52 protein-coding genes (2 of these 52 running past the window's edge) are annotated in these 56,907 nt (G+C 69.6%); 36 read left to right on the forward strand and 16 right to left on the reverse strand.

The features are described 5' to 3' along the window. From WHX56_RS17370 to WHX56_RS17380, 3 genes are all read left to right on the forward strand, one after another. On the forward strand, window positions 1–566 hold the final stretch of the coding sequence (locus WHX56_RS17370; protein ID WP_338878493.1) for a mechanosensitive ion channel family protein. 757 nt of this gene lie to the left of the window's left edge; the window shows 566 of its 1,323 coding nt (coding positions 758–1,323); its start codon lies off the left edge, out of view; it ends in the stop codon at window positions 564–566. Window positions 567–622: 56 nt separating this feature from the next. Continuing rightward, entirely contained in the window at window positions 623–2,683 is a 2,061-nt protein-coding gene (locus tag WHX56_RS17375) for an NAD(+) synthase (protein WP_338878494.1), read from the forward strand. 132 nt (window positions 2,684–2,815) lie between these two features. Next, on the forward strand, window positions 2,816–3,154 hold the full coding sequence (locus WHX56_RS17380) for a P-II family nitrogen regulator (protein ID WP_129242010.1): 339 nt from the start codon (window positions 2,816–2,818) through the stop codon (window positions 3,152–3,154). A gap of 192 nt (window positions 3,155–3,346) precedes the next feature. Here WHX56_RS17380 and gspF read toward each other — a convergent pair whose 3' ends face one another. After that, a complete protein-coding gene (gene gspF / locus WHX56_RS17385) occupies window positions 3,347–4,552 on the reverse strand; it encodes a type II secretion system inner membrane protein GspF (RefSeq protein WP_338878495.1) in 1,206 nt (401 codons plus the stop codon). 180 nt (window positions 4,553–4,732) lie between these two features. Between gspF and gspD the strand changes: the two genes are divergently transcribed. Both gspD and gspE read left to right on the forward strand, forming a co-directional pair. Beyond that, entirely contained in the window at window positions 4,733–7,303 is a 2,571-nt protein-coding gene (gspD, locus tag WHX56_RS17390) for a type II secretion system secretin GspD (RefSeq protein WP_338878496.1), read from the forward strand. Then, window positions 7,300–8,727: a type II secretion system ATPase GspE gene (gene gspE, locus WHX56_RS17395; protein ID WP_129242007.1), complete on the forward strand. Its 1,428-nt coding sequence runs from the start codon at window positions 7,300–7,302 to the stop codon at window positions 8,725–8,727. The genes gspD and gspE overlap by 4 nt, the downstream gene beginning before the upstream one ends. Before the next feature lie 16 nt (window positions 8,728–8,743). Here the strand turns inward: gspE and gspN are convergent, their stop codons facing one another. From gspN to WHX56_RS17440, 9 genes are all read right to left on the reverse strand, one after another. Beyond that, window positions 8,744–9,493, reverse strand: a complete 750-nt coding sequence (gene gspN / locus WHX56_RS17400) for a type II secretion system protein N (protein ID WP_338878497.1) — start codon at window positions 9,491–9,493, stop codon at window positions 8,744–8,746. Between the two features lies 1 nt (window position 9,494). Continuing rightward, on the reverse strand, window positions 9,495–10,079 hold the full coding sequence (gene gspM, locus WHX56_RS17405; protein ID WP_338878498.1) for a type II secretion system protein GspM: 585 nt from the start codon (window positions 10,077–10,079) through the stop codon (window positions 9,495–9,497). Next, window positions 10,076–11,086 carry a type II secretion system protein GspL gene (gene gspL / locus WHX56_RS17410; RefSeq protein WP_338878499.1) on the reverse strand — a complete coding sequence of 337 codons (1,011 nt, stop codon included), beginning with the start codon at window positions 11,084–11,086 and terminating at the stop codon, window positions 10,076–10,078. The genes gspM and gspL overlap by 4 nt, the downstream gene beginning before the upstream one ends. Next, window positions 11,065–11,991 carry a type II secretion system minor pseudopilin GspK gene (gene gspK / locus WHX56_RS17415; protein WP_338881796.1) on the reverse strand — a complete coding sequence of 309 codons (927 nt, stop codon included), beginning with the start codon at window positions 11,989–11,991 and terminating at the stop codon, window positions 11,065–11,067. Before gspK ends, gspL begins: the two co-directional genes overlap by 22 nt. A gap of 11 nt (window positions 11,992–12,002) precedes the next feature. Then, complete coding sequence (locus WHX56_RS17420) at window positions 12,003–12,605, reverse strand: prepilin-type N-terminal cleavage/methylation domain-containing protein (protein ID WP_338878500.1); 603 nt, start codon at window positions 12,603–12,605, stop codon at window positions 12,003–12,005. Window positions 12,606–12,607: 2 nt separating this feature from the next. Beyond that, complete coding sequence (gene gspI, locus WHX56_RS17425) at window positions 12,608–13,009, reverse strand: type II secretion system minor pseudopilin GspI (protein ID WP_129245428.1); 402 nt, start codon at window positions 13,007–13,009, stop codon at window positions 12,608–12,610. Beyond that, a complete protein-coding gene (gene gspH, locus WHX56_RS17430; protein WP_338878501.1) occupies window positions 12,996–13,484 on the reverse strand; it encodes a type II secretion system minor pseudopilin GspH in 489 nt (162 codons plus the stop codon). Before gspH ends, gspI begins: the two co-directional genes overlap by 14 nt. Then, on the reverse strand, window positions 13,456–13,884 hold the full coding sequence (gene gspG, locus WHX56_RS17435) for a type II secretion system major pseudopilin GspG (RefSeq protein WP_129245432.1): 429 nt from the start codon (window positions 13,882–13,884) through the stop codon (window positions 13,456–13,458). Before gspG ends, gspH begins: the two co-directional genes overlap by 29 nt. 84 nt (window positions 13,885–13,968) lie before the next feature. After that, the gene (locus tag WHX56_RS17440) at window positions 13,969–14,406 is read right to left on the reverse strand and encodes a hypothetical protein (RefSeq protein WP_338878502.1); all 438 of its coding nucleotides are present in this window, start codon (window positions 14,404–14,406) and stop codon (window positions 13,969–13,971) included. Between the two features lie 532 nt (window positions 14,407–14,938). Here WHX56_RS17440 and WHX56_RS17445 point away from each other — a divergent pair. Genes WHX56_RS17445 through WHX56_RS17455 form a run of 3 tightly spaced genes read left to right on the forward strand, consistent with a single transcriptional unit; the run spans window position 14,939 to window position 19,316 of the window. Continuing rightward, window positions 14,939–16,924 (forward strand): alkaline phosphatase family protein, encoded by a 1,986-nt coding sequence (locus tag WHX56_RS17445; protein WP_338878503.1) that lies wholly within the window; start codon window positions 14,939–14,941, stop codon window positions 16,922–16,924. 20 nt (window positions 16,925–16,944) lie between these two features. Next, window positions 16,945–17,109 (forward strand): hypothetical protein, encoded by a 165-nt coding sequence (locus WHX56_RS17450; protein ID WP_165360316.1) that lies wholly within the window; start codon window positions 16,945–16,947, stop codon window positions 17,107–17,109. A 35-nt stretch (window positions 17,110–17,144) separates the two neighbouring features. After that, window positions 17,145–19,316 (forward strand): phosphocholine-specific phospholipase C, encoded by a 2,172-nt coding sequence (locus WHX56_RS17455; protein ID WP_338878504.1) that lies wholly within the window; start codon window positions 17,145–17,147, stop codon window positions 19,314–19,316. A 6-nt stretch (window positions 19,317–19,322) separates the two neighbouring features. Here WHX56_RS17455 and WHX56_RS17460 read toward each other — a convergent pair whose 3' ends face one another. After that, entirely contained in the window at window positions 19,323–20,225 is a 903-nt protein-coding gene (locus tag WHX56_RS17460; RefSeq protein WP_287752163.1) for a LysR family transcriptional regulator, read from the reverse strand. Between the two features lie 105 nt (window positions 20,226–20,330). Between WHX56_RS17460 and ggt the strand changes: the two genes are divergently transcribed. The 6 genes from ggt to WHX56_RS17490 all read left to right on the forward strand — a co-directional run bounded on the left by ggt (window position 20,331) and on the right by WHX56_RS17490 (window position 27,896). After that, window positions 20,331–21,959: a gamma-glutamyltransferase gene (gene ggt / locus WHX56_RS17465; protein WP_129245443.1), complete on the forward strand. Its 1,629-nt coding sequence runs from the start codon at window positions 20,331–20,333 to the stop codon at window positions 21,957–21,959. 34 nt (window positions 21,960–21,993) lie between these two features. Continuing rightward, window positions 21,994–23,505, forward strand: coding sequence for an ABC transporter substrate-binding protein (locus WHX56_RS17470; RefSeq protein WP_129245445.1), 1,512 nt, complete (start codon window positions 21,994–21,996; stop codon window positions 23,503–23,505). 126 nt (window positions 23,506–23,631) lie between these two features. Beyond that, a complete protein-coding gene (locus WHX56_RS17475) occupies window positions 23,632–24,576 on the forward strand; it encodes an ABC transporter permease (protein ID WP_129245446.1) in 945 nt (314 codons plus the stop codon). After that, window positions 24,573–25,451, forward strand: a complete 879-nt coding sequence (gene nikC, locus WHX56_RS17480; protein WP_129245448.1) for a nickel transporter permease — start codon at window positions 24,573–24,575, stop codon at window positions 25,449–25,451. Before WHX56_RS17475 ends, nikC begins: the two co-directional genes overlap by 4 nt. A 14-nt stretch (window positions 25,452–25,465) precedes the next feature. Continuing rightward, entirely contained in the window at window positions 25,466–27,316 is a 1,851-nt protein-coding gene (locus WHX56_RS17485; RefSeq protein ID WP_338878505.1) for a dipeptide ABC transporter ATP-binding protein, read from the forward strand. Window positions 27,317–27,491: 175 nt separating this feature from the next. Next, window positions 27,492–27,896 carry a VOC family protein gene (locus WHX56_RS17490; RefSeq protein WP_338878506.1) on the forward strand — a complete coding sequence of 135 codons (405 nt, stop codon included), beginning with the start codon at window positions 27,492–27,494 and terminating at the stop codon, window positions 27,894–27,896. Window positions 27,897–28,090: 194 nt separating this feature from the next. Here the strand turns inward: WHX56_RS17490 and WHX56_RS17495 are convergent, their stop codons facing one another. Next, entirely contained in the window at window positions 28,091–28,735 is a 645-nt protein-coding gene (locus tag WHX56_RS17495) for a LysE family translocator (protein ID WP_129245454.1), read from the reverse strand. Window positions 28,736–28,866: 131 nt separating this feature from the next. On the opposite strand from WHX56_RS17495, the gene WHX56_RS17500 reads away from it, so the two are divergent. From WHX56_RS17500 to WHX56_RS17585, 18 genes are all read left to right on the forward strand, one after another. Next, window positions 28,867–29,403: a YaeQ family protein gene (locus WHX56_RS17500; protein ID WP_338878507.1), complete on the forward strand. Its 537-nt coding sequence runs from the start codon at window positions 28,867–28,869 to the stop codon at window positions 29,401–29,403. A gap of 108 nt (window positions 29,404–29,511) precedes the next feature. Further along, on the forward strand, window positions 29,512–30,108 hold the full coding sequence (locus tag WHX56_RS17505; protein ID WP_129245458.1) for a TetR/AcrR family transcriptional regulator: 597 nt from the start codon (window positions 29,512–29,514) through the stop codon (window positions 30,106–30,108). A gap of 121 nt (window positions 30,109–30,229) precedes the next feature. Then, window positions 30,230–30,928, forward strand: coding sequence for an SDR family oxidoreductase (locus WHX56_RS17510; RefSeq protein ID WP_338878508.1), 699 nt, complete (start codon window positions 30,230–30,232; stop codon window positions 30,926–30,928). Further along, window positions 30,928–32,343 carry an MFS transporter gene (locus WHX56_RS17515; protein ID WP_338878509.1) on the forward strand — a complete coding sequence of 472 codons (1,416 nt, stop codon included), beginning with the start codon at window positions 30,928–30,930 and terminating at the stop codon, window positions 32,341–32,343. The genes WHX56_RS17510 and WHX56_RS17515 overlap by 1 nt, the downstream gene beginning before the upstream one ends. 173 nt (window positions 32,344–32,516) lie before the next feature. Further along, entirely contained in the window at window positions 32,517–34,232 is a 1,716-nt protein-coding gene (locus tag WHX56_RS17520; protein ID WP_129245463.1) for a sensor domain-containing diguanylate cyclase, read from the forward strand. Between the two features lie 62 nt (window positions 34,233–34,294). Next, entirely contained in the window at window positions 34,295–35,092 is a 798-nt protein-coding gene (locus tag WHX56_RS17525) for a GntR family transcriptional regulator (protein ID WP_129245465.1), read from the forward strand. 29 nt (window positions 35,093–35,121) lie between these two features. Next, on the forward strand, window positions 35,122–36,327 hold the full coding sequence (locus WHX56_RS17530) for an ABC transporter substrate-binding protein (RefSeq protein WP_338878510.1): 1,206 nt from the start codon (window positions 35,122–35,124) through the stop codon (window positions 36,325–36,327). Between the two features lie 8 nt (window positions 36,328–36,335). Continuing rightward, complete coding sequence (locus WHX56_RS17535; RefSeq protein WP_338878511.1) at window positions 36,336–37,208, forward strand: branched-chain amino acid ABC transporter permease; 873 nt, start codon at window positions 36,336–36,338, stop codon at window positions 37,206–37,208. A 2-nt stretch (window positions 37,209–37,210) separates the two neighbouring features. Beyond that, entirely contained in the window at window positions 37,211–38,182 is a 972-nt protein-coding gene (locus WHX56_RS17540; protein ID WP_129245471.1) for a branched-chain amino acid ABC transporter permease, read from the forward strand. Then, on the forward strand, window positions 38,175–38,930 hold the full coding sequence (locus tag WHX56_RS17545) for an ABC transporter ATP-binding protein (protein ID WP_129245473.1): 756 nt from the start codon (window positions 38,175–38,177) through the stop codon (window positions 38,928–38,930). Before WHX56_RS17540 ends, WHX56_RS17545 begins: the two co-directional genes overlap by 8 nt. Next, complete coding sequence (locus tag WHX56_RS17550; protein ID WP_338878512.1) at window positions 38,927–39,637, forward strand: ABC transporter ATP-binding protein; 711 nt, start codon at window positions 38,927–38,929, stop codon at window positions 39,635–39,637. The genes WHX56_RS17545 and WHX56_RS17550 overlap by 4 nt, the downstream gene beginning before the upstream one ends. A 2-nt stretch (window positions 39,638–39,639) precedes the next feature. After that, window positions 39,640–40,908 (forward strand): 3-isopropylmalate dehydratase large subunit, encoded by a 1,269-nt coding sequence (locus tag WHX56_RS17555; RefSeq protein ID WP_338878513.1) that lies wholly within the window; start codon window positions 39,640–39,642, stop codon window positions 40,906–40,908. Next, window positions 40,905–41,393: a 3-isopropylmalate dehydratase gene (locus WHX56_RS17560; RefSeq protein ID WP_338878514.1), complete on the forward strand. Its 489-nt coding sequence runs from the start codon at window positions 40,905–40,907 to the stop codon at window positions 41,391–41,393. Before WHX56_RS17555 ends, WHX56_RS17560 begins: the two co-directional genes overlap by 4 nt. Before the next feature lie 19 nt (window positions 41,394–41,412). Then, window positions 41,413–43,083: a hydantoinase B/oxoprolinase family protein gene (locus WHX56_RS17565; protein WP_338878515.1), complete on the forward strand. Its 1,671-nt coding sequence runs from the start codon at window positions 41,413–41,415 to the stop codon at window positions 43,081–43,083. Beyond that, entirely contained in the window at window positions 43,080–45,128 is a 2,049-nt protein-coding gene (locus tag WHX56_RS17570) for a hydantoinase/oxoprolinase family protein (protein ID WP_338878516.1), read from the forward strand. Before WHX56_RS17565 ends, WHX56_RS17570 begins: the two co-directional genes overlap by 4 nt. Window positions 45,129–45,137: 9 nt before the next feature. After that, window positions 45,138–45,746, forward strand: coding sequence for a cysteine hydrolase (locus tag WHX56_RS17575; protein ID WP_338878517.1), 609 nt, complete (start codon window positions 45,138–45,140; stop codon window positions 45,744–45,746). Between the two features lie 50 nt (window positions 45,747–45,796). Next, window positions 45,797–47,146 (forward strand): FAD-dependent oxidoreductase, encoded by a 1,350-nt coding sequence (locus tag WHX56_RS17580; protein WP_338881797.1) that lies wholly within the window; start codon window positions 45,797–45,799, stop codon window positions 47,144–47,146. A gap of 10 nt (window positions 47,147–47,156) precedes the next feature. Then, window positions 47,157–48,020 (forward strand): isocitrate lyase/PEP mutase family protein, encoded by an 864-nt coding sequence (locus WHX56_RS17585; protein ID WP_338878518.1) that lies wholly within the window; start codon window positions 47,157–47,159, stop codon window positions 48,018–48,020. Between the two features lie 46 nt (window positions 48,021–48,066). Here the strand turns inward: WHX56_RS17585 and WHX56_RS17590 are convergent, their stop codons facing one another. From WHX56_RS17590 to WHX56_RS17600, 3 genes are all read right to left on the reverse strand, one after another. Further along, a complete protein-coding gene (locus WHX56_RS17590; protein WP_338878519.1) occupies window positions 48,067–48,540 on the reverse strand; it encodes an SRPBCC family protein in 474 nt (157 codons plus the stop codon). Further along, window positions 48,537–48,881, reverse strand: coding sequence for an ArsR/SmtB family transcription factor (locus WHX56_RS17595; RefSeq protein ID WP_129245490.1), 345 nt, complete (start codon window positions 48,879–48,881; stop codon window positions 48,537–48,539). The genes WHX56_RS17590 and WHX56_RS17595 overlap by 4 nt, the downstream gene beginning before the upstream one ends. A 75-nt stretch (window positions 48,882–48,956) precedes the next feature. Next, window positions 48,957–49,583 (reverse strand): chorismate--pyruvate lyase family protein, encoded by a 627-nt coding sequence (locus tag WHX56_RS17600; RefSeq protein WP_338878520.1) that lies wholly within the window; start codon window positions 49,581–49,583, stop codon window positions 48,957–48,959. 179 nt (window positions 49,584–49,762) lie between these two features. Here WHX56_RS17600 and WHX56_RS17605 point away from each other — a divergent pair, with 179 nt between their 5' ends. Beyond that, window positions 49,763–50,494, forward strand: coding sequence for a pseudouridine synthase (locus WHX56_RS17605; protein WP_129245494.1), 732 nt, complete (start codon window positions 49,763–49,765; stop codon window positions 50,492–50,494). An 86-nt stretch (window positions 50,495–50,580) separates the two neighbouring features. On the opposite strand, the gene WHX56_RS17610 is transcribed toward WHX56_RS17605, so the two are convergent. Then, window positions 50,581–51,486 (reverse strand): LysR family transcriptional regulator, encoded by a 906-nt coding sequence (locus tag WHX56_RS17610; protein WP_129245516.1) that lies wholly within the window; start codon window positions 51,484–51,486, stop codon window positions 50,581–50,583. 291 nt (window positions 51,487–51,777) lie between these two features. Between WHX56_RS17610 and WHX56_RS17615 the strand changes: the two genes are divergently transcribed. The 3 genes in view from WHX56_RS17615 to adeC are tightly spaced (at most 14 nt apart) and all read left to right on the forward strand, a layout consistent with a single transcriptional unit that may run on beyond the window. Further along, window positions 51,778–52,977: an efflux RND transporter periplasmic adaptor subunit gene (locus tag WHX56_RS17615; protein WP_422393663.1), complete on the forward strand. Its 1,200-nt coding sequence runs from the start codon at window positions 51,778–51,780 to the stop codon at window positions 52,975–52,977. A gap of 14 nt (window positions 52,978–52,991) precedes the next feature. After that, window positions 52,992–56,174, forward strand: a complete 3,183-nt coding sequence (locus WHX56_RS17620) for an efflux RND transporter permease subunit (protein ID WP_129245496.1) — start codon at window positions 52,992–52,994, stop codon at window positions 56,172–56,174. Next, window positions 56,171–56,907: the 5' portion of an AdeC/AdeK/OprM family multidrug efflux complex outer membrane factor gene (gene adeC / locus WHX56_RS17625; protein ID WP_338878521.1), read on the forward strand. The gene runs 727 nt beyond the window's last position; only the first 737 of its 1,464 coding nucleotides appear in the window; its start codon is at window positions 56,171–56,173; its stop codon lies off the right edge, out of view. The genes WHX56_RS17620 and adeC overlap by 4 nt, the downstream gene beginning before the upstream one ends.

Raw genomic sequence — 56,907 nt, forward strand, 5'->3', positions numbered from 1 at the left:
ACTACCGGCACATGTTCGAGTCCGGTGGCCGGCGCATCAAGCGCACCCTGCGCATCGACGCGGCCAGCGTGCGTTTCCTGAGCGACGAGGAGTCGCAGCGGCTGATGCGCTTCCGCCTGCTGCACGACTATCTCCAGGCCAAGACCCACGATATCGCCCAGGCCAACCAGACCATGGGCGAACTGGCCAGCGTGCCGGCCAACCGCCGCCGCCTGACCAACATCGGCACCCTGCGGGCCTATGCGCTGGCCTACCTGAAGCAGAATCCGGAGGTCCGCCAGGACATGGCGATGATGGTGCGCATGATGGAGCCCACCTCCGAGGGCATTCCGGTCGAGGTCTATTGCTTTACCGCGGTGACCGCCTGGGTGGAGTACGAGCGCATCCAGGGCGACATCTTCGACCATCTGCTGGCCATCCTGCCGGAACTGGGCCTGCGCCTGTACCAGCAGCCGTCCGGCGCCGACATCGGCGCGATGGGAAGCTATCTGCGCGAGGGCGCCTTGCAGGCGGCGCTGGCTTCCCCGGCCGAACGGGCGCTGACCGACGCCAAGATGCCGCGCTAGCGCGGCCCGGGTCGCATGAGATAATTTGGCCTGTTGCCGTCAATGGGCCCTAGCTGATGTCGAACCCGTTCTTCAACCTGTATTCCCACGGCTTCGCCCGGGTCGCGGTCGGCGTGCCCGAATGCCGGGTCGCGGACCCGGCGTTCAACGCCGCGCAGACCATTGCCCTGGCGCAGCAGGCCGCCCAGGGCGGCGCGGTGCTGGCGGCGTTTCCCGAGCTGGGCCTGTCCGCCTACACCTGCGACGACCTGTTCCACCAGAAGGCGCTGCTGGACGCCTGCGAAGCGGCGCTGGCCGAGGTGGTGGCGGCGACGGCCGAACTGGACATCGCCATCATCGTCGGCGCGCCGCTGCGCGTGGCCCACCAGTTGTTCAACTGCGCCGTCGTGGCCGCGGGCGGCCGGGTGCTGGGCGTGGTGCCCAAGACCTACCTGCCCAACTACGGCGAGTTCTATGAAGCGCGCCAGTTCAGCGCCGCCGACTGCGCCGCCGCGGCCGAGATCCGCCTGCTGGGCCAGACGGTGCCGTTCGGGTCCGAGCTGGTCTTCCAGATGGAGCAACTGCCGCTGTTCCAGTTCCATGTCGAGATCTGCGAGGACGTCTGGGTGCCCATCCCGCCGTCCTCGTTCGCGGCGCTGGCCGGCGCCACCGTGCTGGTGAACCTGTCGGCGTCCAACATCGTGATCGGCAAGTCGGAATACCGCCACCAGCTTGTGGCGCAGCAATCGGCGCGCTGCCTGTCCGCCTATATGTACACCTCGGCCGGCCGGGGCGAATCCTCGACCGACATGGCCTGGGACGGCCAGGCGCTGATCTACGAAAACGGCGAATTGCTGGGTGAAACCGAACGGTTCCTGGGCCATTCGCACCTGCTTTTCTCGGACGTGGACCTCGAACGCCTGTCGCGCGAGCGCATGCGCCAGACCACCTTCGGCCAGTCCGTGCGGCGCCACCAGGACGAGGTCCGCAAGTTCCGCACCGTGCCGGTTCCCGTGCAGCCGCCGCTGGACGACGCCGAACTGCCGCTCGAACGCCGGGTGGCGCGCTTCCCCTACGTGCCGGCCGACCCGCGGCGCCGCGACGCCCGCTGCAAGGAGGTCTACAACATCCAGGTGCAGGCCCTGGTCCAGCGCCTGTCGGCCAGCGGCATGTCCAAGGTCGTCATCGGCATTTCCGGCGGGCTGGACTCCACCCATGCGCTGCTGGTCTGCGCCGAGGCCATGGACGCCCTGGACCTGCCGCGCGCCAACATCCTGGCGGTCACGATGCCGGGCTTCGCCACCAGCACCCGCACGCTGCAGCAGGCGCGCCGGCTGATGGCGGTGGTGGGCTGCACGGCTTCCGAGATCGACATCCGGCCCAGTTGCCTGCAGATGCTCAAGGACCTGGGCCATCCCTACGCGGACGGCAAGCCGGTCTACGACATCACCTTCGAGAACGTGCAGGCCGGCGAACGCACCAACCACCTGTTCCGCATCGCCAACTTCAACAACGCCATCGTCATCGGCACGGGCGACCTGAGCGAACTGGCGCTGGGCTGGTGCACCTACGGCGTGGGCGACCACATGTCGCACTACAGCGTCAACGCCAGCGTGCCCAAGACCCTGATCACGCACCTGGTGCGCTGGGTGGCCGAGTCCGGCCGCCTGGGCGACGAGGGGGCGGGGGTGCTGCTGGACGTGCTGGGCACCGACGTCAGCCCCGAACTGGTGCCGGGCGGCGCCGACGACAAGCCGGTCCAGAAGAGCGAAGACGCCATCGGCCCTTACGAATTGCAGGATTTCAACCTGTACTACACGCTGCGCTACGGCTTCGCGCCGACCAAGGTCGCCTTCCTGGCGCTGGCCGCCTGGCGCGACCGCGAGGCCGGCGCCTGGCCCGAGGGCGGGCACGTGGCCCGCAACCAGTACGATCTGGCCGCGATCAAGCGCAACCTGAAGATCTTCCTGGACCGGTTCTTCCGCCTCAGTCAGTTCAAGCGCACCTGCGTTCCGAACGCCCCGAAGGTGGGCTCGGGCGGTTCGCTGTCGCCGCGCGGCGATTGGCGCGCGCCCAGCGACTCCGAGTCGGTGGTGTGGATGCGCGACGCCGACCGCATTCCGGACGAATCCGCCTAGGCAGCCGGGTTTTCCCGCCGCGCGCAAACCCAGCTTTTGCCCGGCGCGGCCGGTGGTATTCTCTTATCCATCGCGCCTTTCCGCCATGCCGCGGCGGGCGCCGAAACAGATCGAAAAACCAGGAAGACCAACGTGAAACAAGTCACCGCCATCATCAAACCCTTCAAGCTCGACGAAGTCCGCGAAGCGCTGGCCGAAGTCGGCGTCAGCGGCCTGACCGTTACCGAAGTGAAGGGTTTCGGCCGCCAGAAAGGCCATACCGAGCTCTACCGCGGCGCCGAATACGTGGTGGACTTCCTGCCCAAGATCCGCGTCGAGGTCGTGCTGCCGGACAACCAGGTCGAAGCCGCCATCGAAGCCGTCGTCAAGGCCGCCCGCACCGGCAAGATCGGCGACGGCAAGATCTTCGTCACCCCCGTGGAGCAGGCCATCCGCATCCGCACCGGGGAAAGCGACGAAGAGGCGTTGTAGGCGTTTGTTTGCGCGGGGAGGGTGTCAGACACCCTTTGAACGGCGGCGCAAGCCCGCAGGCTGTCTCCCCAGGGTGTCAGACACCTGACTTGGCCCAGGGTGTCGGACACTTGGCATAACCCAGGTGTCTGACACCCCTACGAGACGGCCGTCAAGCAGCCACGACGCTTCCCGGGTGTCTGACACCCACCCCTACCGTATTAGCTGATTCATCTCCAGGATCGGCATCATCACCGCCAGCACGATCAGCAGCACGAATCCCCCCATCAGCAGGATCAGCGCCGGTTCCAGCAGGGCCGTCATCGCCATGGCGCGCCGCTCCAGGTCGCGCGAGAGGTTCTGCGCGCCGCGGTCCAGCAGCTCGGGCAGGCGGCCGGTCTTCTCGCCGCTGGCGATCAGGTGCACGAGCAGCGACGGGAAGACCTTCTGCGCGCTCAATGACGTGGACAGCGCCGCGCCTTCGCGCACGCGCGCCGACGCGTCGTCCACTGCCTGCCGCAGCACGTCGTTGCCCAGGGTGCGGCGCGCCGCCTCCAGCGCCGTCAGCAGCGCCACGCCGCTGCCCGACAGGATCGCCAGCGTGGAGGCGAAGCGCGCCGCGTTCACACCCAGCACGAAGCGTCCGGCCAGGGGCAGCCGCAGCACGCGGGCGTGCCAGGCGCGCCGGGCCGCGGGCGCCCTCAGCGCATAGCGCCACAGCGCGATCGCCGCGGCCAGCGCCGCGCTGGTGGCCACTCCCCATTCGCGCACGTAGTCCGACAGCGACAGCATCAGCCGGGTCAGCAGCGGCAGTTCCTGCTTGGCCTGGCTGAACGCCGACACCACCTGCGGCACCACGTAGCCCAGCAGGAAGATCACGATGACCACCGACACGCAGGCCACGACCGCGGGGTAGATGAAGGCGGTCATGACCTTGCTGCGCAGGGCATTGCGTTCCTCGATGTAGTCCGCCAGCTTTTCCATCACTTGCGCCAGGTCGCCCGATTCTTCGCCGGCGGCGATCAGCGCGCGGTAGATCTCCGGGAAATCGCGCGGCCTGGCGGCCAGCGCCACGGACAGCCGGTGGCCGGCGCGCACGTCGTCGCGCACGCCGCCCAGGCTGGCGGCGATGTGCTTTTTCTCGGCCTGTTCCAGCGTGGCGCTCAGGGCCGCGTCCAGCGGCAGGCTGGCGGCCAACAGGCTGGCGAGCTGGCGCGTGATCCAGGCGAGGTCGGCGTCCGACAGGCGGGCGCGCAGCGAGGCGCCCAGCCCTTCGGCGCGCGCCGCCGGCGAGGTCGACAGCGGCAGCAGGCCGCGGCCGCGCAACTGGTTGCGGGCGCCGCGCTCGGAGTCGGCGTCGATCGTGCCGCGCACGAGTTTTCCCAGCGCGTCGGCAGCTTCGTAACGAAAGGATGGCATGGTCGGAAATACAAGGGGCCGCGCGCGCGTCCGGTCGCGCGAAAGCCCCGTATTCAAAGGGTTTCCAGGCCGTCACCTTGCCTTTGGATTATGACCGGAGTGTTGCACTGCCACCCCGTATACTCCGACGCGCTTTCACGTTTTTCCACCTGTTTCCACGTTCCAGGCACCTATCCCGTCATGCGTCACATCGCGCAATTCAGCCTTGCGGTTCTGCTTGCGGCAAGCCAACTCGGACCCGCGGCCAGCACGGCTTACGCACAACAGGCCGACAATCGGGTCAGCCTGAATTTCGTCGACACCGACATTCCCGCCGTGCTGCGCGCGCTGTCGCTGTTCACGCAGCGCAACTTCCTGGTGGATCCCCGCGTCAAGGGCAAGCTCACGCTGGTGTCGGACCGGCCGGTGGACAGCGGACAGGCGCTGGCCATGCTCACGGGCGCGCTGCGCCTGCAAGGCTTCGCCATCGTCGAGGTCGGCGGCGTGACGCGGGTGGTGCCCGAGGCCGACGCCAAGCTGCAGGGCAGCGCGGTGGTGGGGGAACCCCGGCCGCCGGTGCCGGTGTCGGCGTTCGCCAAGGGCGCCGGCGGCAGCGGCGAAATGCTGACGCGCGTGTTTCCGTTGAAGTACGAGAACGCGGCCAACCTCGTGCCGGTGCTGCGCCCCATGGTGCCGCCGAACAATCCCGTCAATGCCTATCCGGGCAACAACACGCTGGTCGTGACCGACTACGCGGACAATCTCGAACGGATCGCCGCGGTCATCGCGCGCATCGACGTGCCCAGCTCCATCGACACCGACGTGGTGCCGGTGCGTTCGGGCATCGCGTCCGACATCGCGGTCCTGGCCTCGCAACTGCTGGACACGCAAAGCAGCGATCCCACGCAGCGCATCGCGGTCGTCGCGGATCCGCGCAGCAACAGCGTGCTGGTGCGCGCGGGCAGTCCGGCCCGCACGCGCCTGGCCCGCGACCTGATCCTGAAGCTCGACGCGCAGCAGAACCGGGCGGGCAACCTGCACGTGGTGTACATGCGCAACGCCCAGGCCACGCGCATCGCCGAGGTATTGGGCGGCCTGCTGGCGGGGCAGGCCAATTCCGCGCCCGGCGCGGGCGGCGGCGCGGGCGGAACCGCGGCGGCCCAGCCTGGCGCGCGCGCGCAGAACACGGCCGGCAACAACACGGCGCAGGCGGGCCTGGGCATGTCCGGCGGATCGGGCTCGGGCAGGGGCGGCCTGTCGGGCGACCAGGAACGCATCGCGCGCGACGACCCGGGCACGCAAGCGGTGTCGTATTCGGCCGGCGGCGTCACGATCCAGGCGGACCCCGCGACCAATTCGCTGATCATCTCGGCCCCCGAACCGCTGTACCGCAGCCTGCGCGAAGTGATCGACCAACTGGACCAGCGCCGCGCGCAGGTGCTGGTGGAAAGCCTGATCGTGGAAGTGAGCGAAGAGAAGGCCGCGGAATTCGGCATCCAGTGGATGACGGGCGCGGGCAACATCAACAGCGGCGGCACCAGCTTCATCGGCGGCACGAACCTGGGCGGCAGCGGTCTCACGGGCGCCGGCCCGGCCTCCATCGATGCCCTGGCCAACGGCCTGAGCCTGGGCGTGGTCAAGGGCACGGTCGACGTGCTGGGCAACGAAGTCATCAACCTGGGCGTGCTGGCCCGTGCCATGCAGAACACGGGCGAGGCCAACATCCTGTCCACGCCGAACCTGCTGACGCTGGACAACCAGTCGGCCAGCATCCTGGTGGGCAAGACCGTGCCTTTCGTGACGGGGCAGTACGTGACGTCGGGCAGCAACGGCAGCTCCAACCCTTTCCAGACGATCGAACGCGAGGACGTGGGCCTGAAGCTGAACATCCGCCCGCAGATTTCGGAAGGCGGCGCGGTCAAGCTGGACATCTACCAGGAAGTCAGCAGCATCGACGAAACCCGCTCTTCGCCGACGACCGGCATCGTGACCAACAAGCGCGCCATCGATACCAGCGTGCTGATCGACGACGGGCAGATCATCGTGCTGGGCGGGCTGCTGGAAGACAGTGTGTCGCTCAGCTCGGACAGCGTGCCGGGGCTGGGATCGATTCCCGTGCTGGGCGCGCTGTTCCGCTACGACACCCGCAAGCGCACCAAGACCAACCTGATGGTGTTCCTGCGGCCCTATGTGGTGCGCGACGCGCGCCGCAGCGCCAGCGTCACCATGGACCGCTACGACTACATGCGCCGCGCGCAGGCGGTCGCCCAGCCGGGCAAGCACTGGCTGCTGCCGGACCTGCAGGCGCCGATGCTGCCGCCGCCGGGGTCGGCGCCGTCGGTGTCCAACAACGCCTACGACATGCGGCCGGAACAACTGGCGGACACGATGCGCCGGCCGCCTCCGGCCACGGTGGAGTCTTTCGCGGTGCGGCAATATCCCGCGGCGGCGCGGGCCAGCGATCCGTCGCTGCCGATCCGCGTGAACCTGCCCCGGGGCGTGAGCGTGGCGGTGGATCCCGAGTCGCTCTACGGCGAGGCGGACCGCGGCAGCGCCACGCTACAGTTCGCGTCCGTCGATTCGCGCGCCGACGCGGACAGGATCGCGCAGCGGGTCCGGGCCAGCGGCCTGCAGGCCTACGTGCAACTGGGCCCCGGCGGCACGGGCTACGTGGTGCGCAGCCAGGTGGCCAAGGATCCCGGCACCATTTCGACCGCCACGGCGCTGCTGCGCGAGCTGGGCTACAAGAGCGAAGTGGTCTCGCAGCTATGAGCGCGCATCCCTTGCCCTACGCCTGGGCCCGCGCGCAGCGCGCGGTGCTGTCGCTGCGGGGCGGGGCGGCGCAACTGACCGTCAGCCCGCGCACGCCGGAATGGGCGGTCCGCGAGATCCGCCGGTGCCACGGCGACGTCGCGCTGGCCCAGGTGGACGACGAGGCGCTGGAAACCCTGCTGACCGCGGCCTACAGCCATTCCGAGGACGCCGCGTCGGTCATGGGGGTGGCCGAGAACGAGATCGACCTGGACCGCCTGCTGCAGGACATGCCCGAGGTCGCCGACCTGCTGGAAGCGCAGGACGACGCGCCCGTGATCCGCATGATCAACGCGCTGTTCGCGCAGGCGGCGCGCGACGGGGCCAGCGATATCCACATCGAACCGTTCGAGACGCATTCGGTGGTGCGCTACCGGGTGGACGGCACTTTGCGCGACGTGGTGTCGCCGCGCAAGGCGCTGCACGCGGCGCTGATCTCGCGCATCAAGATCATGGCGCACCTGGACATCGCCGAGAAACGCCTTCCGCAGGACGGCCGCATCGCCTTGCGGGTGGGCGGGCGGCCGATAGACGTGCGCGTGTCGACCCTGCCCACGGGGCATGGTGAACGCGCCGTGCTGCGCCTGCTGGACAAGGAGGCCGGGCGCCTGCAACTGGAGCGGCTGGGGATGGCGCCGGGCGTGCTCGAACGGCTGGACCGGCTGATCCGCCAGCCCCACGGCATCGTGCTGGTGACCGGGCCCACCGGCAGCGGCAAGACCACCACGCTCTACGCCGCGCTGAGCCGGCTGGACGCGGCCACCAGCAATATCCTGACGGTGGAAGATCCGATCGAGTACGACCTGCCCGGCATCGGCCAGACGCAGGTGAACGCCAAGATCGACATGAGCTTCGCGCTGGCGCTGCGCGCCATCCTGCGCCAGGATCCCGACGTGATCATGATCGGCGAGATCCGCGACCTGGAAACCGCGCAGATCGCCGTGCAGGCGTCCTTGACCGGCCACCTGGTGCTGGCCACCCTGCACACGAACGATTCGGTGTCCGCCGTGACGCGGCTGACCGACATGGGCGTGGAACCGTTTCTCCTGGCTTCGTCGCTGCTGGGGGTGCTGGCGCAGCGGCTGGTGCGCAAGCTGTGCCCCGAGTGCAAGCGGCCGGCCATGCAGGACGGCGCGCGCGTGTTCCATCCGGCGGGATGCGCGGCCTGCAACCACACGGGCTACAGCGGGCGTTCGGGCATCCATGAACTCTTCACCGTGGACGACGAGGCGCGCCGGCTGATCCATGAAGGCCGCGACGAGCGCGAATTGCGGCGCGCGGCCGCGGCGTCGGGCATGCGGACCATGCGCGAGGACGGGCAGCGCTGGGTGGACGGCGGACAGACCTCGCCCGAGGAAATCGTCCGCGTCACGCGCGACGCGTAGGCGCGGCGCCGGGCGCCTACGCGCCGAATTCCACGCTGTCGCCCGACCGCCGCCCCAGCATGGACATCAGGCCGTCCAGCGCGGCGCGGTCGGCTTCGCCGGCCGAACCGGCGTAGCTTGCCCGGCCCTGGAAGCGCAGGCCGCGGCGGCCGACGCTGCCCTGGCCCGTCACGTCCAGCAGGCCGCTTTCCGTGCTCAGCGCCAGCGCGGCGCCCGTCTTGCCGCCTTGCACGCGCAGCAGGTAGGTGCCCACCGGCGCGACCGGCGCGAGCGCAGTGCCGGCGTTGCGCCAGCGCAGCTCCGCCAGCGGGCCGCTGGGAAGCGCGGCGCCCAGGCGCAACGGCTGCCAGGCCAGCTCCAGCATGCCCTGCGGCGCCAGCGTGTTCCACGGCGCGCCCAGCGCGGCCAGCACGGAGGCGGGCGCGCGCAGGGACTGGGCCGACAGCGACACGCCATTCCAGGCCAGCCCCGCATGGAGCGGGCCTTGCAGCCAGGGATGCGAGATTTCCACGGCCAGCGCATCCCAGCGCCATCGCCACTGCACCGGCTGGGGCAGCACGCGGCGCGCGCCCGGCGGACCCAGCGCGATCCAGGCGCTGCCGCGCCACAGCGTGCCGCCGGCGTCCGCCAGCGCGACCGGCGCGTCGGCGGGCAGCGCGGCCAGCAGCCAGCGCGCGGGCATGACGGCGGCGCCCGCCGCGGCCGCGCAGACCATGCCCGCCAGCCACAGCGCGGCGTTCTTTCGGGAAAAGCGCGATCCGGCCATGTCAGTGCTTCTCCGCCGGCGGAGTCAACGTGACTTTGCCGTTGACCAGTCCCGGCAGCGGACGCCCGTAGGCGTTGGCGGCGCGCGCCAGGTCGGCCTGCTGGACGGCCAGGTCCCAGTCGCGGGCCGCGCCGTCCAGCCAGCGCAGCAGCGCCGAAGCGGGCGCCTGGGCCAGGGTCAGCAGCACGCCCGGGCCTGTCTCGGGTTCGCCCAGCGTCCATTGCGCGGCGGGCAGCCCGGCGCGTTCGAGCGACGCGGCAAGTTCGGAGCGCGTGGGCATGGCGCCGGCGGGCGCGGCGGAGCGCCGCCGCAGGGCCGCGGCCTGCGCGCTCAGGTCCGCGACGATGGCGGCCTGCGCGCGCAGCGCCGGCAGTTCGGCCTGGAGCTTGCGCACCGCGTTCAGGGGCGGTTCGATCAGGATGCTGAACGCCAGCGCGCCGCCCAGCAACAGCGCCGCGCCGGCCAGCAGCCGCCGTTCGCGCGGCGCCAGCGCGCGGTAGCGCTGGCGGGCGCGGTCCAACGCGGGATCCAGGGGTTTGCGGACGGACAGCCAGGCCGCGTGCAGGCGTAGCGAGAGAGCATTCATGGTTGAGCGCGCGCGATGCGCCAGGTGTGGCCGGTGTCGGCGCGCTCCAGTTTCAGGCCCAGGGCGGAAGCCTGCTGGATCAGCGCGGGCGTTTCGGCGATGCGCTGGGACGGCTCGCCGGCGTCGGCCAGTTGCAGTGTGAGTGTCTGGCCGGTGTAGGCCAGGCGGGCGACCTTGTCGGCGGCGAAGGGCAGCGCCTGGGCCGCGGCCCGGGCCAGCGGCAGGAAGTCGGCGGCGCCGGCCGCGCCCCGGCTGGCCTGCAGCGCGTCCAGGCCCTGCTGCGCCTGGCGCGCCGGGTCCAGCACCACGGGCAGGTCGGGGAAGGCGGCCAGCACCTGCCGGCGCATGCCGTCGCGCAGCGCGTCCGCTTCGGACCGGAGCTGCGACGCGTAGAGATTCAGCCCGCCTATCCATACCGCGGCGGCGGCCGCGCCCCAGCGCCACGCGGGGCGCCAGCGCGAGGCCCGCGCGGGCGCCAGTTGGGGCATGGCCAGCGACCAGGAAGGCGAGGGCGCAAGCCAGCGCGGATCGGCCGGATCGCGCAAGGGCGTCCGGGTTTCGGGGCCGAGGGTCTGCGGCGCGATGAGGGCGTGGGCGCGCAGGCCGTGCGCGTTCAGCAGGCTCCAGGCGCGGCGCACGGGCTCCCGCGCCGCCCAGGCCAGCGGCACCGACCCGTCGGCGGCCCTTGGCCCGTGGCCGACCGCCAGGGCGTCCAGGCCGCTCAGCACCAGCGGCTCCAGCGCGCCCTGGACGGCGGCGGCGTAGCGGGCGCGGGCGACGGCGGGGATCTGCACAGTGGCCGCGATCACGTCCGACGGATGCAGGACGGCTTCGCAGGCGGCCTGCGGGTACGCGCGGCCCAGGGCGCGCAGCGTCAGTTCGCCCTGCCGCGCGCAGCGGCCGCGCCGGTCGAACCAGGCGTGGGGCAGGGGAGAGTCCTCGCCGAATTCGGCGAGGACGGGCAGCGCGATCCGCAAGGTGTTCTTCAAGGGGTTTTTCTTGTCCATATTGTGTCGGGCGCGGCCGGCGGGGCGCTGCGCACCAGGGCCTGCATGGAGATCCGCGCGCGCTCGTAGGCGACGGTGCCGCTGGCGAGGAACCAGCCGCTGCTGGTGGCGACGGCGGGCGGGGCGGTCTTGATGCCCGCGCCGGCCAGGCGGTTGGCGAAGTCGCCGGCGTTGTTGAACCAGTTGCCGCGGTCGCGCTCGCCCGCCATCGACCGGGCCTGGCTGAGCGACAGCCCCGGCACCAGGGCCGCGATGACTTCGGCGGGCGCGGTGTTGACGTTGACCGGCGTGGCCACGGGCAGCACCGTCATCGTGCGGCGCAGTTCGTTGCGCGCCGGCGGATCCAGCGCCAGCAGCGCCGCGATCTCGTCCACGCCGCGGGGCAGCGGCGCGCGGGGGCCGGGGCCGGCCTCGGGCCGGCCCCGCAGCGCGTCGGCCGGCGGCGCCGGCGGTTGCGCGGCCGCCATGATGTCGACCAGGCGCGCGGCCAGCGCGTCGGGCAGTTGCAGCGTGTTCAGCAAGCGGCGCAGCACCTGTTCCTGCCCGGGCTGCGGCACGCCGTTGGCGGCCAGGTTGTAGAGGTTGTATTTGCCCTGTTCGTCCTGGATGCGGCCGGAGAACACGGCGACGCGGTCGTCTCCGGGCCGCTCGATGCGCGTTTCCAGGACGGGTGTGGCCCAGACCTGGTCGCCGCGCGTGGTGGGCTCGCGCCGGCCATGGTCCCGCAAGACCAGGCGGGCCCAGTCGATGCCGCCGGCCAGCATGGCGCGCGCCTGCGCGCGGGCCAGCTCGTTTTCCACGCGCCGGGTGCTGGCGGTCTGCCGCTGGAACAGGCTGGCGCTCAGCGCCGCCACGATGGCCACGATGATGAGGGCGCTGATGACCGCCGCGCCGCGTTCGCGCATGCCGGCCGCGTTCACGGCAGCTCCAGGATGCGGCTGAAGCGCTGCGGCACGGCTCCGCCGCGTTCCACTGCGATCTCCAATCCGGTGGGCGAGTCCGCGAGGCCGGCGTCGGCGTCGACCCAGCCGGCGCCCGGCACCCAGGCGCGCAGTGCCAGGGACGTCACGCCGGGCAGGAGCAGGACGCCCCCATCCGGGGCGGGCAGGGGGCTGCGCGCCGCCGACGGCCCGCCGGCGCGCCAGAGGCCGTCCTTGCGCACCTGCCAGTGCACGCGCTGCCACAGTCCGTTGCCGTCCGGGTCCGTGCGCAGCACCTCGAGCGTCTGGCCGCCGGCGGCGCGGCGCAGCAGGCGCAGGCCGCCGGTGTAGGCCAGGACGTCCTGGCCGGCCGGCTCGAAGGCCGGCCCGGTGTAGGAAAGCTCCACGTCGCGGGCGACCTGGCCCAGCGCGCGGACGATGGCGTCGGTGTCCTCGGCCTGTTCCTCGATCCGGTCGCGGGCGTGGGACACGCTGGCCAGGCCGCGCCAGGCCATGAGGCTGACGAGCGCCATCAGCGCCAGGGCCACCAGCACCTCCATCAGCGTGAAGCCGGCTTGCGAGCGGACGGGGCGGCGCATGGCTATCGCACGCCGGACAGAAGGCCGTCGAGCTGCAGCAGGACGGCATCGGGACGCGGCGCGGACGCGTCGCGCACCCGCACCGAGACCTGGCGGAAACTGCGGTTCATCGAATTCGTGAATTCCAGGTCGCATTGCAGCGCCCGGCCGCCTTGTCCGCAGGGCAGGGTCCGCGCACCCGCGCGCGGCAGGACCTGTTCCAGGCGAAGCTGGGCCAGCGCGTTCTGCGCGGCCAGCAGCGCCAGCGTCTTGTCCTGGAGGCCGCGGCTGTTCGCCGCCATGAGGCCGGTCGCGCGCAGCGCCGCGCCCATCGCGACGGCGATGATGGCCAGGGCCACCAGCACTTCGATGAGCGTGAAGCCGCGCTCGCGGCCGGCGCGGCGGAGCGGTTCAGCGGATGCCATAGCGTCCCGCGGCGTCGCGTTGCAGGATCACGCGGGCGTCCCCGGCAAGCAGCGTGAGCGTGATGGGCGCGGCGACCCATTCCGTGTTGAAGACCAGCGGCCGGTCGGGGTCGAGCCGCAGGTCCACCGGGCCCGCCGACCAGGCTTGCGGGCGCAGCACGCCGTCCCGTTCCATCGTGTCCACGGGCAGGGCCTCGTCCTCCTCGGCGCCGAGGTCCGGCAGGCGGCCCCGGCGTTCGAACGACCAGCCCTGTCCGCTGGGCAGCCAGCGGATCGGACGGCCGTCGCTGCGGGCCTCGCTCTGGGCCACGGTAAAGGCGTCGGCCAGGCGCTGGGCGTCTGCGCGCAGGCGGTTTTCGCCCCTGCCCACGGACAGGCTCACCATGCAGGCCGCGATGCCCACGATGACCAGCACGACCAGGACTTCGACCAGCGTGAAGCCGCGCTCAGAGTTCCCAGGAGCCGATGTCGGCATCGCCGTTCTCCCCGCCGGGCTTGTTGTCGGCGCCGAACGAGAACACATCGGTATCGCCTTTGACGCCGGGGCTGAGATATTGGTAGGGATGGCCCCAGGGATCGTTGGGCAGCTTGTCCAGATAGCCGCGCCAGTTGGAAGCGCCCTCGGGTTTTTCCACCAGCGCGCGCAGGCCCTGGGCGGTGGCGGGATAGCGGCCGTTGTCCAGGCGGTAGAGCTTGAGCGCCTGCATGATGCCGGCGATGTCCTGCCGCGCGGCGACCTGGCGCGCCTGGTCGGGACGATCCAGCACGCGGGGGACGATCAGCGCCGCAAGAATCCCCATGATCACGATCACCACCATGATCTCGATGAGGGTGAAACCTTGCTGGCGGGCAAGCCCGCGCGGTAACTGACGCACTTTGCGACTCCGGTCTTCAGTAGAAGCGGAGGATTGTGGTCATGAAATATGACAGCAATAGGGGCGCGGGGCGTTCATTGCGCTTCAGCCCGCGCGCGCGATGCCGGCGGACGCGGGCGGCGGCGCGGGAGCGGGCAGGCGGCTGCCGCGGCCCGCCTGTTCGACGGTCACCGCGTCCGCGACGATCTCGCGCAATACGATGCCCGGCGCCACCTCGTCGCCGACGCGCCAGGCCAGGGACGGGCCGCCGTCGACGCTGAGGACGGCCGCGCCGCCCGGGCCGGCAGCGATCACGCCTTGCACGGCGATCTGCGTGCGCATGGCTTCGTCCTTGCCGAACCAGACGGCCACGGGCCCGTTGTCGGCGGCGCGCGGCGCCGCCGCGCCGGACACCGCCGGAGGCAGGGGGCCGGGGCGCGGCGCAAGCAGAATGGCCCCCCAGGCGCCCACGCCGGCGGCCAGGGCCAGGATGGCAAGAACACGCAGCGCGGCGGGCAGGGCGGAGGGTAATGAGAGCGGCATGGAGTGTGGTGCGGGGGGGGAAGCGGTGGACTATAGCGGGGGTTCATGACAGCACTGTGGTGTCTGACACCCTTGGAAGATCGTCGAGCAGGGACGGTCATCGCACCAGGGTGTCAGACACCTGCCCCCGAGAACGTGCCCATGCAGGTCATGCAGGTGCCTGACACCCCTACGAGCCGGCCGCGGGCTTGTTGCGGCGTTCCCGGGTGTCTGGCACCGGACTCGCATGACAGCACTGTGGTGTCTGACACCCTTGGAAGATCGTCGAGCATGGACGGCCATCGCACAAGGGTGTCAGACACCTGCCCGGGAACATGCCCATGCAGGTGCCTGACACCCCTACGAGCCGGCCGTGGGCTTGCTGCGGCGTTCCCGGGTGTCTGGCACCGGACCCGATCCCCCCACCCGCCCCACGCAAAAAAAATCCTGATCCGTCGATCAGCCTTTCTCTTTCTCGCTTCACGGGCCGTTCACTTTCGGCGGCCACCATGTGCTCCAACGCAAAACCTGTTCATGAAGCGAGAAGACAAGCATGCAAGTATCGGATTGGAGAAGATGGTGCGCCGCGCTGCTGGCGACCGGCGCGCTGGCGGGCTGTGGCGGGGATGACGGCGACAGCGCGCCGCCGGCCGCCGCGCCGGACCAGGCGCGCGCCGACAAGGTGCTGTTCATCGGCGTGGACGGCCTGACCTACGATGCGATGCGCCGCGGGGTGGCCGACAATTCCCTTCCCAACATCGGACAACTGACCGTCACGCGCGCCTGGACGGGCGGCGTGACGGGCGCCGCGACCCAGCAGCCCACGCTGCCCGCGCCCGGCTGGGCGACGCTGTTGACGGGCCAATGGGCCGACCGGCACGGGGTGCGTTTCACGGTACAAGGCGAGGCGCTGAAAACGCCCACGCTGTTCCAGCGCGTCAAGTCGGCGCAGCCCGAGGCGCGGACCGCGGCGGCCTTCAATTCGTCCGTGCTGGCCGGACTGGTCGGCGGCGACCGCGACGCGGGCTATCTTCAGGCGCTGACCGATTGCGCGGGCGGCGACGATTGCGTGGCCGCGCAGGCGCGCGACCGCATCACGGAAGGCTATGACGTGGTGGTGGCGCAGTTCGGCGCGCCCGAGCGCGTCGCGTCGGAGCAAGGCTTCGGCGGCGCCTACGACGAATCCATCCGCCGCGCGGACGCGGCCGTCGGCGCGCTGGCCCGGCAGATCGCCGACCGCAAGGCGGACCACCCGGGCGAGGACTGGCTGGTGGTCGTGGCGTCCAGCCATGGCCTGGGCCAGACCGGCGCCAGCGACGGCCGGCCGTTTTCGTCCAACAAGACGATCCTGCTGGCGGCGAACCAGCCGGCGCTCCTGGGCGGCAGCGCCGACGACGCGTCGTTCGACGGGCTGTGGGACAACAATTGGTACGCGCTGCCCAGCGCGGCCGACGTGACGCCGACCCTGCTGGCGCATCTGGGCGCGCTGCCGGCCGCGGCCGGCTACGACATGGCGGGCGCGTCGCTGGACGGATCGCTGGCTCTGCGCAATGCCTCGGCGCGCACGTCCACGGACAACAAGAGCGTGACGCTGCGCTGGGTGCGCGTGGGCGAACCCGCCGGCGACATCGTGATCAGCCGGGACGGCGCGGAAATCGCGCGCGTGCCGGGCACGGCCGCCGAGTACGTCGACGAAAACCTGTCGTTCGATACGGAAGGCGTGCATGCGCTGAACTACAGCATGTCCATGGGCAGCGCCGTCAGCGCTGTGCGCGCCACGGTGGCCTACACCAAGCCCCTGCCGCTGCTGGCCTCGCTGCGCACCGGCCTGACGATGCTGTTCCCGTTCGAAGGAAACGTCACGGACGTGGCCGCGGGCGGCGGCGCCATCGCGCCGTACGACGGGGTCCAGGCGCCGGCCTACGCCGACGCGGGCGTGTTCGGAAAGATGTTCAAGAACGACCGCGGGGCGGACCCGATGGGCGCCTTCAAGCTGGACTACCCGGCGGGCATGCTGGATGCGGCGCAGGCCTTCACCATCGGCTTCTGGTACCAGTCCGACGGCACGGCCAGCGACCGTTCCATCGTGGGCAACAAGGACTACAACTCCGGCGGCAACCCCGGCATCACCATCGCGCAGTGGGCGGGTCCGGTGCTGTATTTCAACCTGGCGGGCGGCGGAACGCGGGTCGACATCAACAACGTCAAGTTCACGCCGAACAAGCCGGTCTACATCGCGATGACGGTCGACAAGACGGCCAAGACCCTGACCGCCTCGGTCTACGACAGCGAGCTGGGCTATTCGAGCAGCACGATAGGCACGGGCGCGGTCGATCTCGGCAAGGTGGCCGGCAACTTCGGGCCGCACCTGGGCCTGAACGAAGACGGCCTGGGCACCTACGGCATCTGCTGCGCCGGCACCAAGGGCCCGTACACGATGTATTTCGACGACCTGGCCTTCTGGTCGCGCGCCCTGACGGACGATGAAGTGAAGTCGCTGGCCCTGTCCGGCAAGTCCGTTTCCGAATTGTTCCCCTGATGTCTCAAGGATAGAAAACGATGAGCATGTCCATGATCCTGCGCGGATTCCTGCGCCTGGGCGCGGTGCTGATGCTGAGCGCCACGCTGGCCGCCTGCGGCGGCGACGACGGCGACGGCGACGGCGGCCAGTCCGGCACACCGCCGCCCGCGCCCGCCAAACCCGAACTGCGTTGCGCGCCGTGAGCCGCGCTTTCCCCGAATCCATAGGAATAGCATCCGTGAAGTCCGATAAAGACCAGGTCCACGCCGGCAAGCGCCGGTTCCTGCGCAACGCCGCCGCCTCGACCGCGGGGCTGACCGCGCTGTCGATGTTCCCGCCGGCCATCCGCCGCGCGCTGGCCATTCCCGCCAACAACCGCAGCGGCACCATCAACGACGTCGAGCACGTGGTCATCCTGATGCAGGAGAACCGCTCGTTCGATATGTACTTCGGCACGTTCAAGGGCGTGCGCGGCTTCGGCGACCGCATCACCATCCCGCTGCCCGACGGCCGCTCGGTCTGGGAGCAGAGCAACGGCACGCGCGTGGTGATGCCCTACCATCTGGACAGCACGCAGGGCAACGCGCAGCGCGTGGCCGGCACGCCGCACGACTACGTGGACGCGCAGATGGCGTGGGACGGCGGCCGCATGGAGCAATGGCCGCGCTACAAGCAGAACCAGTCCATGGGCTACTACCGCCAGAACGAGGTGGAATTCCAGTTCGCCCTGGCCGAAGCCTTCACGCTGTGCGACGCCTACCACTGTTCCTCGCACGGCGGCACCAACACCAACCGCCTGTTCCACTGGACCGGCACCAACGATCCGCTGGCGCTGGGCAACGGCCCGTCCACCCGCAACCAGTGGGACAGCCTGGGCGCGTCGTCCACCGGCTGGACCTGGAAGACCTATCCCGAGCGCCTGCAGGAAGCGGGCGTCGCCTGGAAGGTCTACCAGAACCTGCCCGAGAACTTCGGCGACAATCCGCTGGCCGGATTCCGGCAGTACCGCCGCGCCAACGAACTGGCCGGCAACGGCGCCAACGGCTCGCCGTATCCGGCCTGGACGCCGGCCACGGACGCCGCCAACCCGCTCTACAAGGGCACGGCCAACACCATGCCGGACGGCGGCTTCCTGCAGGCGCTGCGCGACGACGTCGTCAACGGCGCCTTGCCGCAGGTGTCGTGGATCGTGGCGCCCGCCACCTATTCCGAGCACCCCGGCCCGTCCAGCCCCATCCAGGGCGCCTGGTACATCCAGGAAACGCTGGACGCCCTGACCGCCAACCCGGAGGTCTGGAGCAAGACCGTGCTGCTCATCAACTTCGACGAGAACGACGGCTATTTCGACCACGTTCCGCCGCCGGCCGCGCCGTCGCTGAATCCGGACGGGTCGATGGCCGGCGGGTCCACGGTGAACACCGACCTGGATCGCCACACGCGCGCCTCCGCCCAGGATGCCGCGGACAACCGCGTCTACGGCCCGGGCCCGCGCGTGCCCATGTACGTCGTGTCGCCGTGGAGCCGCGGCGGCTGGGTCAACTCCCAGGCTTTCGACCACACCTCGGTGCTGCGTTTCCTGGAAGCGCGCTTCGGCGTGGCCGAGGACAACATCAGTCCGTGGCGCCGCGCGGTGCTGGGCGACCTAACCTCGGCCTTCAACTTCGCCACGCCCAACGATGAACAGTTGCCGGACCTGAACCTGCTGACCCGCGCGGGCGCCGACCAGGTGCGCGCCGACCAGCAGGCGCTGACCGCCGTGCCGCTGCCGGACCCGTCCACCCAGGCCCGGCCGGTGCAGGAGAAGGGCGTGCGCTACTCCCGCGCCTTGCCCTACGAGCTGCACACCAGCGGCCGCGCCCAGCCCGGCACGGGCGCCATGCGACTGGTGTTCGCCAACACGGGCAAGCAGGCGGCAGTGTTCCACGTCTATGACCGCCTGCACCTGGACCGCCTGCCGCGCCGCTATACGGTGGAACCCGACAAGCAGCTCGAAGGCAGTTGGGACGCCGCGGCCGACGGCGGCAAGTACGACCTGTGGGTGCTGGGCCCCAACGGCTACCACCGCCACTTCGCGGGCGACCTGGCGCTGGCGCGCACGGCGGGGCTGGATGCGGAGATCCGCGTCTGCTACGACATCGCCAACGGCGACCTCTACGTCAGCTTCATCAATGGCGGCGACGCGCCTTGCACCTTCGCGGCCGCGCCCAACGCCTACTACGCCAACCACGAACGCTGGACGTTCACCGTGCCCGCGGGCGGGCAGGTCGAGCAGCACTGGGCCTTGTCGGGCAGCGGCGGCTGGTACGACTTCACGGTGAGCCTGCAGGAAGATCCCGCCTACGCGCGCCGCTACGCCGGCCGGGTGGAGACCGGCAAGGCCTCGGTGACGGACCCGGCGATGGCGCTGTAGCGCGCTTCAGGGGGCGGTCTGCGCGCCGCGCTCGCGGAACGCCGCGGCGCAGGCCGCGCAGATTGCCGCCGTAATGGCCTGGCGGGCGTGCTCGCGCCGCTCCAGCATGCCGATGGAGCGCGAGAGCGGCCCCAGGTCGCGCGGCAGGTAGAGGATCCGCAGTTCGGGGCTCTGCTGCCAGTTGGAGCCGTGGATCAGCGGCAGCAGGGTCACGCCCACCTCCTGGCGCACCAGTTCCACCAGCGTCTCGATGGCGTTGAGTTCCAGGAATTCGTTCAGCGGCACCGCCAGGCGCCGCAGCAGCCGGTCGATCTGCAGGCCGGTGCGCTGGGTGCGGTCGAAGCGCAGGAAGGGGTTGGACGCCAGTACCTGGCGCGCATTCTCGCCGGGCGCCGAGCGCGGCGCGATGACCGCCATCTCTTCTTCATATAGCGCGGTCCAGCGGGTGCTGGCCATTTTCCGGCCGGCCTCCACCAGGAAGGCCGCGTCCAGTTCGCCGTCCTCCACCTTGCCGGCCAGCTCGCTGGCCTTGCCCGACAGAATGCGCACGTCCAGCTTGGGGTGCAGCTTCTTCATGCCCGACACGACCTTGGACAGGGTGCCCATGCACGACACGATGCCGCCCACCGACACCGAACCGGCCAGTTCGCCGGGGACGGTGCGCGGCAGCCGCATGCGGTCGTATAAATCCAGCAAATGCTTGATTTCCGGTAGCAATTCCCGGCCGGCTGCGTTAAGAATGGCAAGACGGCCGCTGCGGTCGAACAGTTCCCGGCCCAGCTCCGCCTCCAGCGCGCGCATCTGGAAGCTGACGGCCGCCTGGGTCAGGGCCACTTGCTCGGCGGCTTCGGAAAAGGAGCCGTGGTGCGCGACCGCCAGGAAAGTTCGCAGGAAGCGGATCGTACTCATAAAAAAATCTTTTATGACGGAACAAAAAATCAAATTGATTTAATTAGATCACAAGAGTACTTTCGCCTGGGTCTATGAACACCAACCCGTTATGAGACTAGCCACATGAAATCCTTCGACTGGGGCAACCCGTATCCTTCCGTCCGCATTCCGCTGTTCGCCCGCAACGTGGTCTCCACGTCGCACCCGCTCGCGGCCCAGGCGGGATTGCGCATGCTGCTCAAGGGCGGCAACGCCGTGGACGCCGCCATCGCCGCGGCCGCCACGATCGTCCTGGTCGAACCCGTGTCCTGCGGCCTGGGCGGCGACTGCTTCGCCATCGTCTGGGACGGCAAGGAACTGCACGGACTGAACTCGTCCGGCGTGGCGCCGGCCGCCTGGAACGTCGAATATTTCAAGCGCAAATACGGCGTGGGCGACAACGGCCTGGCCGTCCAGCCCAAGCGCGGCTGGGACGCCGTGACGGTGCCGGGCGTGGTGGCCGGCTGGGCCGCGCTGCACGAAAAGCTGGGCAAGCTGCCCTTCGAACAGTTGTTCGAACCCGCCATCGAGATCGCCGAGCGCGGCTACGCCGTGCCGCCGGTGGTGGCGCACAAGTGGGCCGCCGCGGCCGAGGAACTGAAGTCGCAGCCGGGCTACGCCCAGGCCTTCCTGCCCGAGGGCCGCGCGCCCAAGGTCGGCGAACACTTCCGCTTCCCCGACGCCGCCAACACGCTGCGCCGCATCGCAGAATCCAAGGGCCGCGACTTCTATGAAGGCGAACTGGCCGAGCGCATCGCCGCCTTCAGCAAGGAATGCGGCGGCGCGATGACGCTGGAAGACCTGCGCAACTACCGTCCGGACTGGGTCAAGCCGATTTCCAAGTCGTACCGCGGCTACGAACTGCACGAGATCCCGCCGAACGGGCAGGGCATCGCCGCGCTGATCGCGCTGGGCATCGTCGAGCGCTTCGACATGGCCGACATCCCGGTGGATTCGGTGCAATCGCAGCATATCCAGATCGAAGCCATGAAGCTGGCCTTCGCCGACCTGTACAAGTACGTGGCCGACCCGCGCTCCATGCAGGTCACGCCCGAGCAGATGCTGTCGGACGCCTACCTGGACAGCCGCGCCAAGCTGATCCGCCTGGACCAGGCCACCCATTTCGAGGCCGGCCGCCCGCACGCCGGCGGCACCATCTACCTGACCGCCGCCGATGAAAACGGCATGATGATCTCGTTCATCCAGTCCAACTACATGGGCTTCGGCTCGGGCGTGGTCGTGCCGGGCACCGGCATCAGCATGCAGAACCGCGGCGTGGGCTTCTCGATGGACCCGAAGTCGGCCAACGTGGTCGAAGGCGGCAAGCGCCCGTTCCACACCATCATCCCCGGCTTCCTGACCCGGGGCGGCAAGCCGGTCATGAGCTTCGGCGTGATGGGCGGCGACATGCAGCCCCAGGGCCACATGCAGACCGTGATCCGCATGCTCGACTACCACCAGAACCCCCAGGCCGCCTGCTGCGCCCCGCGCTGGAAGGTCAATCGCGACTTTACGCTCGATATCGAGACCAATATGAAGGCTTCCACCGTTGCGGGCCTGAAAGACCTCGGGCATGCTTTGAAGTCCGTCGACGATCCCTACATGGATTTCGGGGCGGGCCAGTTCATCTGGCGCATGTCCGAGAGCGACAACGAACTGGGCTACGTCGCCGCCAGCGACAGCCGGCGCGACGGCCAGGCGGTCGGTTTCTAAACGCAAGCTTGCAAGCAACAAGGGGAACAACACAATGAAACGCTTGACCTTGACCTTCGGCGCCAGCCTGCTGGCGCTGACCGCAGGCGTCGCCAGCGCCCAGAACATCCGGATCGGCCTGCAGGAAGATCCGGACGTGCTGGACCCGCATCGCGCGCGCACCTACGTGGGCCGCATCGTGTTCACGTCGCTGTGCGACAAGCTGGTGGACATCGATCCCAAGCTGCACTTCGTGCCGCAGCTCGCCACCTCGTGGTCGTTCAGCCCCGACAACAAGGTGCTGACCTTCAAGCTGCGCGAAGACGCGCTGTTCCATGACGGCGCCAAGTTCGACGCCGCGGCCGCCAAGGCCAACCTGGAACGCGCCATGACCCTGCCGGACAGCCTGCGCAAGGGCGAGCTGGCCTCGGTGGAGAAGGTCGATGCCCCGGACGCCGCGACGCTGGTGCTGACGCTGAAGAAACCGGACGCGACCCTGCTGGCGCAACTGTCCGACCGCGCGGGCATGATGCTGTCGCCCAAGACCTTCACCGACGACGTGGCCGCCGTGGGCCGCAAGCCCGTCTGCTCGGGCCCGTACAAGTTCGTCGAACGCATCCAGAACGACCGCATCGTGCTGGAAAAATTCGACCAATACTACGACGCCAAGGATTTCGCCTTCAAGCGCGTGACCTTCCTGCCGATCCCGGACACCACCGTGCGCCTGTCCAACCTGCGCGCGGGCGACCTGGACATGCTGGAACGCCTGAATCCCTCCGACGTGCCGCAGGTCAAGGGCGACGCCGGCCTGGCCTTCGCGCCGGTGGCGGGGCTGGGTTTCCAGCAGTTCATGTTCAACGTGGCCAACGGCAAGCGCGCCGAGGACAATCCGTTCAAGAACAAGCTGGTGCGCCAGGCGTTCCAGTACGCCATCGACCGCAACGCCATCAGCGACGTGGCGGGCGGCGGCATCTTCGAGCCGGCCCAGCAGCCGTTCCCGCCCGCCAGCCCCTACCACAGCGACAAGTTCCCGCCGACCAAGCGCGACGTCGCCAAGGCGAAGGCGCTGCTGAAGCAGGCGGGCTTCGACCGGGTGAAGGCCGAGGTCATGTTCGGCAACAACACCACGACCTCGTCGATCGCGGAAATCGTCCAGGCCATGGCCTCCGAGGCGGGCTTCGACCTGTCGCTGCGTCCCACGGAATACGCGGCGCTGCAGAAGGAGTCGGCCGGCGGCAACTTCCAGGTCGTGATGCTGGGGTGGTCGGGCCGGGTCGATCCGGACGGCAACATCCACGCCTTCGTCACCTGCAAGGGCGCGCTGAACGACGGCCACTACTGCAACCCGGAAGTGGACAAGCTGCTGAACGAGGCGCGCACCGTGCCGGACGAAGCCAAGCGCAAGGCCATCTACGACCAGGCGCAGGCCATCATCCAGGACGAACTGCCCGGGGTGTATAACTATTACCAGCCCTGGCCCTTCGCGCTGGCCAAGAAGGTCAAGGGCTTCACGCCCTACCCGGACGGCATGATCCGCCTGAAGGGCGTGACGTACGCGCAGAAGTGACCACGGGGCGGCTGCTTCCGGCCGCTCCTGCCGGACGCGCTTTGCGCGTCCGGTTATTCTTTGCGGCGGCCGCGACGCGGCTAGTCCGGCCGATGCCTTCCGCCGCTCCTGTTTCACGGTTTCCATATGCTTAAACTCATCTTGCGCCGCGTGATCGTCGCGATACCGACATTGATACTGGTGTCGATGATCGTCTTCATGCTGCAAAAAATCCTGCCCGGCGATCCGGTGCTGACGCTGGCCGGCGAAGAGCGCGATCCGGCCGTCCTGGACTACCTGCGCGACAAATACCGGCTGAACGATCCGCTGCCCGTGCAGTACGCCGCGTGGGCCGGCCAGGTCCTGCAAGGCGACCTGGGCAAGTCGCTGCGCACCGACGTCCCCGTCACCACGCTGATCGGCCAGAAGCTGCCGGTCACGCTGCAACTGGCCGCCATGGCCATGTTCTTCGCGCTGCTGGTCGGCATCCCCATGGGCATATTGGCCGCCGTGCGCAAGGGCAAGCCGGTCGAGATGGGCGCGAACATCGCCGCGCTGTCCGGCATGTCCATACCGAACTTCTGGCTCGGCATCATCCTGATCATGGTGGTGTCGGTGCAGTGGAAGCTGCTGCCGGCGTCGGGCTATGTGTCGCCGTCCGAGGATTTCTGGCTGTCGATCAAGACCATGCTGATGCCCTCCCTGGTGCTGTCCACGGCGATCGCGGCCTACCTGATGCGCCACACCCGTTCGGCCATGCTGGAGGCCCTGTCGGCCGACTACGTGCGCACCGCGCGCGCCAAGGGCGTATCGCCGCGCCAGGTGGTGCTGCGCCACGCCCTGCGCAATGCGCTGATGCCCATCGTCACGCTGGTGACCCTGTTGTTCGGCGAACTCCTGGCGGGCGCCGTGCTGACCGAGCAGGTCTTCACGATCCCGGGGTTCGGCAAGCTGGTGGTGGACGCCGTCTTCACGCGCGACTACGCGGTGGTGCAGGGCGTGGTGCTGTGCGTCGCGGTGGGCTTCATCCTGATGAACCTGCTGGCCGACATCCTGTACATCCTGGTCAATCCCCGCCTGAGGCACTCATGAGCGCACTTCCTGCAACGGCCGCTGCCGTCACGCCGCCCCGCAGCCGCAATCGCGCCTGGGCCAAATTCAAACGCAACCGCATCGCCATGCTGGGCCTGGGGATCGTGCTGCTGTTCGTCCTGCTGGCCATCCTGGCCCCACTGATCGCCAGCCACGATCCCTTCCAGACCAGCTTCACCACGATCCGCAAGGCGCCGTCGGCGTCCTACTGGCTGGGCACGGACGAACTGGGCCGCGACATCTTCAGCCGCATGGTCTACGGCGCCCGGGCTTCCCTGATGGCCGGCCTGGTGTCCGTCCTGATCGCCCTGGTGGTGGGCGTGCCCTTCGGACTGGCCGCCGGCTATTTCGGCGGCTGGACCGACAGCATCATTTCGCGCGCCACCGAGGCGCTGCTGGCCATTCCCTTCCTGATCCTGGCCATCGCGCTGGCCGCGTTCCTCGGCCCCAGCCTGACCAACGCCATGATCGCCATCGGCGTGTCCGCCGCGCCCAAGTTCATCCGCCTGACGCGGGGCCAGGTGCTGGCGGTCAAGAACGAGGACTACGTGCAGAGCGCAAGGGCGCTGGGCGCCTCCGACCTGCGCATCATCGGCCGGCACGTGTTTCCCAACGTCATGCCGCCGCTGATCGTGCAGGCCACCATCACCATCGCGACGGCCATCATCGCCGAGGCCAGCCTGTCCTTCCTGGGCCTGGGGCTGCAGCCGCCCAATCCGTCGTGGGGCTCGATGCTGAACACCGCCAAGAACTTCATGACCCAGGCGCCCTGGATGTCCATCTTCCCGGGATCGGCCATTTTCCTCGTGGTGCTGGGCTTCAATCTGCTGGGCGACGGGCTGCGCGACGCGCTCGATCCGCGTCAGGACAAATAATCGATATGGCAACAATGGATCCCAAACGCGTCGTCCAGGTCAACGACCTGACCGTGCGCTTCAAGACTCCCGAGCGCACGGTGGAAGCGGTGCGCAACGTCTCCTTCCACGTCGACCGCGGCGAAACCCTGGCCATCGTGGGCGAGTCCGGATCGGGCAAGTCCGTGACCTCGCTGGCGCTGATGCGCCTGGTGGAATACGGCGGCGGCAGGATCGTCAACGGCGGCATGCTGCTGCGCCGGCGCAACGGCGAGGTCCTGGACCTGGGGAACGCCCCGGATTCCCTGCTGCAACGCGTGCGCGGCGCGGACGTGGCGATGATCTTCCAGGAGCCGATGACCTCGCTGAACCCCAGCTTCACGGCCGGCAACCAGATCGCCGAGGCCCTGCAACTGCACCAGGGACTGGACGCCGCCGCCGCGCGCGCCGAGACGCTGCGCATGCTGGAACGCGTGCGCATCCCCGAGGCCCGGGCCATCCTGGACCGCTACCCGCACCAACTGTCGGGCGGCATGCGCCAGCGCGTCATGATCGCCATGGCGCTTTCCTGCAAACCGCAGTTGCTGATCGCCGACGAACCGACCACGGCCCTGGACGTCACCATCCAGGCCCAGATCCTGCAACTGATCCGCCAGTTGCAGGAAGAAATGGACATGGGCGTGATCTTCATCACGCACGACATGGGGGTGGTGGCCGAGGTCGCCGACCGCGTGCTGGTCATGTACCGGGGCGACAAGGTGGAAGAGGGCGGCTCGGACGAGATTTTCGCGCGTCCGCAGCATGCCTATACGCGCGCCCTGCTGTCGGCCGTGCCGCGGCTGGGCGCCATGCACGGCACCGACGAGCCCGCGCCGTTTCCGCTGCTGCGTGCCGACGAGGCCGCGGCGCAGCCGGCCGCTCCCCCGCCGGCCGCCTCCACCGTGCGCCGCGAGAACGGCCCGGTGCTGAAAGTGCGCGACCTGACCACCAGCTTCGACATCACCGGCGGCATCCTGGGCCGGGTGCAGAAGCGCGTGCACGCGGTCGAAAAGGTCAGCTTCGACCTCTATCCAGGCGAAACCCTGTCGCTGGTGGGCGAGTCGGGCTGCGGCAAGACCACCACCGGCCGTTCGCTGCTGCAACTGGTCAAGAGCCAGGGCGGCACGATCGAGTTCGACGGCAAGAACATCGGCGCCCTGCGCGGCAGCGCCATGCAGACGCTGCGCCGGCACATCCAGTTCATCTTCCAGGATCCGTTCGCCTCGCTGGATCCGCGCATGACGGTGGGCTATTCCATCATGGAACCCCTGCTGATCCACGGCGTGGCGCGCGGCAAGGCGGCGCAGGAGCGCGTGCGCTGGCTGATGGACAAGTGCGGGCTGCTGCCCGAAATGATCGACCGCTATCCGCACGAATTCTCCGGCGGCCAGCGCCAGCGCATCTGCATCGCGCGCGCCCTGGCGCTGAACCCCAAGGTGGTGATCGCCGACGAATCCGTGTCGGCCCTGGACGTGTCGATCCAGGCGCAGATCGTGAACCTGCTGCTGGATCTCCAGCGCGAGCTGGGCGTGTCGTTCCTGTTCATCTCGCACGACATGGCGGTGGTCGAGCGCGTGAGCCACCGGGTGGCGGTGATGTACCTGGGCCAGATCGTCGAGATCGGGCCGCGCCGGGCGATCTTCGAGAACCCGCAGCATCCCTACACGAAGAAGCTCATGGCGGCGGTGCCCATCGCCGATCCGCAGCGCCGCCATCGCGAGCGTTCGCTGCTGGTCGACGAAATTCCCAGCCCGGTGCGCAAGGTGGGCGACGATCCCCTGGTCCAGCCCCTGGTCGCCGTAGGCGACGGCCACTTCGTGGCGCGGCATTCCATCGGCGTGTATTGAGCGGCGGTGTCGGATATCCAGCCAGGCCAGGCAAGGCCAGGCAGGTGTCTGACACCCGTACGAGATGGCGGTACGAATGGAAGAGGCCTTCCCGGGTGTCTGACACCCAAATCCCGACCCCGGCCGCGGCAAGGGGGACTCACCGGCACGGTCCCTCACCACCAGGAGCTGAACCGTGTTTTCCCACGTTTTCGTCAGCGTCACCGACTTCGAACGCGCGCTGGATTTCTACGGCGCGGTCATGGATTGCCTCAAGGTCGAACTGCGGTTCTGCGACCGGCAGCGGCCCTGGGCCGGCTGGCACAGCGGCGGCGGGCAGCGCCCTTACTTCGTGATTTGCCGGCCTTACGATGGCTTGCCGCAACATCCCGGCAACGGCCAGATGGTCGCCTTCACGGCCGAATCGAGAGAAGCCGTTCGCCGGACGCACCAGGCTGCGTTGGCCCACGGCGGCCGCTGCGAGGGACCGCCGGGGCTCAGGCCCGAGTACCACGCGAACTACTACGGCGCGTATTTCCGCGATCCCGACGGCAACAAGCTCTGCGTTGCCTGCCATGAGGCGCCTGGCGAGCAAGCCTGACCGGGGCGGCCTGTCTGTCCAGTGTCTGACCGCTGGGCGCCAGTCTCAGGCATCCGTCGCGAGTGCGCGGCCTGGTGCTGATTTCGCCGACAGTCGCTGGCGCGCCCGAAGCGGCGTACTCCCCGGATCTGATCGGACGTTGCGTGTAAGGCTCTGGCGGCCTTGCAAGGGCCGGCCGCAGCCGGTTCCCGGCCTCAGCGCCTCTCCAGCGCCAGCTTCAACCCGAACGCAATGAAGACGGCGCCCGTCATGCGGTCCAGGCCGCGCATGACGGCGGGCCGCGACAGCCAGCGCGCCAGCGGGCGCGTCGCGGCCACCAGCAGCGCGAACCACAGCACGCCCAGCAGGGCGTGGATCGCGGCCAGCAGCAGGCTGAAGCGCAGCACGTCCGCGCCCGCGGGAATGAACTGGGGCAGGAAGGTGATGTAGAAAATCCCGACCTTGGGGTTGAGGACGTTGGTCAGGCAGCCGCGGACGAACCAGCCGGCGGCGTTGGCCGTGGCGGCGGGCGGCAGCGCCTGGACTGCACCGGCGGAAGACTTGCCGCGGCGCCTGCCGCCCCACAACAGTTTCACGCCCAGATAGAACAGGTAGAAGGCCGCGCAGATGCGCAGGGCGTCGTAGGCGACCGTCGACACCAGCAGCAGCGACCCCAGCCCGAACGCGGCGACGGCGCCCCAGACCAGGCAGCCGGCGCAGATGCCCAGTCCCGCCATGAGGGCCCGGCGGCCGCCCTCGACGGCGGCGGTGCGCAGCACCAGGGCGCTGTCCATGCCCGGGGTGACGGTCAGGATGGCGGCGGCCAGGGTGAAGGCGAGCAGGGCGGCGGTGGGAGTCATGGGCGGGGAAGGATCCAGGCTGCCGGCCAGTGTAGCGCCGGCGCGCCGGGGCGCAAACCGGCGGGATCCGGGCCTGGCAGGCGGTATCATGGCGGCCTTCAGTCATTCGCTTTATTCAACGGATTCTCGCCATGGCCCTGCGCGCCACCATCTACAAGGCCGAACTCAACGTCGCCGACACCGACCGCCACTACTACGGCAGCCATTCGCTGACGGTGGCCCGCCACCCCTCGGAAACCGATGAACGCATGATGGTGCGGCTGGTGGCCTTCGCCCTGCATGCGCAGGAAGACCTGAGCTTCACCAAGGGGCTGAGCGACACCGACGAGCCGGACCTGTGGGCCAAGGACCTGACCGGCGCGGTCAAGCTGTGGATCGAAGTCGGCCAGCCGGAAGAACGCCGCATCCTGCGCGCCTGCGGCCGCGCCGACGAAGTCATCGTCTACTGTTACGGCGGCTCCGCCAGCAAGATCTGGTGGGACGGCGTGAAGAACAAGCTCGAGCGCACCCGCAACCTGAAGGTGGTCAACCTGCCGTCGGACCAGGCCGGGGCCCTGGCCGGCCTGGCCGAGCGGACCATGCAGCTCAACGCCAATATTTCGGACGGCGTGGTGTATTTCTCGGCGGACAAGGGCGAAGTCAGCATCGAGCCGGAAACCTGGCGCTAGGGCCTGCCCGCGCTGACGGACCCAGGGCCGGCCGACACAAAAAAACGGTTGCGCAAAAAGATCCCAGGCCTTTAATATGACGATCATCATATTAAAAGTCCCGCGGCCATGAACCGTCCCGCCACCCGCAAGGAGCTTTCCCACGAACGCATCGTCGACGCGGCCTCGCGCGCGATCCGGCGCGAGGGGTACGCCGGCGTGGGAGTGGCGGAGGTCATGAAAGAGGCCGGGCTGACCCACGGCGGCTTCTATGCGCATTTTCCGTCTCGCGACGCGCTGCTCGCCGCCGCGATGGAGCGCGCCGGCCGCGATGGCGCGGCCCGGCTGGCGCAGGGCATGGCGCAGCGGCGCGCCGAGGGCGCGAGCCCGCTGCGCGCCTGGGTCGACACCTATCTCAGCGAGGCGCACCTGGGCGGCTGCGAACGGGGCTGCCCGGTATCGGCGCTCGCCTCCGAAATCCCGCGCCAGTCGTCCGACGTGCGCGAGGCCGCGGCCGTCCGGGTGCAGCGGCTGCTGGAGGGCATCCAGCAGGTGCTGCCGGCCGCGGCCGGCGAGCATGCGGCGGTGGCGGTGACCAGCACGCTGGTGGGCGCCTTGCAACTGGCCCGCGCGCTGGGCGACAACGCCCAGGGGCGCGCGGTGCTGGCGGCGGCGCGCAAGGCCATCCTGGACCAGTACGACCACGAGGGCCCGCCCGCCCGCTGACTGTTTTTCCGGGCCGCATTGCGCGGCCTTTTTGTCCGCCTTGAATATGATGATCATCATATTTTAGGGCCTGAACCAATCCGCATCCGCCGCGGCATTGCCGCACTGAGGAAAACGCACCATGGAACTGAAGAACGCCGTCGTATTCATCACCGGGGCCAATCGCGGCCTGGGCCTCGCCTTCGCCCGCGAGGCGCTCGCGCGGGGCGCGCGCAAGGTCTACGCCGCCGCCCGCGACCCGTCGGCCGTGCGGCTGGCGGGCGTGGAAGCCGTCAAGCTCGACGTCACCCGTCCGGAGGAAGTGGCCGCCGCCGCGGCCCGCGCCCGGGACGCGACGCTGCTGATCAACAACGCGGGCATTGCCGCGACCGGAGGCTTCCTGGCGCCGGACAGCGCCGACTCCGCCCGCCTCCACCTGGAAACCAACCTGATCGGCCCGCTGCTGATGGCGCAGGCCTTCGCGCCGGCGCTGGCGGCCAACGGCGGGGGCGCGCTGCTGAACGTGCTGTCGATCGCCAGTTGGATCAACCGCCCGCTCCTGGGGGTCTACGGCATGAGCAAGTCCGCCGCCTGGGCGCTGACCAACGGGCTGCGCCATGAATTGCGGGGCCAGGGCACCCAGGTGCTGGGCCTGCACATGGGATTCGTGGATACGGACCTGACCCGGGGCATCGAGGCGCCCAAGACCGCCCCGGAAACCATCGTGCGCCAGGCGCTGGACGCGCTGGAGGCCGGCGAAGAGGAAGTGCTGGCCGACGAGGCGACCCGCCAGGTCAAGCAGGGGCTGTCCGTCCATCCTTCCATTTACCTGCAAGCCTGATGGGGGCCGACGCCATGCATGCCGCCGCCACCCCCGCCGCGCCGTCCGCCGCGCCCGCGGCTTCCCCCTGGCCCGTGTTCTGGGTCGCCAGCATCGCCGTATTCCTGGTGTCGCTGGACAGCACCATGCTGTACGCCGCCTTCGGCGCCCTGCGCGAGGGCTTTCCCGAGGCCTCGGCCGCGGATATGTCCTGGGTGCTCAACGCCTATACGGTCGTGTTCGCCGCCATGCTGATTCCGTCGGGCGGACTGGCCGACACGCACGGCCGCAAGCGCATGTTCATGGGCGGGGTGGTGCTGTTCCTGGCGGCGTCGGCGGCCTGCGGCCTGGCCGGCACCGAAAGCTGGCTGATCGCCGCCCGCGTGCTGCAGGCCGTCGGCGCGGCGCTGCTGACGCCGGCCTCGCTGTCCATCGTCCTGGCCGCGTTCCCGGCGTCGCAGCGCGCGGTGGCCGTCAGCCTGTGGGGCGCCGTGGGCGGACTGGCCGCGGCCGTGGGGCCCAGCCTGGGCGCCTTCGTGGTGGACGTCGCGGGCTGGCCGTGGGCCTTCTACCTCAACCTGCCGCTGGGCGCGCTGTCGCTGTGGTTCGGCGCCGGCCTGCTCAAGGAGTCCGTGAAGCCGGACGCCCGGCGCCGGGTGGACGGCGTGGGCATGGCGCTGCTGATCGTCGGGGTGGGCGCGCTGGCGCTGGCCATCGTGCAGTCCGAATCGCCGGCATGGCGGCGCGGCGAGCTGATCGTGGCGGCCGCCGTCGGGGCGGCGTCCCTGGCCGCGTTCGTCCTCTGGGCGCGGGCGACGCCGCATCCGCTGGTGGACCTGGGGCTGTTCCGGCACCGCACCTACCGCTACGTGAACCTGGCCACGCTCAGCTTCGGCATCGCGTTCGCGATGATGTTCTTCGCGTTTTTCTTCTACATGACGGGCGTGTGGCACTACAGTCTGCCGCAAGCCGGCCTGGCGGTGACGCCCGGACCGCTGCTGGTCATGCCCACCGCCATCCTGACCGGGAGGCTGGCGGCGCGGATGGGCCACCGGCCTTTCCTGGTGGGCGGGTCGCTGGTGTACGCGGCCAGCGGGTTGTGGTTCATGCTGGTGCCCGGCGCGGAGCCGGCCTACCTGAGCCAGTGGCTGCCCGGACTGTTGCTCAGCGGCATCGGGGTGGGCATGGTGCTGCCGTCCTTGTCGGGCGCCGCCGTGAACCGCCTGCCGGCCCAGCACTACGCCGTGGGCAGTGCCGTCAACCAGGCCACGCGGCAGATCGGCGGCGTGCTGGGCGTGGCCGTCACCGTGCTGCTGCTGGGGCAGGGCGCGGCAAGCCACGACGCCTTTTCGCCGATCTACGCCGGGCACGTGGGCCTGGCCCTGTTGACGGCCGTGCTGTGCCTGGCCGTGGACACGCGGCCCCGGACCGCCTGAGCGGCCCGGCCGCGGGCGTCCGCGGCCGGGATGAGAGCGCGCGGATCGGGAGGTTCGCGGGCCGGCGGCCCTATCGTCAAAACGATGCCATTTTGGTGCGGGACGTGACAGAATGTCATCCGCGGCCGGTAGCCTGGGCCGCATCGATGAACCCCGTGCCGATCAGGTCCGAAATGCCCGCTACAGGTGATTTTCCTCCCGCACCTGCACCTGCGCCCGCCGAGGGCGCGGGCGAGGCTCAGGCTGAGCCGGACGGCCCCCTGGACAAGCTGGCGCGCCTGGCCAGGCGGCAGTTCGGCGTGGACATGGTGCTGGTGGCCTGCAGCGACGCCGACGGCGTGTGGCAGGCCCGGGCCGGAGCGCCGCCAGCCGCGGGCGCCGCGCCGGGATCGCTGCCTTTTTCCGCCGAATGCCCGCTGCGCGCCGGCGACGGCCGGCAACTGGGCACGTTCCGGCTGCTGCACGGGCAGGCGCGCGGCTTCAGCGACGACGACCGGCGCGCCCTGCAGGACTTCGCCGGACTGGCCGCCGCCGCGGTGGAAAAGCGGCGGGCGCTGGCGGCCGAACGGGCGGACGAAGATAGCTGGCGCGACGAGGCCCGCAACCTGTCGATGGCCATCGCCGGCTCCGGCACCGGCGTCTGGGACCGCAACATCGTCACCGGGGAAATCAGGTATTCGGCGGGCTGGAAGGCGCTGCTGGGCTACGGCGAATCCGATATCTCCAACCGCATCGAAGACGCGTACAGGCGCCTGCATCCCGACGACGTGGACTACGTGCGCGCGGCCATGCAGGCGCATTTCGACGGCAGGACCGACAGCTACGAGGTCGAGCACCGGATCCTCTGCAAAGACGGCAGCTACAAATGGATATGCAGCCGCGGCAAGGTCGTCGGCCGCGACGAGGCGGGCAGGGCGCTGCGCATGATGGGCACCACCACCGACATCAGCGCCATGCGCGCGATGGCGGAGCGGCTGCAGCGCACGGCGGACCTGCTGGTCAATCTCACGGACGCGGTTCCGGGCATGGTCTTCCAGTGCGGGCAGCGGCGCGAGGGCGGATCGCGGTTCCTCTACGTCAGCGCCGGCATCTGGGACATGTTCGAGCTGACGCCCCACGATGTCCGGGACAGCGCCGCGGCGATCGAACAGCGCGTCCATCCCGACGACCTGGCCAGCTACAACGCCTCGCTGCAGTCCGCCGCCGCCGCCCAGACGTCCTGGCACCTGGAGTTCCGGGTCCGCCTGCCGCGGCAAGGCCTGCGCTGGCGCCAGGGCGAGGCCAGCCCGCGCCTGGAGCCCGACGGTTCGGTCGTCTGGCACGGCTTCGTGACCGACATCACGGACCGCAAGCGCGCCGATTTCGAACTGCACGAACTGGCCGCCACCGACGCCCTGACCACGCTGCCCAACCGCCGCCATTTCATGTCGCGCATCGCGGCGGAGCTGGCCCGGATCAAGCGCCACGGCAGCGACTGCGCCGCGGTGCTGATGTGCGACCTGGACCATTTCAAGCACATCAACGACACCTGGGGACACGCCATCGGCGACGGCGTGCTCCAGCATTTCGCCAACACGCTGCGCGCCCAGTTGCGCGCGGTCGACCTGGCGGGACGCATCGGCGGCGAAGAGTTCGCCGTCGTATTGCCGGATACCGACCTGGAACGCGCGCACGCCTTCGCGACGCGGGTGCAGCAGCGCATCGCCGATGCGCCGTTCTCCGCGGGCGGACGGCGCATCCCGCTGACGGTCAGCATCGGGATTTCCACCATGCACACCCTGGACGCGGACGCCGAACTGGCGCTCATCCGCAGCGACCGCGCCCTCTACAACGCCAAGCAACTGGGGCGCAACCGCATCGAATCCACGCCCTCAGTGTTTTCCCGATAGAACAACCTGCAAGGCCATTTGTTCCATTGACGGTACATTAGGACACCCCTAGAGTTCCCTGCATGGGAACCTCACTACCGCTTCCGAAGTACCACCAGATCTACCTCGTCCTGCGCGAGCAATTGCAGGAAGGGCGCTTCGATCAGGAGGGCGTCCCGGGAGAGCACGCGCTGGCCGGACAGTTCGACGTGGCCCGCATCACCATCCGCAAGGCGATGGAGATGCTCGTGGCCGACGGGCTGGTGTCGCGCCGGCCCGGCCTGGGCACCTGGCCCCTGCGCGCGCCCGCCGCGCCCGCCGGCCAGCCCGGCGCCAATCCGCAGCAGAATGCGCATCTGACCGGCCTGCTGGAGAACATCGTCAACATGGGCCTGCGCACCTCGGTGCGCGTGCTGGACAGCGCCCTGGTGTCGGCGCCGCCCGCCGTGGCCGAGCCGCTCGCCATCCCGCCGGGCGCGCCGGTCCACAAGAGCCTGCGCGTGCGCAGCACCGAGGCCGGGCCGCTGTCCCACATCACTACCTACGTGCCGCGGTCCGTCGCCGACTTCACGCGCGAGGACCTCGAACGCGAGCCCCTGCTGATGCTGCTGGAGGCGGCCGGGGTGGAATTCGGCGGCGCCACGCAGACCATCTCGGCGCGCCTGGCCGACGCGCAGGTGGCGCGCCACCTGGACGTGGCCGTGGGGTCGGCGCTGCTGGCCGTGACGCGGATCGTGCGCGACGTGAACGACCGGCCCGTGCAACTGCTGCAGGGCCTGTACCGGCCCGACCGCTATCAATACCAGTTGCAGTTGTCGCGCGTCGGCAGCATCGACGCCAAGGTCTGGGTCAGCGAAGAGCTCTCGGCCCAATTCCATTGACCCCTTCGGGAACCCTTCGGAGATCGCCCATGAATTCGCGCCGCACCTTCCTCTGTCAATCCGCCGCCGCGGCCGCCCTGGTGTCGGCCCCCTGGGTGGCCCGGGCCCAGGGCGCCAAGCCCGTGAAGATCGGGATCCTGCATCCGGTGACGGGCGCGCTGGCCTATTCGGGGCAGCAATGCCGGCTGGGCGCCTTGCTGGCGGTCGAGGACATCAACAAGGCCGGCGGCATCAAGTCGCTGGGTGGAGCGCCCTTGGAGGCCGTGCTGGGCGATGCGCAGTCGCGGCCCGAGGCGGGTTCGGCGGAAGTCGAGAAAATGAACGAGGCGGGCGTCTCGGCCATCGTCGGCGCCTATGCCTCGGCGATCTGCCTGGCCACGACCCAGACCGCGGCCAAGTACAACCTGCCGCACGTGGTGGACGTGGGCGTGGCCGACCAGATCGTCGAGCGCGGCCTGAAGAACACCTTCCGTTTCGGGCCGGGCTACCGCGCCTGTAGCGAACGGGCCATCGCCGACCTCGCGGCGCTGAACGACGCGGCCGGCAAGCCCGCCAAGACGGTGATGATCGTGCACGAGGACTCCCTCTTCGGCACGGGCACCGCCGCGCTGCTGTCCAAATCGCTGCCGCAGCACGGCTTCGAAGTGAAGGACGTGGCCAAGCATCCGAACCCCACCCGCGATTTCAACAACATCGTGCTGCGCATGAAGTCCATCAACCCGGACATCGTGATCCCGGCCAACTACTACAACGAATACGCCTTGCTGCTGCGGGCCATGAAGCAGCAGAAGGTGCAGCCCAAGGCGATCTACTCGGTGCTGGGGGGCGCGGCCTCCAGCTACAAGTTCCTGAAGGAATTCCCCGACATCGCCAACGGCATCATCGACTGCAACCACTGGTTCAACCCCAAGGACGCGCGCGTGGCCCCGCTGAAGGCTCGCGTCGAAGAGAAGGGCGCCTATTTCAGCTACGAGGTGTTCATGACGTACACCTCGGTGCTGCTGCTGGCCGACGCGCTGGAACGCGCCAAGTCCGCCGAGCGCGCCGCCATCGTCGATGCGCTGGCGTCCAGCACGTTCTCGGACAACATCATGCCCTATGGGCCGACCCGGTTCGTGGACGGCCAGAACACCGGCGCGCGGCCCTTGCTGACGCAGGTGATCGGCGGCGACATCAAGGTGGTCATCCCCGCCGAGTACCGCCAGGCCGATCCCATCTTCCCGCTGAAGGCCTGAGTCCGGGCATGCTCGATCCCGCCATCCTCTTTTCCTCGGTGCTCAACGGCCTGACCACGGGCGCGGTGTACGCGCTGATCGCGCTGGGACTGACGCTGATCTACGGCGTGCTGCACATCATCAACTTCGCCCACGGGGCCGCGCTGATGGTGGCGCTGTACGCCGTGTACCTGCTGAAGGAGCGCCTGGGCATCGACCCCTACGCGGCCCTGCCGCTGGTGGTGGCCGGCATGTTCCTGCTGGGCTACGCCCTGCAGCGCTTCGTGATCAACCGCGCCAGCCACGGCAAGGACGAGAACATCCTGCTGGTGACGCTGGGGCTGGCCATCGTGCTGGAGAACCTGGCGCTGGTGTGGTTCAAGTCGGACACGCGCACCATCGACACCGCCTACACGCTGTCCACGGTGGAGATCGGGCCGGCCATGATCGCCTTGCCCAAGATCATCGCCTTCTGCGGCGCGCTGGCGGTGGCGGCGGTGCTGTTCTGGATCATCCGCGCGACCGACCTGGGGCGCGCCATCCGCGCGGTGGCCAAGGAAAAGCAGGGCGCCAGGCTGATGGGCATCGACGTCGAAAAGATCTATGCGCTGTCGTTCGGCATCGGCATGGCCTGCCTGGGCGCGGCGGCGTGCTTCCTGCTGCCGGCCTATTACGTCAATCCGCAGGTCGGCGGCGGCTTCGTGCTGGTGGCGTTCACCATCGTGGTGCTGGGCGGCATGGGCAGCTTCGCGGGGGCGCTGGCCGGCGGCCTGCTGATCGGCGTGGTGGAATCCATCGGGGGCCTGTTCCTGGGCGACTCGCTGGGCCAGATGGGTATTTTCGCGATCTTCATCGCGGTGCTGCTGTTTCGCCCGCAGGGGCTGTTCGGGGCGAGGAGCTGAGCATGGGCCGGGACCTTTTCGCAATCGCGCTGTTCGGCGCGGCGCTGGCGGCCGCGGCCGCGCTGATGCAGTCGGGCGTGGCGCTGACCTTCGTGATGATGTCGCTGTACGCCGCCTTGCTGTCGCAGGCGTGGAATATCCTGGGCGGCTACGGCGGGCAATTGTCGTTCGGCCACGCGCTGTTCTTCGGCGTCGGCGCCTATGCCCAGGCGCTGGGCCAGATGAACCTGGGCCTGAACCCGTGGCTGGTCCTGCCCCTGGCCATCGCGCTGGGCGCGCTGGTCGGCCTGGCTGTCGGCGGGCTGACGTTCCGCTACGGCCTGAAGGGCTCGTACTTCGCCCTGGTGACGCTGGCGTTCGCCGAGGTGTTCCGCATCCTGGCGCTGTCGGCGTCGTTCACCGGCGGCGGGGTCGGACTGATGGTGCCGCTGCAGGAAGGCGCGGCCAACATGCAGTTCGGCTCGCGCCGCGGCTACATCTACCTGCTGCTGGCTTTCGTGCTGCTGGCGCTGGCGGTCACGGCCTGGCTGCGCCATTCGCGGTTCGGCGCCTACCTGCAGGCGGTGCGCGACAACGAGGACGCGGCGCGCGCCATCGGCGTGGATCCGCTGCGCGTCAAGCTGGGCGGCATCGCGCTGTCGGCGGCGTTCATGAGCGCGGCGGGCGCCTTCTACGTGCAGGTGTTCCAGTACATCGATCCGGGCATCGCGTTCGGCCCGGCCGTGTCGGTGGAGGCCCTGGTGGGCGCCATCGTGGGCGGCCTGGGCACCTTGTGGGGGCCGGTGCTGGGCGCCGTGGTCCTGCATGGGCTCGGCGACGTCACGCGCAACCTGTTCGGCGAACTGCCGGGCATCAGCATGGTCATCTACGGCACGGTCCTCATCGTGATCGTCATGTTCATGCCCCGCGGCATCGCCGGCTGCGGCCAATCGCTGCGCCGCCTGGCCGGTTTCAAGGAGCGCGCCCGTGCCTGAGATCCTGCTGCAAGCGCGCAATCTTTCCATCACCTTCGGCGGCCTGAAGGCGGTCCAGGACGTCAGCCTGGACGTGCCCCAGGGCTCGCTTACCGCGCTGGTCGGCCCCAACGGCGCGGGCAAGACCACGCTGTTCGGGCTGTTGTCGGGCTTCCTGAAACCCGGGGCCGGCTCGGTGCATTTCGCCGGCCGCGACATTACAGGCCGTCCGCCGCACGAATCGGCCCGGCAGGGGCTGACCCGCACTTTCCAGATCGTGCAGCCCTTCGGCGCGCAGACGGTGCGGCAGAACATCGCCGTGGGCGCGCACCTGCGCCTGGGCAGCCGGCGCGAGGCGCTGGCCGCGGCCGAAGAGGTCGCGGCGCGGGTGAACCTGCAAGCTTCGCTGGACAGGCCGGCGGCCGACCTGACGGTGGCGGGGCGCAAGCGGCTGGAACTGGCGCGCGCGCTGGCCACGCAGCCGCGCCTCTTGCTGCTGGACGAGGTATTGGCGGGGCTGAACCCCAGCGAGATCGACGAGATGATCCCGGTGGTGAAGCGACTGGCGGACGACGGCGTCACGGTGCTGATGATCGAACACGTGATGCGCGCGGTGATGAGCCTGGCCGAGCATGTGTGGGTGCTGGCGCAGGGCCGGCTCATTGCATCCGGCACGCCGGGCGAAGTCACGCGCGACCCGGCGGTGGTCGAGGCCTACCTGGGCCAGGGCGCGGCGGCCAGGCTGGCCGCGCAGGGGGGGCGAGCATGAGCGCATTGCTGGAGATCGAGGGCCTGCGGGCCGGCTACGGGCGCATGGAAGTGCTGCGCGGCGTGGATCTGCGGGTGGACGAAGGCGAGATCGTGGTGCTGCTGGGCAGCAACGGCGCCGGCAAGTCCACCTTGAACAATACGGTGTGCGGGCTGTGCCGGCCCTGGGGCGGCACGGTGCGCTTCGACGGGCGCGACCTGACCGGCCGCCATTACCGCGAGGTGGTCAAGGCCGGCCTGATCCAGGTGCCGGAGGGCCGCCGCGTGTTCCCCAACCTGAGCGTGCGCGAAAACCTGGAGCTGGGCTCCTTCACCCGGGCGCGCGAACGCCGGGCCGCCAACCTGGAGAAGGTGCTGGCCATCTTCCCGCGCCTGCGGGAACGCCTGGCGCAATTGGCGGGCACCATGTCGGGCGGCGAGCAGCAGATGCTGGCCATCGGCCGCGGCCTGATGGCCGAGCCGCGCCTGCTGATCCTGGACGAGCCTTCGCTGGGCCTGTCGCCGCTGATGGTCGAAGAACTGTTCGGCCTGATCCAGCGGCTGCACGGCGACGGGCTGGCGATCCTGCTGGTCGAACAGAACGTGGGCCAGTCCCTGGAGACGGGGCAGCGGGCCTACGTGCTGGAAAACGGGGCGGTGCGCTACAGCGGCGCCTGCCTGGAACTGATGGCCAGCGACGACGTCCGCCGGGCCTATCTGGGGATGTAGCCATGGCCGAGCCTCAAACGCTGGCCCAGAAACTGATCGCGGCCGCCTGCGGCCGCGATGCGGTGGCCGAGGGCGAAATCGTCACCTGTGCCGTGGACCTGGCGATGTTCCACGATTCCAGCGGCCCGCGGCGCTTGCAGCCCATGTTGCAGGAGCTGGGCGCGTCGCTCTGGGATCCGTCAAAAGTGGTGCTGGTCATCGACCACTACGTGCCCGAATCCGACGACGAATCGCGCCGCATCGTGCGCATCGCGCGCGATTGGGCGGCTGAACAGCAACTGCCCAACGTCTACGACTCCCTGGGCATCTGCCACGTGGTCGTGCCGCAGCACGGGCATATCCGCCCGGGCATGTTCTGCGTGGGCGGGGACTCGCATTCGCCCACCGGCGGCGCGTTCGGCGCGTACATGTTCGGCATCGGCAGCACCGAGATGCTGGGCGTGGCCGTCACCGGGCGGATCTGGGTGAAAGTGCCGCAGACGTTGATGATGCGCTGGAACGGCCGGCTGGCCGAAGGCGTGACCGCCAAGGACATGATGCTGCACATGATCGGCCGCTACGGCATGAACGGCGGCCGCTACCAGGCCGTGGAATTCTGCGGCGAAGCCGTGCGCGCGCTGTCCATGCAGGAGCGCATGACGCTATCGAACATGAGCGCCGAGCTGGGTTCGCAGGTGGGCCTGATCGCCCCGGACGAGACCACGGCGGCCTATCTGCGGGAGGCGGGCGTGGAGGCCGGGCTCGATCTGGCGCGCTGGCGCGGCGACGAAGGCGCCAAGGCGGAATGGCACGATTTCGACGCGGCCGCGCTGGTGCCCCAGGTGGCCGCGCCGCACAGCCCGGCCAATGCGCGCGACGTGGGCGAATACCGCGGCGTGCCGGTGCAGGTCGCATACATCGGCGCGTGCACCGGCGCCAAGCTGGAAGACCTGCGCGCCGCGGCCAGCGTGCTGCGCGGACGGCGGCTGGCCGCCGGCATGCGCCTGATGGTGGCGCCGGCCAGCCGGCAGGACCAGCAGCAGGCCGAGCGCGAAGGCGTCATGCAGGCGCTGCGCGAGGCGGGCGCCGAAGTGCTGCCCACGACTTGCGGCGCCTGTGCCGGCTACGGCGGGTCGATCCCGGACGGGGCCAGCGTCATTTCCACCACGGCGCGGAATTTCAAGGGGCGCATGGGGTCGGAGACCGCCCAGGTCTACCTGGCCTCGCCCTACACGGTGGCGGCGTCGGCCGCCGCCGGCCGCATCGCCGACCCCCGGGAGTTCATGGCATGACCGACCAGCCAACGGCGCATCGCGTCTGGCGAGTGGGCGCGGACATCGACACCGACGCGCTGGCGCCCGGCGCCTACATGAAGTTCGGCATCGACGAGATCGCGCGCCATTGCCTGCAGCGGGTGCGGCCCGAGTTCGCCGCCCAGGCGCGGCCGGGCGACGTGCTGGTGGCGGGGCCGAACTTCGGCATCGGTTCGTCCCGCGAGCAGGCCGCCGCCGCGCTCGTGCGCCTGGGCATCGCCGCGGTGGTCGCGCCGTCCTTCAACGGCCTGTATTTCCGCAACGCCTTCAACGTGGGCCTGCTGCTGCTGACCTGCGCCCAGGCCGAGACCCTGGAGGAGGGCGAGCGCATCGCCCTCGACCCGGCGGCCGGACGCATCGTCCGCGCCGACGGCCATACCGCGCTGCATTGCGAGGCCGTGCCCGACTTTTTGCTGGACATGGTGCGGGCCGGCGGACTGCTGAATCTGCTGAAACAGCGCTAAACCTCTTAGGAAGAACATCATGCTGGATCCGGTCACACTCGCAGTCCTGAAGGGCCGCCTGGAACAGATTGCCGACGAAATGGACGCCACGCTGTACCGTAGCGCGTTCAATCCCATCATCGCCGAGGCCCACGACGCCTGCCACGGTATGTACGACGCGGCCACCGGCGCCACGCTGGTGCAGGGCAAGTCCGGCCTGCCGGTGTTCGTGGGCGCGATGGCCTTCGCGGTCAAGGCCGCGGCCAAGGCGGCGGCCGAGCGCGGCGGCATGGTCGACGGCGACGTCTGGCTCTTCAACGACCCCTACGAAGGCGGCACGCACGCCAACGACTTCAAGCTGGTCCGCCCGGTGTTCCGGGGCGGCGCGCTGTTCTGCTTCCTGGCGTCGGCCGCGCACTGGCACGACGTGGGCGGCGCGGTGCCCGGCAACTACAACCCCGCGGCCACCGAATGCTGGCAGGAGGCCGTGCAGATCCCGCCGGTGCGCATCGTGCGCGCCGGCGTGCTGGACCTGGACGTGCTGGCGATCCTGAAGGCCAACACCCGGCTGCCGGACAGCCTGTGGGGAGACTTGAACGGGCAACTGGCGGCGCTGGAACTGGGCGTGGGCCGGCTGGACGGCCTGCTGGAGGAATACGGCGACGCGACGGTGCTGGAGTCGCTGGACACGCTGCGCGAACGGGCGCGCCGCCTGATGCGCGACCACATCGCGCGCCTGCCCGACGGCGATTACGCCTTCGAGGACATGCTGGACAACGACGGCGTGCGCGACGAACCGCTGCGCATCGCGCTCAAGCTCAGCATCGACGGCGAGCGGCTGGTGCTGGACTTCAACGGCACCTCGCCGGCCTGCGCCGGCCCGGTGAACATCTCCCGCGCGACGGCCATCGCCGCCTGCTACGTGGCGCTCAAGCACCTGTTCCCGGACGTGCCGGCCAACGCCGGCGTGCTGGACGCGGTGGAAGTGGTGCTGCCCGACGGCCTGGTGATCTCGGCGGACCGGCCGCGTCCGGTGGGCGGCTACACCGAGACCATCCTGCGCATGATCGACGTGATCTTCTGCGCCATGGCCCAGGCCGAGCCGGCGCGCGCGATGGCGCAGGCCTACGGCACCATCAACGCGCTGTCGATCGCCGGCTACCGCAGCGACGCCGCCCGGCGCGGCCAGCGCTGGGTCATGTTCAGCTTCTTCGGCGGCGGCCACGGCGGCCATTCGGACGGCGACGGCCTGAGCCACGGCAACGCGCCGATCTCCACCGCCACGATTCCGCCGCTGGAAATCCTGGAAGCGGCGTATCCGGTGCGCTTCACGCAATGGGCGCTGCGTCCGGATTCGGCCGGCGACGGCGAACACCGCGGCGGCCTGGGCGCCATCTATGAAATCGAATTGCTGGAAGACAGCGCCGAAGCGTTCATCTTCGGCGAACGCGGCCGCAGCGCGCCCAAGGGCATCGCGGGCGGCGGCGAAGCGGCGCTGAACGTGTTCCGCTACCGGCGGGACGGCGAATGGCTCGCTCCGCCGATGCGCTCGAAGATGCTGGGCATCCAGTTGCGGCGCGGCGACCGGGTGCGGCTGGAGACGCCGGGCGGAGGCGGCTACGGCGCGCCGGCCGCGCGGCCGGCGGCGGCGCGCGAGCACGACCGCAAGATGGGGTATGTCAGCGGAATTCTGAAGGAGCAGGCGGCATGAGCGCGGCACAAGGGTTGGTGGTAGGCGTGGACGTGGGCGGCACGTTCACGGACATTTTCGTGCTAGACGAGGCGGCGGGCACCGCCCGCGTGGTGAAAGTGCCTTCCACGCGCGGCGAGGAAGCGCGCGGCTTCATGAACGGCATCGCCCGCGTGGCCGACGGCGCCGGCGCCATCGCCACCATCGTGCACGGCACCACGGTCGGCACCAACGCGCTGCTGGAGCGCAAGGTGGCGCGCACCGGCATCATCACGACGGAAGGCTTTCGCGACGTGCTGGAAATGCGGCGGCGCGACCGGCCCCGGACCTGGGGCCTGCGCGGCAACTACGAGCCGGTGGTGCCGCGCGACCTGCGCCTGGAAGTCAGCGAGCGGGTGTTGGCGGACGGCACGGTGCACACGCCGGTGGACCTGGACCAGGTCGAGGCGGTCGCGCGCGAACTCCTGGCGCGGGGCTGTGACGCCGTCTGCCTGTTCTTCGTCAACGCCTACGCCAATCCGGACAACGAGGCGCGGGCCGCGGCGCGCGTGCGCGCGGTCTGGCCCAACGGCAACGTCACGGCCGCGACCGAGGTGCTGCCGGAGATCCGCGAGTTCGAGCGCTGCTCCACGGCGGCGCTCAACGCGGCGCTCCAGCCCGTGGTCGGCAGTTACCTGACGCGGCTGGAATCGGACCTGAAATCGAACGGTTTCGACGGCGAACTGCTGGTGGTGCAGAGCAACGGCGGCGTGATGTCGCGCCAGACGGCCTGCGACGTGCCGGTGCGCACGGCGCTGTCGGGCCCCGCGGCCGGCGTGATCGCCTGCGCGGCCATCGCGCGCGCGGCGGGCTTTCCGGACGTGGTCAGCGGCGACATGGGCGGCACCTCGTTCGACGTGTCGCTGGTGGCGGGCGGCGAAGCCTCGCTGTCGGCGCAGACCTCCATCGATTTCGGCATGGTGGTGCGCGCGCCCATGATCCAGATCGAGACGATAGGCGCGGGCGGCGGCTCGATCGCCAGCGTGGACGCGGGCGGCCTGCTGCAAGTGGGGCCCGAGTCCGCCGGCAGCGTGCCGGGGCCGGCCTGCTACGGGCGGGGCAATACCCGGCCCACCGTCACCGACGCCAACGTGCTGCTGGGCCGCATCGCGGCCGAGCGCCCGCTGGGCGGCGGCCTGCTGGCCACGATGGACGTGGAACGGGCGCGCGCCGCGATCGAGGAACACGTCGCCAGGCCCCTGGGCCTGGACGTCCACGCCGCGGCGGAGGCGATACTGACCGTCGCCAACGCCAAGATGGCGGGGGCGATCCGCGTGGTGTCGATCGAGCGCGGCCACGATCCGCGCAAGTTCGCCTACATGCCGTTCGGCGGCGGCGGCGCGCTGCACGTCTGCGCCATGATGAACGAGGTGGACGCCGCCCGCGGCATCGTGCCGCGCTATCCGGGCGTGACCTCGGCGCTGGGCTGCGTCATGGCCGACATGCGCCACGACGGGGTGCAGACCTTGAACGTGGCGCTGGACGCCCTGGATTCCGCGGACCTGCTGGCCCGCATCGACGGGCTCGCCATGGCCTGCCAGGAACGGCTGGATTCCGCCGGGGTGGCCTTCGAGGGCATCCGCGAGAGCATCGAACTGGACATGCTGTACGTGGGTCAGAGCCACACGGTGCGGGTCGAGATCAGCCGCGCCGAACTGGACCGCGCCGGCATCGCCGCGGCGTTCGACCGGGCCTATCTTTCCGCCTTCGGCCGCAGCCTGGCCGGCATTCCGGTGCGGATCCTGAACCTGCGCTATGCGCGCATCGGCCAGCGGCCCAAGTTCGACCTGGCGCTGCTGGCGCCGACCGGCCGGGACATGCCGGCGGCGCTGGGCACGCAGCCGGTGTTCCACGCCGGCCAATGGCGCGACGCCGCGCGCTACGCGCGCCTGGACCTGCCGGTGGGCGCCGAGGTGGCCGGCCCGGCCATCCTGGAGCAGCCGGACACCACCATCTGGATCGAACCCGGCTTCACCGGCCGCGTCGATTTCCTGGGCAATCTGCTGATCGCCCGCGAAGCTTCCTAGGAGCGGACGATGTCCACCCTCGATCCCCGCAGCACCGCGCTGATCATCGTCGATCTGCAGAACGATTTCCTGTCGCCCGGCGGCGCCTATGACCGCGGCGGCGCGGTCAGCCCGCAGGCGCGCGCCCTGCCGGCGCGCGTGGCGCCCGTGGCGCGCGCGCTCAAGGCGCGCGGCGGCTTCGTCGCGGCCAGCCTGTTCACGCTGTGGCCGGACGCGCACGGCGAACCCATGGTTTCGCCGCACTTGAGGCAGTTGCGCCCGTTCCTGCGCAAGGGCGATTTCGCCGCGGGTTCGGCGGGGCAGGCCAACGTGGCCGAACTGGACGGGCTGGTGGACGCGTCCGTCTGGAAGGTCGCCTACTCGGCCTTCTTCAATACGCAGCTCGACTGGGTACTGCGCCGCGCGGGCATCGCCAACGTGGCGATCGCCGGCATCGTCACCAACGGCGGCGTGGCCAGCACGGCGCGCGACGCGCATATGCGCGACTACCACGTATCGGTGCTGGCCGACGGCTGCGCCGCGCCCACGCCCGCCATGCACGAGGCCGCCCTGGCCGACCTGCGCACCGTGGCCGACGTGCTGACCTGCCAGGATTTCGCGGGCAGGCTGGGATCGTGAAAGCGAACGCGCCCGAGGTCCTGCGCGGCGCCGCGCCCGGCGCGGACGCCATGCGCGTGCCGGTGGCCATCATCGGCGCCGGGGCTTGCGGCCTGACCGCGGCGCTGCGCCTGGCCGACGCCGGCATCGAGACCGTGCTGATCGAGCGCGACGCCGCGCCCAGCGGCTCCACCGCCTTGTCGTCCGGCTTCATCCCGGCGGCGGGGTCGGCGGCGCAGCTTGCGGCGGGCATCGAGGACGACGCGCAGCGCTTCGCCGCCGACATCCAGGCCAAGGCCCATGGCGCGGCCGCGCCGCACCTGGTCGCCGCCTATACGGGCGCGGCGGCGGCGGCCGTGGACAATCTGGCGCGCCATGGCCTGGCCTTCGAAGTGCTGGACGGCTTCCTCTATCCCGGCCACGGCGCCCGCCGCATGCACACTTTGCCCGAGCGCACCGGCGCGGCGCTGGTCGCCGCGCTGGAGCGCGCCGCCACGGGCGCCGGCGCCTATCTGCTGACCCGCGCCCTGGCGCGGCGGCTCTGGGCGGACGAGGACGGCCGCGTCTCGGCCGTGGGTTGCGAGCGGCCGGACGGCTCGATGGACGTGATCGGCTGCGACGTGCTGATCCTGGCCTGCAACGGCTTCGGCGGCAATGCGGCGATGGTGGCCGAGCATCTCCCCGCCATGCGCGAGGCGGTCTATGGCGGCCACGCCGGCAACGACGGCAGCGCCATCGAATGGGGCGCGCAGTTGGGCGCGGGCCTGGCCGACCTGGGCGGCTACCAGGGCCATGGCTCGTGGGCCACGCCGCAGGGCGCGCTGATCTCCTGGGCCGTCATGATGGACGGCGGCGTGCAGATCAACCGCGAAGGGCGCCGCTTCCACGACGAGACCCGCGGCTATTCCGAAGCCGCCGTCCACGTGCTGGCGCAGCCCGGCGGCGTGGCCTGGAACGTGTTCGACGGCCGCACGCTGGCGCTGGCGCGGGGGTTCCCCGACTTCGTCGCGGCCGAGGCCGGCCAGGCGCTGAAGACCTGCGCGGACGTGGCGGCGCTGGCCGCGCTGATCGGCTGCGACGCGGACACGTTGGGCCGGACCCTGGCGCACGCGCGTCCCGGCGCCGCGGACGCGCACGGCCGGCGCTTCGAGCGCGCGCTGGGGGCGCCCTACCACGCGGTCAAGGTGACGGGGGCGCTGTTCCACACCCAGGGCGGCCTGGACATCGACGCGCAATGCCGCGTGCTGGACCGGACCGGCCGGCCCCTGCCCAACCTGCTGGCGGCGGGCGGGGCGGCCCGCGGCGTTTCGGGCAATGATGTGTCGGGCTACCTGTCCGGCAACGGCCTGCTCAGCGCCGTGGCGGGCGGCCATATTGCCGCGGCGACCGCGGCGGCGCTGCTGAAGCGCGAACTTGCCTAGGGAATCGACGATGCGCAAGCAGAACCTGAAAACGCAACTGGAAGCCGGCGCCGTGCTGGCTCCCGGGGTATACGACGCCTTGTCGGCCTTGCTCGCCGAGCAGGCCGGCTTTGGCGCGCTGTACCTCTCCGGGGCGTCGATCGCCTACACGCGGCTGGGCCGCTCCGACATCGGCCTGACCACCTATACCGAGGTCGAGGATGCGCTGGCCCGTATTACGGAGCGGGTGGCGGTGCCCGTCATCGTGGACGCCGACACCGGCTTCGGCAACGCGCTGAACACGCAGCGCACGGTGCGAGGCTTCGAGCGGGCGGGCGCGGCCATGATCCAGTTGGAGGACCAGACCTTTCCCAAGCGCTGCGGCCATCTGGACGGCAAGACGGTGATCCCGGCCGCCGAGATGTGCGGCAAGCTGCGCGCGGCGGTGGATGCGCGCCTCAGCGAATCGACGCTGATCCTGGCGCGCACGGACGCGCTCGCGGCCGAAGGGCTGGAAGCGGCGCTGGACCGCGCCGATGCCTATCTGGAGGCCGGCGCGGACGCGCTCTTCATCGAGGCGCTGCGCACGCCCGGGCAGATGGAGGCGGCCTGCAAGCGCTACGCGGGGCGCGTGCCGCTCCTGGCCAATATGGTGGAAGGGGGCAAGACGCCGGTGCAAGGCGCCGAGGCGCTGACCGCGCTGGGATTCCGCATCGTCATCTTCCCCGGCGGCACGGCGCGCGCCGTGGCGCACACCTTGCAGGGCTACTACGCCAGCCTGCGCCGCCACGGCACCACCGCGCCCTGGCGCGACGGGATGCTGGACTTCGACGGCCTGAACGCCGTCATCGGCACGCCGGAACTGCTGGAGCGGGGCAAGGCCTACGGCGGATGAGGTGGCGGGCGCCCGGGAGAGGGCGCCTTTGCCCGCGCCGCCGCCGTCAATGCAGTTCGGCCACGCCCGCCCGGGCCAGCTCGGCCAGCCGGTCCAGGCCGGCTTCCGTGCCGATCCGCCGGCCTTGCGCGCCGCTGCCGTCGAGCAGGGCCGCCTGTTCGGTGAAGCGCATCAGTGTGCCCGCGCCGGCGGCCACGAACTCCACCGTGACCAGCGAAGCCGATATCCGCTGTCCCCCGAAGCCCATCTCGTAGGCGTAGATGATGCGCCGGCCCGGCACGACGTCCAGGTAGGCCGCGCGGTAGGTCTGTTCCGCGCCGTCGGGAGTGCGCCAGCGCTTGGACTCCGTTCCGTCGGCCCGGAAGTCGAAATGCTCTTCCAGCACGGCCCAGTCCGGATGGCAGCCGGTCCAGCGCTGCTTCAGCCTGGGTTCGGACCAGAAGCGGAAGGCGTCTTGCGGACTGCCGGGCAGTTCGCGTTCGATGACGAAGGTGGCGTGTTCGATGGCAGGGGCGGTCATGGCGTGTCGTCCTCGGGGGGAATGTCGTGCATGGCCTGCACGAGGCGGTCGAAGGCCGCTTCCATCGCGGCCTCCCGTTGGCGCACCCATTCGTCGATCTGGCGGAAAGCGCCGGGCCGCATGCGGTAGGTCCGGCTGCGTCCGGCCTTCTCCGACATGACGATGCCTCCGTTTTCCAGCACCTGCAGGTGCTTGACCGCCGAAGGCAGTCTCAGCCTGGCCGGTTCGGCCAGTTGCTTGACGGTGGCGGGGCCGCGGCTGAGCTGTTCCACCATGGCGCGCCGGTTGGGGTCGGCCAGGGCGGTGAACAGCAGATCGAGCGGGCGGTGCGTGGGATCCATTGCCTTTCCAATAGTTTCCGTTAGAGGAAACTATACGCGCGTCGGCACGCGCGGGCAAGCGCGCGGCAAAAAAAATTAACGCGCGCCCGGCGTCCGCTGGTGCGGCTGCAAGGGAGGCACCGCCCGGCCGGCGGTCAGGGTCCAGAACCCGGGCAGGAAGCATTCGGCCACGAGCAGCGGCTGGCCCATGCGCCAGAACACCGAACGGCGCGCCCAGACGCGGGCCGCCTCGGGATCCGGGCGCGCCGCGCCCAGCGCCCGCAGCGCCGTTGCGTGGAAAGGCACCGGCGACGCCAGCCGGCGGCAGGCGAAGGGCGAACGGATGACGGTGCGGTCGTGGTAGAGCATGTCCGCGAGCGGCCGCGTCGACAGGCGCCGCATGCCCTGCCACGCGCCGTGCGAGGCCGTCAGCGGCGTGAGGCTGCGGGCGGGCACGCTGTCCACGCCATCGACCGACATCAGGACCTCGCGCACCCAGACCGGGCTGCCGGGGGCGATGCACATGGCTTGCGCTTCGTCCGGCGGGGCGCCGTCGGCGTATTCGGCCAGCACGCGCAGGCGGACGCCGCCCACCTGCCGCAGGCCGGCGGTCAGGGCGCCGGGGCGGAACAGCCAGTGCCGCATGGCGGGCGGCAGCAGGGGCGGGGCGGCCGGCAGCCAGCCCGGAGCGAGGGGAGGGGAAAGTACTGCTAGGCTAGTCATGGCTGCGTATTATGCCAAGAGCGGCGCGCGGCGAGCGGCGAGCGCCGCGCCGCGCCCGGCCTGCGGCGTTGCCGCAGCCGCGCCCGTCACGCGCTCCTGTTGCACGCGTCCGTCGCACGCGTCTGTTACACGCGTCCGTTACACGCGTCCGTTACACGCGTCCGAATACAATATCGCCCATGGAAAAAGTACGTATCTCCAAGCTCATGTCCGAGCGCGGACTGTGTTCGCGCCGCGAGGCCGACACCTATATCGAACGCGGCTGGGTCCGGGTGGATGGCGTCGTGGTGTCCGAATTGGGCGCCCGGGCCTTTCCCGACCAGGCCATTACCCTGGAACGCGCCGCGCAGGCCCGCCAGACCTCGCGCGTCACCATCCTGATCAACAAGCCGGTGGGCTACGTGTCGGGCCAGGCCGAGAAAGGCTATACGCCCGCCGTCGCCCTGATCGACGCCCGGTCGCGCTACGCGGGCGACCGGGAACCGCGGCGTTTCGAGCGCGGGCACCTGGACGGGCTGGCGGTGGCCGGCCGGCTGGACATCGATTCGCAGGGCCTGCTGGTGCTGACGCAGGACGGCCGCGTCGCCAAGCATCTCATCGGCGAGGATTCCAGCGTGGACAAGGAGTACCTGGTGCGGGTGCAGGGCAGCCTGTCCGAGAGCGGGCTGGGCCTGCTGAACCACGGCCTGTCGCTGGACGGCAAGGCGCTCCGGCCGGCGCAGGTGCGCTGGCAGAACAGCGACCAGTTGCGCTTCGTGCTGCGCGAGGGCAAGAAGCGCCAGATCCGCCGCATGTGCGAACTGGTCGGCCTGAAAGTGGTGGGCCTGAAGCGGGTGCGCATCGGGCGCGTGTCCCTGGGCGACCTGCCGCTGGGGCAATGGCGCTATCTGCGCGAAGACGAGCGTTTCTGAAAAACCGCCGGGCGCCCGATTGATCGTCCCTGCCGACATCTGTTGTCGGCGTGCGCCAGATTTTTCAATCTGTTTCCGATTCGGGCCTATGTCATAAAAGCGGGAGTATCCTTCGCCTGCCCGCTGCTGCCCAGGCGCTCCATCAGGAATTCGATGAAAATCCGGGTCTTGGCGGGCAGAAGCCGCGTCTCCGTGACCGCGTAGACCGGGAAAGGACCGAGCTGCCAGTCCGGCAGCACCCGCTGCAACTGGCCCGATTGCTGTTCGGCCAGTTGGCCGCCCACGAGCACCGCGATGCCCGCGCCCAGCATGGCCAGGCGCCGGGCCATGGCGACGCCGTTGACGGAAAAGCGGTTCCCTGGCGTGAATTCGATGTGCTGGCTGCCGTTGGTCAACGGCCAGCGGGTCACGCGTCCCGCGCCTTCCGCGCGGAACTCTATGCATTCGTGCCGGGTCAGGTCGCTGGGGTGCTTCGGTTCGCCGTGCTTCGCCAGGTAATCGCGCGAGGCGTACATATGGGCGGGCAGCATGCCCAGCAGCCTTGCAATCTGTGTCGAGTCGGGCAGTTCGCCGATTTCGATGGAAATATCGCAGGTCTGGAACACGCGCGACGCGTGGTCCGGATTGGCCAGATCCAGGAAAAACGTGACGTCGGGGTAGCGGCGGGAAAACTCCATGAACGATTCAGCCAGGAAATCCGTGCCGAAGTCCGCGGGCATGTTCACCCGCAGCGGCCCGGCGGGCGTGTCCACCAGCTTCTGTAGTTCTTCGTGGGCGATCTGCGCCTCGGCCACGATGTGCTGGCAGCGTTCGAAGTACAGGCGGCCCGCGTCCGTCAATTCGACCTTGCGCGTGGTGCGGCTGAGCAGCCGCAGGCCGATCGACCGCTCCAGTTCGGCCACCTGGCGGGACAGGGTCGACTTCGGGACGCCGAGCGCCGCCGCGGCGCGGCTGAAGCTGCGCGTTTTCGCGACTTCGACGAAAAGTTCCATGCCTTGCAAGCGTTTCATGACGGAATTCTGTCATATCAAAGGTTTGGAAATTGTCCCATAAATGGAATGATGTTTTCTCGGCGTGCCTCTTTGTTTCTGGGGCGGGATAACTCAGAATGCGAGTTCTGCAATGCAGCAATGCCACGACGCCCAGCCTGCGTGTTCAAGGCAAATCCACCCCGGCCGATCCACACGGACCGCATACGCGCCACGGTCCGGGGAGTTTTTTTTCGCGCACCCCGCGCAACGGGTGCGGCATGGGTACTTTTTTGGAAATCGGGAATGCAATCTATGAATAAGAAAAGCGCTATGTGGCGCGGCGCGGCGGTTGCCACGCTGACGGCATCGGCACTCACACTGGCCGCCTGCGGCAAGAAGCAAGAGGCGCCCCAGGCAGGCAAACCGCAGGTAACGGTGGTGACGCTGGCCGCGCAACCGGTTTCCCTGACCACCGAATTGCCGGGCCGCACCTCGCCCTTCCGCGTGGCCGAAGTGCGTCCCCAGGTCAACGGCATCGTCCAGAAGCGGCTCTTCACCGAAGGCGGCGAGGTCAAGGCGGGGCAGCAGCTCTACCAGATCGACCCCGCGCTCTACCAGGCCAGCTTCGACAGCCAGAAGGCCGCCCTGGCGCGCGCGCAGGCCCAGCAGAAAACGGCCGCGCTGCTGGCCGAGCGCTACAAGCCGCTCGTGGCCACCCGCGCCGTCAGCCAGCAGACCTACGACAACGCCGTCGCCTCGCGCGACCAGGCCGCAGCCGACGTGCTGTCGGCCAAGGCCGCGCTCGACACGGCGCGTATCAACCTGGTCTATACCAAGGTGCTCTCGCCCATCGACGGCATCATCGGCCGTTCCTCGGTGACCGAGGGCGCGCTGGTCACGGCCAACCAGACCTCGGCGCTGGCCTCGGTGCAGCAGATCGACCCGATCTACGTCGACGTCACCCAGTCCAGCGTCCAGTTGCTGCGCCTGCAGAACGCGCTGGCCAGCGGCCAGTTGAAGAAGGCCGACGGCGAACAGGCCGCGCTCGTGACGCTGACGCTGGAAGACGGCTCGCAATACGCGCAGCAGGGCAAGCTCCAGTTCTCGGAAGTCACGGTCGACCAGGGCACGGGCTCGGTCACCCTGCGCGCGGTGTTCCCCAACCCGGAGCGCCGCCTGCTGCCGGGCATGTTCGTGCGCGCCCGCCTGGCCGACGGCGTGGCCGCCGACGGCCTGCTGGTGCCGCAGCGCGGCGTGACGCGCAACCAGCGCGGCATGCCGACGGCGCTGGTGGTCAACGCCAAGAACCAGGTCGAATTGCGCGAACTGAAGGCCGACCGCGCCGTCGGCGACAAGTGGCTGGTCACCGACGGCCTGTCCGCGGGCGACAAGGTCATCGTGGAAGGCGTGCAGATGGTGCGCCCCGGGGTTGAAGTGATCGCCACCGAAGCCAAGGCCAACGCGCCGCAAGCGCCGCAACCGCAAGCGGCCGCGGCGGCGAAGCAGCAGTAGTCAGGGAGCCACGCATGGCAAAGTTTTTCATCGATAGGCCGGTTTTCGCCTGGGTGATCGCAATCGTGCTGATGATGGCCGGTGCGCTGTCCATCCTGAAGCTGCCGGTCTCCCAATATCCCAACATCGCGCCGCCGGCCATCGGCATCGCGGTGACCTACCCGGGCGCGTCCGCGCAGACCGTGCAGGACACCGTGGTGCAGGTGATCGAGCAGCAGATGAACGGGCTGGACGGCCTGCAATACATCTCGTCGGAAAGCAACTCCGACGGCAGCATGTCCATCACCCTGACCTTCAAGCAGGGCACCAATCCCGACACCGCGCAGGTGCAGGTGCAGAACAAGCTGTCGCTGGCGCAGCCGCTCCTGCCGCAGGAAGTCCAGCAGCAGGGCATCCGGGTCACCAAGGCCACCAAGAACTTCCTGATCGTGGCGGGCTTCGTGTCCACCGACGGCACGATGACCAAGGACGACCTGGCCGACTACGTCGCGTCCTACGTCCAGGATCCCATCAGCCGCACGCAGGGCGTGGGCGACTTCCAGTTGTTCGGCTCGCAGTACGCGATGCGCATCTGGCTGGACCCGGCCAAGCTCGTCAACTACGGCCTGACCACGGTCGACGTGGTGGCGGCGATCAAAGAGCAGAACGTGCAGGTGTCGTCCGGGCAACTGGGCGGCCTGCCGTCCGTGCGCGGCCAGCAGTTGAACGCTACCATCATCGGGCCGTCGCGCCTGGAAAAGGCGGAAGACTTCGGCCGCATCCTGCTCAAGGTCAACACCGATGGTTCGCAGGTGCGGCTGGCCGACGTGGCGCGCATCGAGCTGGGCGGGCAGACCTACGCCATCGACAGCTTCTACAACGGCAAGCCCGCCTCGGGCCTGGCCATCAAGCTGGCGCCCGGCGCAAACGCCCTGGATACGGCGCAGGCGGTGCGCGACACCATCAACAACCTGAAGCCGTACTTCCCGCAGGGCATGGACGTCGTCTATCCGTACGACACGACGCCGTTCGTCAGCCTGTCGATCCACGAAGTGTTCAAGACGCTGGTGGAGGCCATCGTCCTGGTCTTCCTGGTGATGTACCTGTTCCTGCAGAACTTCCGCGCCACCATCATCCCGACGCTGGCCGTGCCGGTCGTGCTGCTGGGCACCTTTGGCGTGCTGGCGGCGTTCGGCTATTCCATCAACACCCTGACCATGTTCGGCATGGTGCTGGCTATCGGCCTGCTGGTGGACGACGCCATCGTGGTGGTGGAAAACGTGGAGCGGGTGATGGCCGAGGAGGGCCTGACGCCCAAGCAGGCCACGCGCAAGTCCATGTCGCAGATCACGGGCGCGCTGATCGGCATCGCGATGGTGCTGGCCGCCGTGTTCATCCCCATGGCGTTCTTCGGCGGCTCCACGGGCGTGATCTATCGCCAGTTCTCCATCACCATCGTGTCTTCCATGGTGCTGTCGGTGCTCGTGGCCATCGTGTTCACGCCGGCCCTGTGCGCGACCCTGCTCCAGCCCATCCCCAAGGGCCACCACGGGTCGAAGAAGGGCTTCTTCGGCTGGTTCAACCGCATGTTCGACCGCAGCAGCCATGGCTACGCCAACAGCGTCGCGCGCGGCCTGAACCGCACCAAGCGCCTGATGGTGATCTACCTGGCCCTGGTCATCGCTATGGGCTGGATGTTCACCCGCATCCCGACCGCCTTCCTGCCGGACGAGGACCAGGGCATTCTGTTCGCCCAGATCCAGACGCCGGCCGGCGCCACGGCGGAAAGCACCAAGGCCGTCATCGACGACGCCACGCAGTACCTGCTCACCGAAGAGAAGGACGCCGTCACCTCTGTGTTCGCGGTCAACGGCTTCAACTTCGGCGGCCGCGGCCAGAACGCGTCCATCCTGTTCATCAAGCTGCGCGACTGGGAAGAACGCGGCGACGCCCGCCTCAAGGCCGGCGCCGTGGCGGGGCGCGCCAACGCGCACTTCGCCAAGACCGAGCGCCGCGCCCAGTTGTTCGTGGTGCCGCCGCCCTCCGTGATGGAACTGGGCAACGTCACCGGCTTCGACTTCCAGTTGATGGACCGCGCCGGCGTGGGCCACGAGAAGCTGCTCGCCGCGCGCAACCAGTTGCTGGGCGAAGCGGCCCAGAGCCCGATCCTGCGGGGCGTGCGCCCCAACGGCATCGAGGACGCGCCGCAGTACCAGCTCGACATCGACCGCGAAAAGGCGCGCGCGCTGGGCGTGGCGGTGTCGGACATCAACAGCACGCTGGCCACCGCCTGGGGATCGTCGTACGTCAACGATTTCATCGACCGCGGCCGCGTGAAGAAGGTGTTCGCGCAGGGGGAGGCGTCCTCGCGCATGCTGCCCGAAGACCTGAACAAATGGTACGTGCGCAACAACGCGGGCGACATGGTGCCGTTCTCGGCCTTCGCCAAGGCCACCTGGAGCTTCGGTCCGCAAAAGCTGAACCGCTATAACGGCGTGCCGTCCTACAACATCCAGGGCCAGGAGGCGCCGGGCTACAGCTCGGGCGCGGCAATGGCGGAAATGGAACGGCTGGCTTCCAAGCTGCCGGTGGGCGTGGGCTTCGAATGGACGGGCCTGTCGTTCGAAGAACGCCTGTCGGGCGCCCAGGCGCCGGCCCTCTACGCCATTTCGCTGATCGTGGTGTTCCTGTGCCTGGCGGCGCTGTATGAAAGCTGGACCATCCCGTCCGCGGTGATGCTGGTGGTGCCCCTGGGCATCATCGGGGCGCTGCTCGCCACCTTGATGCGCGGCCTGTCCAACGACGTGTACTTCCAGGTGGGCCTGCTCACCACCATCGGGCTGGCGGCCAAGAACGCCATCCTGATCGTGGAATTCGCCAAGGAGCACTACGAGGCGGGCGCCAGCCTGACGGAATCGGCCATCCATGCCGCCCGCCAGCGCCTGCGTCCCATCCTGATGACGTCCCTGGCGTTCATCCTGGGCGTGACGCCGCTCGCGATCTCGTCCGGCGCCGGCTCGGGCAGCCAGAACGCCATCGGCACGGGCGTGATCGGCGGCATGCTGACCGGCACCTTCCTGGCCATCTTCTTCGTCCCGGCCTTCTTCGTGATCATGCTGCGCGTGTTCAAGGTCAAGCGCATGAGCGAAAACGTGGACAAGCACGACACCAGCGCCAACGGCTCGCAGGACGTGTCCGCGGAAGGACAATCGCAATGAAATTCCCGATGAGAACCTTGCTGTCTGTTTCCCTGGCGGCGGCCCTGGCGGGCTGCTCGCTGGCCCCCACCTACGAACGGCCGGACGCGCCGGTCGATGCGGCTTATCCCACGGGTCCGTCCTATAAAGCGGCCCAGTCCGCCGACGCGGGCGGCCTGGCCACGGCCGATATCGGCTGGCGCGATTTCTTCGGCGATCCGCTGCTGCAACAACTGATCGAGCAGTCGCTGGCGAACAACCGCGACCTGCGCGTGGCGGCCCTGAACGTCGAGGCGGCGCGCGCGCAGTACCGCATCCAGCGCGCCGACCTGATGCCCAGCGTGGGCATCGCCGGCCAGGAATCGGCCCAGCGCACGCCGGCCGACCTGTCGGCCAGCGGGCGCGCCACCACCAGCCACACCTACCAGGTCGGCGCCGCCATGTCCGCCTGGGAACTGGACCTGTTCGGCCGCATCCGCAGCCTGAGCGACCAGGCGCTGGAGACCTATCTGGCGCTGGACGAAACGCGCACGGCCACCCAGCTCACGCTGATCGCCGAGGTCGCCAACGCCTACCTGACGATGCGCGCCGACCAGGAACTCCTGGCGCTCACCCGCGACACCCTCAAGAGCCAGGAGGATTCCTTCAAGCTCACGCAGCAAAGCTACGACCAGGGCCTGTCCACGGCGCTGGACCTGAGCCAGGCGGAAGTGTCGCTGCGCACCGCGCAGCGCAACCTGTCGCAGTACACGCG

Source organism: Achromobacter veterisilvae (genome assembly GCF_037619525.1).
In the GTDB taxonomy this organism is placed as follows: domain Bacteria; phylum Pseudomonadota; class Gammaproteobacteria; order Burkholderiales; family Burkholderiaceae_B; genus Achromobacter; species Achromobacter veterisilvae.

Bases quoted from the DNA above. Each gene is read 5' to 3' on its own strand.
- WHX56_RS17560 (WP_338878514.1), top strand. From the start codon at position 40,905: ATGACCGACCAGCCAACGGCGCATCGCGTCTGGCGAGTGGGCGCGGAC.
- WHX56_RS17575 (WP_338878517.1), top strand. From the start codon at position 45,138: ATGTCCACCCTCGATCCCCGCAGCACCGCGCTGATCATCGTCGATCTG.
- WHX56_RS17485 (WP_338878505.1), top strand. From the start codon at position 25,466: ATGGATCCCAAACGCGTCGTCCAGGTCAACGACCTGACCGTGCGCTTC.
- gspE (WP_129242007.1), top strand. From the start codon at position 7,300: ATGAGCGCGCATCCCTTGCCCTACGCCTGGGCCCGCGCGCAGCGCGCG.
- WHX56_RS17470 (WP_129245445.1), top strand. From the start codon at position 21,994: ATGAAACGCTTGACCTTGACCTTCGGCGCCAGCCTGCTGGCGCTGACC.
- WHX56_RS17580 (WP_338881797.1), top strand. From the start codon at position 45,797: ATGCGCGTGCCGGTGGCCATCATCGGCGCCGGGGCTTGCGGCCTGACC.
- gspK (WP_338881796.1), bottom strand. From the start codon at position 11,991: ATGCGCGAACGCGGCGCGGCGGTCATCAGCGCCCTCATCATCGTGGCC.
- gspF (WP_338878495.1), bottom strand. From the start codon at position 4,552: ATGCCATCCTTTCGTTACGAAGCTGCCGACGCGCTGGGAAAACTCGTG.
- gspI (WP_129245428.1), bottom strand. From the start codon at position 13,009: ATGGCATCCGCTGAACCGCTCCGCCGCGCCGGCCGCGAGCGCGGCTTC.
- gspM (WP_338878498.1), bottom strand. From the start codon at position 10,079: ATGAATGCTCTCTCGCTACGCCTGCACGCGGCCTGGCTGTCCGTCCGC.
- WHX56_RS17495 (WP_129245454.1), bottom strand. From the start codon at position 28,735: ATGACTCCCACCGCCGCCCTGCTCGCCTTCACCCTGGCCGCCGCCATC.
- WHX56_RS17620 (WP_129245496.1), top strand. From the start codon at position 52,992: ATGGCAAAGTTTTTCATCGATAGGCCGGTTTTCGCCTGGGTGATCGCA.
- gspL (WP_338878499.1), bottom strand. From the start codon at position 11,086: ATGGACAAGAAAAACCCCTTGAAGAACACCTTGCGGATCGCGCTGCCC.
- gspD (WP_338878496.1), top strand. From the start codon at position 4,733: ATGCGTCACATCGCGCAATTCAGCCTTGCGGTTCTGCTTGCGGCAAGC.
- WHX56_RS17525 (WP_129245465.1), top strand. From the start codon at position 34,295: ATGGGAACCTCACTACCGCTTCCGAAGTACCACCAGATCTACCTCGTC.
- WHX56_RS17585 (WP_338878518.1), top strand. From the start codon at position 47,157: ATGCGCAAGCAGAACCTGAAAACGCAACTGGAAGCCGGCGCCGTGCTG.
- ggt (WP_129245443.1), top strand. From the start codon at position 20,331: ATGAAATCCTTCGACTGGGGCAACCCGTATCCTTCCGTCCGCATTCCG.
- WHX56_RS17440 (WP_338878502.1), bottom strand. From the start codon at position 14,406: ATGCCGCTCTCATTACCCTCCGCCCTGCCCGCCGCGCTGCGTGTTCTT.
- WHX56_RS17555 (WP_338878513.1), top strand. From the start codon at position 39,640: ATGGCCGAGCCTCAAACGCTGGCCCAGAAACTGATCGCGGCCGCCTGC.
- WHX56_RS17570 (WP_338878516.1), top strand. From the start codon at position 43,080: ATGAGCGCGGCACAAGGGTTGGTGGTAGGCGTGGACGTGGGCGGCACG.
- WHX56_RS17450 (WP_165360316.1), top strand. From the start codon at position 16,945: ATGAGCATGTCCATGATCCTGCGCGGATTCCTGCGCCTGGGCGCGGTG.
- gspN (WP_338878497.1), bottom strand. From the start codon at position 9,493: ATGGCCGGATCGCGCTTTTCCCGAAAGAACGCCGCGCTGTGGCTGGCG.
- WHX56_RS17375 (WP_338878494.1), top strand. From the start codon at position 623: ATGTCGAACCCGTTCTTCAACCTGTATTCCCACGGCTTCGCCCGGGTC.
- WHX56_RS17500 (WP_338878507.1), top strand. From the start codon at position 28,867: ATGGCCCTGCGCGCCACCATCTACAAGGCCGAACTCAACGTCGCCGAC.
- WHX56_RS17535 (WP_338878511.1), top strand. From the start codon at position 36,336: ATGCTCGATCCCGCCATCCTCTTTTCCTCGGTGCTCAACGGCCTGACC.
- WHX56_RS17520 (WP_129245463.1), top strand. From the start codon at position 32,517: ATGCCCGCTACAGGTGATTTTCCTCCCGCACCTGCACCTGCGCCCGCC.
- gspH (WP_338878501.1), bottom strand. From the start codon at position 13,484: ATGCCGACATCGGCTCCTGGGAACTCTGAGCGCGGCTTCACGCTGGTC.
- WHX56_RS17590 (WP_338878519.1), bottom strand. From the start codon at position 48,540: ATGACCGCCCCTGCCATCGAACACGCCACCTTCGTCATCGAACGCGAA.
- WHX56_RS17505 (WP_129245458.1), top strand. From the start codon at position 29,512: ATGAACCGTCCCGCCACCCGCAAGGAGCTTTCCCACGAACGCATCGTC.
- WHX56_RS17595 (WP_129245490.1), bottom strand. From the start codon at position 48,881: ATGGATCCCACGCACCGCCCGCTCGATCTGCTGTTCACCGCCCTGGCC.
- WHX56_RS17540 (WP_129245471.1), top strand. From the start codon at position 37,211: ATGGGCCGGGACCTTTTCGCAATCGCGCTGTTCGGCGCGGCGCTGGCG.
- WHX56_RS17460 (WP_287752163.1), bottom strand. From the start codon at position 20,225: ATGAGTACGATCCGCTTCCTGCGAACTTTCCTGGCGGTCGCGCACCAC.
- WHX56_RS17445 (WP_338878503.1), top strand. From the start codon at position 14,939: ATGCAAGTATCGGATTGGAGAAGATGGTGCGCCGCGCTGCTGGCGACC.
- nikC (WP_129245448.1), top strand. From the start codon at position 24,573: ATGAGCGCACTTCCTGCAACGGCCGCTGCCGTCACGCCGCCCCGCAGC.
- WHX56_RS17510 (WP_338878508.1), top strand. From the start codon at position 30,230: ATGGAACTGAAGAACGCCGTCGTATTCATCACCGGGGCCAATCGCGGC.
- WHX56_RS17600 (WP_338878520.1), bottom strand. From the start codon at position 49,583: ATGACTAGCCTAGCAGTACTTTCCCCTCCCCTCGCTCCGGGCTGGCTG.
- WHX56_RS17475 (WP_129245446.1), top strand. From the start codon at position 23,632: ATGCTTAAACTCATCTTGCGCCGCGTGATCGTCGCGATACCGACATTG.
- WHX56_RS17530 (WP_338878510.1), top strand. From the start codon at position 35,122: ATGAATTCGCGCCGCACCTTCCTCTGTCAATCCGCCGCCGCGGCCGCC.
- WHX56_RS17565 (WP_338878515.1), top strand. From the start codon at position 41,413: ATGCTGGATCCGGTCACACTCGCAGTCCTGAAGGGCCGCCTGGAACAG.
- WHX56_RS17420 (WP_338878500.1), bottom strand. From the start codon at position 12,605: ATGCGCCGCCCCGTCCGCTCGCAAGCCGGCTTCACGCTGATGGAGGTG.
- WHX56_RS17550 (WP_338878512.1), top strand. From the start codon at position 38,927: ATGAGCGCATTGCTGGAGATCGAGGGCCTGCGGGCCGGCTACGGGCGC.
- WHX56_RS17615 (WP_422393663.1), top strand. From the start codon at position 51,778: ATGAATAAGAAAAGCGCTATGTGGCGCGGCGCGGCGGTTGCCACGCTG.
- WHX56_RS17515 (WP_338878509.1), top strand. From the start codon at position 30,928: ATGGGGGCCGACGCCATGCATGCCGCCGCCACCCCCGCCGCGCCGTCC.
- WHX56_RS17610 (WP_129245516.1), bottom strand. From the start codon at position 51,486: ATGGAACTTTTCGTCGAAGTCGCGAAAACGCGCAGCTTCAGCCGCGCC.
- WHX56_RS17605 (WP_129245494.1), top strand. From the start codon at position 49,763: ATGGAAAAAGTACGTATCTCCAAGCTCATGTCCGAGCGCGGACTGTGT.